The organism is Paenibacillus sp. DP01 (genome assembly GCF_044784315.1).
In the GTDB taxonomy this organism is placed as follows: domain Bacteria; phylum Bacillota; class Bacilli; order Paenibacillales; family Paenibacillaceae; genus Paenibacillus; species Paenibacillus polymyxa.
In genome coordinates this window covers 4,796,004-4,853,674 of record NZ_CP173059.1, presented here as the reverse complement: position 1 = coordinate 4,853,674, position 57,671 = coordinate 4,796,004, and the positions used below count along the sequence as shown (strand labels likewise).

Below are 57,671 nucleotides of genomic sequence, written 5' to 3'. Positions count from 1 at the left end.
TGAACACCAACCCTTGCTCTCAGTACCATCAGACTGAAAGGCTTGGTGATGTAGTCGTCAGCACCCAGCTCAAGACCAGTGACAATATCTGTTTCCATATCATTTGCTGTCAGAACGATGACGGGAATCATTGTTTTTTTTCGTAAATGGGTTAAAAGATCGAGTCCATTCCCATCCGGCAAGTTTATATCAAGAATCACTAGGTCAAAGGTAGTGACGTTCAATTGCTCTTTTGCAGCAGCTATGTCATACGTTTGCACAAATACGTTGTTAGGTTCTTTGAGGGCAAGAACAATACCGTTACTCAAGGCGATATCATCCTCGACAATTAATATGTGATTCATCATTCTCCTCCTATTTTTTTAATTCATCAAGTTAATGAATCTCGAATTCCAAGAATTGCTTACAGTAAAAATGAGAAACGGGTAATCCTAAATCTTCCATCCCTATTTTACAGGATATTGCTCTTATTTGCTCATTCACTCTTCAGACTATTCAGGTTTTGCTAACACCTTTTTTGACATGGCTTATTCATTGCAAAAAATTTGACAGATACAATATCACTGATATAATTTATCCTAGTTGTTTTGATAATGATTATCATTATTGGAGGGGAGGACAGGGCCGAAGCTTGGTACAGGTTATTGGACAGGCTCCCTTAGTTAGAAATGAAATTGCGCTATTTAATACTGGCTTTTATCGTACTGGCCTTCGCCTCGGTGTTTATCGGTGTGCATGATGTAACTCCACTTGATTTGTTCCACTTATCCAACGATCAAGCGCAGGTACTCCTGATTAGCAGATTCCCACGTTTGGTCAGCATCATTATCGCAGGGGCGAGTATGAGTATCTGCGGGCTCATCATGCAGCAGCTTACTCGGAACCGGTTTGTTTCGCCGACCACCGCAGGCACGATGGATGCGGCACGATTAGGTGTGCTGATGGCTATTATGGTGTTTGGAGCGGCAGGATTTTGGACGAAGATGCTGACGGCTTTTGGATTTGCTCTAGGGGGAACCCTGGTTTTCATGAAGATACTGGATAAAATCCGTTTTAAGGACCCGGTATTTATCCCGCTTGTCGGTTTGATGTTTGGAGGCATTTTAAATTCGGTGACGACTTTTTTTGCTTACAAATACAATCTGATTCAGGGCATTTCTTCGTGGATGCAGGGGGATTTTTCTCTAATTATGAGTGGTCGCTACGAAATGCTGTATCTCAGTGTTCCTTTGGTCGCGTTGGCGTACATATATGCGAATCGTTTTACAATTGCAGGCATGGGTGAGGATTTTGCGGCTAATTTGGGCGTACATTACAAGCGCACTGTCAATGTGGGTTTGGTGATCGTGGCTTTGGTGTCCTCTGTTGTAATCTTAACCGTCGGGACGATTCCCTTTTTGGGGCTGGTTGTACCCAATCTGGTCAGTATGTACATGGGGGATAATCTGAAAAAAAGCCTAGCACATACAGCGATCTTGGGTGCCGTTTTTGTGCTGTTTTGCGATATTTTGGGACGGGTGATCATTTACCCATATGAGATTTCTGTAGGGCTTACGGTTGGTGTGATCGGAAGCGCGTTGTTCTTGTACTTGCTGCTGAGGAGAAGGGCTTATGAATCCTAAATTAAAAATCGGAATATTAGCCGCTGCCGCGCTTGTGTTGATTGCTGCTTTTGTGTTTATAGATCTTCCGCACACCTGGCATTACGCGCTGCCACGACGATTGAAAAAGGTCGCAGCCTTCATTCTGACAGGTGGCTCCATTGCTTTTGCGACTGTTATTTTCCAAACGGTCACGAATAACAAGATTTTGACCCCGGGTATTATCGGGCTGGATTCACTGTACATGCTGATTCAGACGACGATTATTTTTGCATTTGGTTCTGTACCGCTGATTTCGACCAGCAAAGAATTAAACTTTTTGCTGTCGGTGGGGATGATGGTGCTGTTCGCGGGATTGCTATACAAGTTAATTTTCCGCAAAGATGGACGGGGAATTTATGTGCTTTTACTGATCGGTCTGGTGTTTGGTACATTGTTCAACAGCCTGTCTACCTTTATGGAGGTGCTAATTGATCCGAACGAATTTGCGAAAATTCAGGACAAGAGCTTTGCCAGCTTTAGTAATGTAAACACCGAACTGTTATGGCTTTCTGTATTCGTGCTCGTGCTCGTATTTGCTTATGCGTGGAGATTCATTAAGTACCTGGACGTGCTGTCGCTCGGACGGGAGCATGCGATTAATTTAGGGCTTCCTTACAGTTATATCATCAAAAGATTGCTGATTATTGTAGCGATTCTCATCTCCATATCTACGGCACTTGTTGGACCGATCACATTTCTTGGATTAATTGTGGCCAATGTGGCTTATCAGGTGATGAAGACGTATCAGCACCGTTATATAATTCCGGCCTCCATCTTTGTTAGTGTCATCGCATTGGCAGGATGCCAACTGCTGGCAGAGAGAGTATTCGACTTGTCGACAACAGTCAGCGTCATTATTAACTTTATCGGGGGGGTGTACTTCCTGTACCTTTTGCTGCGGGAAAATAAATCATGGTAGAAGTCAAAAACGTAACCAAACGCTACGGGAATAAAAATGTGGTGGAGCAGGTATCCGTCACTGTACCTAAAGGCACCATTACCTCCTTTATTGGACCTAACGGCGCTGGAAAAAGCACCTTGTTGTCGATGATTAGTCGCCTAACTGACAGTGATGAGGGAGAAATCCTGATTGACGGGCAGGCCATGAGCCTGACGAAAAGTGAGGAGCTAGCCCGGAAGATATCCATTTTAAAACAGACCAATGATGTCAACATCCGCTTAACCGTGAAGGAGTTGGTCAGCTTCGGCCGTTTTCCGTATTCCAAGGGCAGATTGAACAGCGAGGATCGCAAAATGGTGGAGCAGTCTATGGCTTACATGGGATTGGAGGATATGAAGGACAAGCATATTGATTTGCTCAGTGGAGGACAGCGGCAACGGGCTTTTATTGCTATGATTCTGGCACAGGACACGGAATACATCCTGCTGGATGAGCCGCTGAACAATTTGGATATGAAGCATTCGGTTCAAATTATGAAGACGCTACGCAATTTAGTGGATGATCTGGGCAAAACGATTCTGGTGGTGCTTCATGATATTAACTTTGCTTCCTGCTATTCGGACCATATTGTCGGGATGAAGAATGGCAGATTGCTAAAACAAGGAACGGCTGACGAGATGATAGATAGTCAGGTATTAAAAGATTTGTACGATATGGATATTCCGATTCAACAGATCGGTGATCATAAAATTTGTGTGTACTTCACTTAGGGGGAATGTAAAATGAAGAAAAATTTGATGTTTTTAACACTGGTGCTTGCATTGGTACTGATCGTATCGGCCTGTGGCAAAGCGGCTCCGGCAACACAAGAAGCGACTGGCGATGGCTCATCGACTGCAACAACGGAATCCAAAACCGTCTCGGTCAAACACGCACTCGATGAGAATCCAGTCCAAGTCAAAGTCAATCCGAAAAATGTTGTTGTTTTTGATTTTGGTTCATTGGATACGTTGGATAAGCTAGGAGTAGACGTTGCGGCGGTAGCGCAGCAGGATCTTCCTACGTATTTGAGCAAATATAAAGATTCCAAATACGCAAGTGCAGGTACATTGTTTGAACCGGATTATGAGAAGATCAGTGATCTCTCTCCTGAATTGATCATCATCGGTGGCAGACAAGCTGATGCATATAAAGAGTTGAGCAAAATTGCACCGACTATTTCGATGGCTGTAGATACCAAGGATTATATCAATTCCTTTAAGAAAAACGTTGAAACCTTGGGTCAAATCTTCGATAAAGAGGATGCTGCCAAACAGGAACTGGCTGCGATTGATAGCTCCATTAAGGCTGTACATGATAAGGCGGTAGCGAGCAAGGCTAAAGGCTTGATCGTACTGACGAACGAAGGAAGCCTGAGCGCATATGGCTCACAATCCCGCTTCGGTATCATTCATGATGCTTTTGGCGTAACTCCTGTAGATCCTGACATTAAAGTATCCACGCATGGACAAAAGGTTTCTTTTGAATATGTACAGCAAAAAAATCCAGATTATATTTTTGTCGTTGACCGTGGGGCTGTGGTGGTCGAGGAAGGCAAGGAACAGGTTACAGGTAAACAAACCATTGAGAATGAACTGGTGAAGAAAACCAATGCATATAAAAATGGACATATTGTATACCTTGATCCTAACTACTGGTACCTGTCAGGTAATGGTCTGGAATCCGTATCTGAAATGATCAAGGAAATAGATGCTGCACTGTAATGCATACATTCACATCATGGGGGACTGCGTAAGATGAAAGGTCATGTAGATGAAATTTCATTAGATGGGTATCTTCTACACATCTATACACCTCCCGTATCTGTGAATCCTAATGAGCTGTATCCTGTGCTGTATGTGCAGGATGGCAGCTCTTTATTTCTAAGCGGGTTGGATGAACTGGAAAGAGGTTTTTCTACGGGAGAGCTGCCCCGTGTGATACTGGTGGGCATTCAGCCCGTGAATCGGCTGGACGATTATACGCCTTGGAAGGCAGCTGCTTTAGTAGAGGGAAGACCTTCTTTTGGCGGTGGCGGAGATGCCTATCTGGCGTTTGTGGTTACAAAAGTAATGCCCTATGTCGAGGCAAAATATCCAGTGCAAACTGGGCTGGAGCATACCGGGCTGATCGGTGCTTCGTTGGGTGGACTGATTTCCATGTATGCGGCCTTCCAGTATAAGCACATATTTGGACGCATTGGTTCGATCTCGGGCTCATATTGGTTTCCCGGTATGATCGATTATATGCAATCTGCATCATTTGCCACTGTAATGGCTGGGACACACCGGGTATATATCTCTGTCGGGACCCGTGAAGGGGAAGGGAAGACGAATGTACAAAAAGACATGGTTCCGCTGACCCTTCAGGCACACGAGGTGCTCCTGACACAGGGACTTGACACAAAAGATGTGCTGCTTGAGCTTGATCAAGATGCGGTGCATCGTGTAGATTGTTTTCAGCGTCAGTTTCCTAAGGCCATTCAATGGTTTTTCGGATAGCTTCTAAGGGAATACGAATTTCATACAACAACTTCAAAGGATTGGAGAGCGTGGAGTCTCTATGTCTTTGGGGTTGTTTTTTTTGTATGTATTTTTCGTATAATAGAGAAATGTTAAAAATTTAAAGTTATACGTCATTGAAGTGAGGGGAGACAACGATGAAGAAAAACCGTCTGGGAGCTTCGGATTTGCTGGTAGGTGAGATTGGCTTGGGATGTATGTCGGTCGGTACGGAGGAGCAGCAAGCTGTTTACTTGATCCATGAAGCGTTAGACAGGGGCGTAAATCTGTTGGATACGGCCGATTTGTACCAGCATGGACGCAATGAAGAAATTGTGGGGGCAGCCATCCGTGGACGGCGCCAGGATGTCATCCTGGCGACCAAGGTCGGCAATCGGCGTATACCGGGGCAGGAGGGCTGGGGATGGGACCCGTCCAAGAAATATATCCTGTCAGCCGTTAAAGAGAGTCTGCGCCGCCTGGGAACGGATTATATCGACCTGTATCAGTTGCACGGAGGGACGATTGATGATCCGATCGATGAAACCATTGAGGCTTTCGAGCAACTGCAGCAGGAGGGTGTCATCCGCTACTATGGTATTTCTTCCATTCGCCCGCATGTCATCCGTGAATATGTGGAACGCTCGAATATCGTTAGTGTTATGAATCAGTATAGCTTGCTGGATCGGCGTGCAGAGGAAGAAGTACTGTCTTTGCTTCAGGAGCGGGGAATTAGTGTGATTGCACGTGGACCCGTGGCGAGCGGCGTATTGGCCGACAAGGGGGAAGAAAAGGCAGCGAAGGGATACCTAGACTATGAAGAAGCAGAGCTACTGGACGTGCGTAAGCAATTAAAGGCATTTGCAGGGGCGGACCGTAGTATGGAGCAGACAGCGATCCGTTATAGCCTGTCTCATCCGGCTGTTGTTGCTGTGATCCCGGGTGCAAGCTCTTTGGGGCAATTGGAGCATAATATTTCTGCTGCCGACATTGCGCCGCTAACTGAGCACGAGCGAGAGACGCTACAGCAAATCAGCCGGGCCAATCGTTATGATGCGCAATACCGCTGATCCGAGCAAAAATAGAATAAGTACATGCTCAAACATGTACTCATTCCAGTTGCAATATATAAAAGAATCATTACAATATAGGAATAAGCCTGATTTATCATTCATATGTGAATGTGAAGATATTATCAATTCACTCTAGGAGGGACCAACGAATGGAACGTATCGAATCTGAGCAGCAATATCAGGATTTAATTAACGGTGACGGTCTAACCGTCGTGAAATTTGATACCAGCTGGTGTCCAGATTGCAAGACGCTAGATAAATTTATGGACGGCATTATGAAGGAGAACGCGGATAAGCGTTTCTTTGCGCTGGATGCCGAGAAGTTTCAGCCGATTGCTGAAGAAAATCAAGTACGCGGCATTCCGAGCCTGCTCGTGTTCCGTAATGGCGAGAAAATTGCTCATTTGCACAGCAAATACGCCAAAACGCCAGCTCAAGTTTCGGAATACCTGACTACGCTGGAATCCAAACAGTAATCAGTACGCATGGTAGGTAGATCAGGACGATCTACCCAAGCCCGCAAAATAGCAAAGGGATATCCAAGGCTGACCTTAAGGCCACTTGGATATCCCTTTTTGGTTATAGGATACCAAACAATGATTACAAAATAATGAAAAAGAACACAGCCGCCAACACGAAACGATAGATGGCAAACGTAGTCAAGCTCAAGCGCTTGAGCAGACCGAGGAACGTTTTGATTGCCAGCATCCCGACGATAAAGGCAGTAATAAAGCCGGCTGCGAACACCGGGAAATCACTCATAGACAGATGATCCATACTTTTAATCATATCAATCCCCGATGCACCCAGCATGACCGGAACAGATACGAGGAATGTAAATTCTGCGGCTGCCGTATGGCTTACACGTGCGAATAGGCCCCCAGACATAGTTGAACCTGAACGAGAGAAGCCTGGCCACAGAGCTAGGACTTGGAACACACCGATGGTAAATGCTTGTTTGTACGTGATCTCATCCAACGTATGTGATCTAATAGGCGGATGGAATTTTTCAGCAGCGATCATGAGCAAGCCCCCGATGACCAAACTGTACAAAACCGTTTCAGGACCAAACAAGTATTGCTTGATTACATCACGGAACAGTACACCAATTACTCCCGCAGGGATCATGGCTAAAATAATATGTAACAGGTTTAGACGTGGCTGGGATGAAATTTTGCGTCTGAAATCAAACAGGCTGAGGAATCTGCGCCAGTATAATACAACGACCGCCATCACAGCACCTAATTGTACGATAACCTCAAATGTTTTAACCGTATCATTCTCGGTGTTCAACCCTAGAAGATCAGCCGTAAGGATCATGTGACCCGTCGAAGAGACTGGCAAAAACTCTGTCAGCCCTTCAATAATACCCATAATAATAGATGATAAAATATCCAATTTACTAGCTCCTCCTTACACGCATGTAGGGCAAACAACCTGAGTCGTTTGCCCTAAAAATATGTCATTTCAGTAGGAGTGAACGCAAGTGCCAAGTGCAGTATGCTGGTCGCTCAGATCACAAAGTTCACTCCTGGGAAGAAGTGTCCGACTCCATTTCCGAGATCGGGGATTTGTGGTGTAAAATAATTTCCACCCGACGAATACGATTTTTACCCATTTCACGAATGATAAATTTCACATCATCTTCTATGAATTCCTTGCCCTGTCTCGGTTCCGGAACCCGGCTATACACCCACCCTCCGACAGTATCCACGTCTTCATCGTCCAATGTCAAGCCCGTCAGATCACTCAGATCGGAAAGCATCACTTTACCATCCATCAAATAACTGTTCTCCGTCAGTTTCTCGATTTCCTTCCGTTCATCCTTATCAAATTCATCCCGAATTTCGCCAACAATCTCCTCCAGAATGTCCTCAATGGTAATCAGACCAGAGGTTCCACCATATTCATCGACCAGGAGAGCGATATGAACCTGCTCCTTCTGCATACGTTTCAACAGCGTGTTGACGGGAATAACTTCCGGAACGGTCAAGATCGGTTGAATCAGGCTATCGAAAACAAGCTCGGGATTGCGATCATACTCAAGGAATAGCTGCTTGGTATTAATCATACCAATGATCTGATCCTTGCTGTCTGTCGCTACCGGAAAACGGGTATACTGTTCTTCGTGAATAGTCTGCATGTTTTCTTTGAGCGAGCGATTCGTAAACAAGCATACCATATCTGTACGTGGCACCATAATTTCTTTGGCAACGGTCTCGTCAAAAGCGAAGATACGATTTACGTAGCCATATTCGGTGTTATTGATCTTACCACTTTCCACGCTTTCGGACAAAATGATCTGAATTTCTTCCTGAGAGTGCGCTTCTTCATGCTCAGTAGCCGGTTGAAGACCGAACAGACGAACCAGGCGATTGGCCGAGCCGTTAAGGAGCCAAATAAACGGATACATAATCCGGTTAAACCACACGATGACTGGAGAGGTTAACAGGCTGACAGCTTCCGCTTTGCGGATCGCCAATGTTTTGGGAGCCAGTTCGCCGATCACCACGTGCAGGTAAGTTACAATGACAAATGAAATAATAAAGGCCAGGATATGTGAAAACTCCCCATTGATGTTGAGCTGTTGAAAGAGAGGCTCCAGCAGTTTGACTACAGTTGGTTCACCGAGCCAACCGAGTCCTAACGCTGTAATCGTAATACCAAGCTGACAGGCAGACAGGTAGCCGTCCAGATTATTGACGACTTTTTGTAGCGCCAGTGCGTTTTTACGGTTCTCCACCACCAGCTGATCTACCCGGCTGGAACGGATTTTAATAATCGCAAACTCGGTAGCCACGAAGAAAGCACTAAATAAAATCAACACCGCAAACAAAAATAGACTGACACCTATACCCATATAATTTTCACTCATCCCTTTTTCGTTCAATTTTTTAAGGAACTCTATTTTGAGTTCACTTGAACTTATTTTAAGAACTTAAAAGAAAATATACAAGGTTCATATGGAATCGTAGCAGGTCACCTACCTCTAATTTACACGAAAAATAAGGCATAATAGTACCCGCACGGCTCATTGCTTCACTTTACAAGCCTAGTTTAAGGGCGTATGATGAGTTCTAATGAACTTGAAATGCAATAAAGGGAGGAAAGCAGATGGAGTCTTTTACCCTCACTCGCCGTGATATGGCCCATTTGTTGCTGGCCATGGAAGGCCGCAGCGAATTGCAGCCTTTGGCTGTTCTTCAGGACGCCTGGAGACGCACTCATAGCCATCTTGCCCGTTCCGGTAGTACCATGCCGACATTTCTATATACCGAAGTGACGCCTGTGCTGGATAAAATCATCAAGGGCAAGCACAGCGCAGCCTTTTCGCTGCAGGAGATCGTTTCTTTAGGCCAACTGGTGGAATATAGTCATGTCTCACTGGCCTCTATGCAAAATTGGGTCAAACGTGATTTCAAGGAGTTCCTCGGCGCTCCGAAAATCGGCAAAAAATACTCAGTCAACCAGGCTGCTATATTGCTCATCGTGGAAGATTTAAAATCATGTCTTGATTTTGAATCTATCCGTCAGCTATTTTATATCCTGTTCCAACAGCCAGAAGATGATACGGATGATCTGATTCAGCCGGTCGATTTGTACGCTGCATATTCAACTTTATTTGAAGAGCTGGATGCGAACGGAGACCAACTGCTTGATGTGGCAGGAGCAGGGTATGCAAAAGACAACGGAATTTCTGCTACAGGACAGAAACGTCAGGAAGCTGCGACAGAAGAACTGCTGGTACAAGCCGCAGATCAATATACTTGTCGTTTGCAGCATTTGACCCCTAACCAGTGTGAAGCAGTGCGTAATACTTTGCTGGTGGCAGCGGTATCGGTGCAAAATAGTTATTTTTTGTCGATGGCACGTCGGTATGTGAATGCCACGTTGTTTCTGGATTTTCAAGGATAGATCAGGATTGGCGCAAGAAGCCGATCCTATTTTTTTGCTCTTTTTTGAGGATTGTCTACCCTTTTGGAGACTGAAAAAGTATACAAAAGAGGTATATACACTCAAACGCTGTCAAAGATACAATAAACATATATAATCCAGCAATTGGAAAAATTTTGAATATCTCTTCCAAAGCATCTGGATACACACACAGGAGGTAATGGCATGTCCGATGTCTCCATCATCATTTGTACCCGCAACCGGATCGAAGACCTGACACGCTGTATACAATCTATTGCTGCACAGCAACAATTGGAGCATACAGCTGTAGAACTGCTGATTGTTGATGACGGCGATATTTCCGACCAACAGATTGAACAGTACCGTCACATGGTGTCCGGATTGCCTCAAGGTGTTCTCAAATATTATAAAAAAAGTCGTCCCGGCGTTTGGTTATCCCGCTATGAGGCCTTGTCTCTCGTACGGTATGATATTGTGCTGTATTTTGACGATGATGCCGAACTGGACGATAAACTCTATATCCGGCGCTTGCTCGATACCTACGAACAGGATGACACGATTGTAGGTGTTGGAGGGATTGCAAAGGGACTACATTCAAGCCGGGCAGGAAAGCTGCTTGGCGTTTTGACTTTTCAGATGTCTTCTTCCCTTGGCAAGCTCTCGCCCAGTAGTCTGGCAGGTTCTTTGCTGCGTTGGAGCGAAGCAACCGAGACTTTTGACACTGAATTTTTCCATGGCTGCAATATGTCATTTCGGAGGGATGCGCTTCGGGACATGAAGCCGTATCCGTGGATGACCAGCTATGCGGTGGCTGACGATTTGTACATGTGCCAGTTAGCGAGTCGTTACGGCAAACTGGTGATTAATCCCGACTTAATGATCATCCATCATGAATCTCCAAGCTCGCGCGATAAGGCGGGCAAAGTAGCCAAGGCCACAGCGATTAACCACTATTATTTTCTTGCCCTGAAAAAGGCAGGATTTATCCAGTATGGAGCTCTTTTATGGACCTTAACCTACTTGATGCTCAAAGAAACGCTGCGCCGTAATTTTAACGCAGCAGATGGATACAAGCAGGGGGTGTTGTTCATTCTGAACCCGCGTAAGCAAAAATATAACGAATATTTAGGCCCGGCGGTTCAGTAATCTGTTTTATACCATTGACAGGATAAAGGGGGAGTATGATGTTAAGCTTGTCCATTGCTCTGTGCACCCGCAATCGGGTTGACGATCTGACCCGATGCATCAATTCAATTGCCATGGGGGGAGCACCAGAGGCATGTGAAACCGAGCTGTGGATTATTGATGACGGAAAACTGCCAAAGCATGTGCTGGAACGTTATGAGCATCAGTTGAGCAGAGCGGGAATTGCCTACCGATATCATCGTAAGGAGCAGCCCGGACTATGGTTATCACGTGTAAAGACGGTGGAGCTTGCGCAAGGTGACATCATTTTGTTCCTTGACGATGATGTTGAGCTGCCGAGTAACTACTTGAATGAGTTAATACGCACCTATGAGGCGTACCCGCAGGCAGTTGGTGTTGGCGGCATAGCACAGGGAATGAGTAACAGCTTCATGGGTACAATTCGCTGCTTGCTTTCGTTCCAGCAATCTTTGTCCAAAGGGAGATTGTCCCTCAGCGGTCAATCCGGCTCGATGTACAACTGGCATAAGGCCAAGAAGACGTTTAAGACCCAGTTTTTTCATGGTTGTAATATGTCATTTCGCCGTGATGCGATTCTAAGTCTGGAGCCGGTACCTTGGTTGCAAAGCTATAGCGTCGGCGAGGATTTATTACTTTCCCGTATCGCCATGAAAAGCGGTCCATTGTATATTAATCCGGCCCTTACGCTGCTTCACCATGAATCGCCGTCCTCGCGCGACAATATGGAACAGGTTACTTATATGCGGGTGATGAATCATATTCATCTACTACGTGACGAGGGATCTGGGCCGATCGGTTATGCAGCACTATATTGGACGACGTTGTATCAGATTTTAAGGGAGAGACCCAAAAAAAATCATAAAGCCATTCAAGGCTATAGAAGAGCACTGAAAGAGATTTTCTCAAGTACGAAGGAGCCTGTTAGTGGAGGCCAGTTGTCTGAACGCAATTCAAAAAAAACGGTAGGCTGATGGAGGTGCGTCAAAAGACGCGATGTGAGCATAGAGACGAGAGGCTTAATAAGGAACAGGAGTTGGACGTAACATGAGCACATGGACAGCAGCAAGGAAAGTATTCACGGGTGACAGTCTCGCCAAAACGATCATGCGCACGAGCTTTAACAATTTTTTTGTGCTAATCGTCACGACCCTGACTTCCATCCTGACCGCACGTATGCTCGGAGTAGAGGGGAAAGGTGAACTGGCGGCTGTTCTGTTCTGGCCTACGCTGATCGGCAGTGTATTGAGCTTCGGCTTGCCAACCTCGTTAATTTATAACCTTAAGAAGAAAACAGGCACGACGGAAGAACTGCTGGCGTTGTCGCTCTGGATTCAGTTGCCTGCCAGTCTGTTGGCGGGAGCGGTGGCCTGGATATGTATGCCGCTGTGGCTGAATGGCTATGGTGCAGACATTATCCAACTGTCGCAGATTTATTGTGCGGCAGCAGTACCGTTAGCTGTGCTTACAGCACTTACGACGGCATTATCGCAAGGACTGGATCGGTTTAGCGTATATAACGGCCTGCTGTTTTACTATCCGTTACTGAATTTCATCGGTCTAGTGACCCTGTGGCTGATGGGCTTACTCAATGTGCAACTGGCGGGGGCAGTGAATTTTGCCGCGAGTTTCCTTGCGCTCATGTGGGCGTTCCTCCGTTTGCGCAAGCATATGAACCTACGCGCATTTCGTCCGTTGACCAGCCGCCAAGTGCTGCGCCCTTATTATAGCTATGGAGCGCGGGTGTATGGGATGGAGTTGATGGGAACGCTGTCCACACAAACGGACAAAATCGTCATTGTGGCGCTGCTGTCACCCAAAGCGTTCGGTCTGTACTCTGTTGTCTACGCCTTGTCCCGTGTGTTCAATGTGGTGCAAAATGCCGTCACTAATGTAACCTTCCCGAAAGTGACAGGCATGGAACACAGCAAAATTGTCGAAACGGTGGGTCGTGCTTTTCGCATCTCCATGGCTGCGATGCTCATCGTCATTGTGCCGGCTCTCTTTATTGGTCGATACATGCTGGGTTTGCTGTACGGGCCCGCTTTTCTGGAAGCATCGCTAACGTTCTACCTGCTATCACTGGAATGTATTATCGGTGGTGGCTCATGGATTTTGGCTTCGGCCTTTAACGCACTCGGTCGTCCGGGACTGGTACTGTTCCGGCAAATTGTAGCCTATGCGATCACCGTCGGTCTGTTTTTTATTTGTACACCGATCTTCGGTCTGGACGGCATTGCTATTGCTTTGCTTGTAGGTGCTTGTGTACGGTTGGCGTTCTCGCTGTTCTCGTTCCCCATGTTTTTCAATGTTCCGCTATCCCGGATCATTTTTGATAAAAGTGATATTACATTTGTCTTGCAGACTATACAAAAGAAGCGCAGGAAGGGAGAACTGAAAGATGCCGAATTCGCATCCCATGGCTAAACTGAAAAATAAGCTGAGCGTCATTCTCGACGTAGTCCCTCAAGGTTCGAACATTATTTATGTCGATTATCCCGTCTATAATAACGGTGGGGACGTACTGATCATGAAAGGCACCGAAGCGTTCTTTAGGGATAATGGTATTCGTGTCCGTGCCCGTTATAGCGCCATGGATATTCCCGATCAGCTTCATATTCCGGGCGACTGGATTATCGTATGCCACGGCGGTGGCAACTTTGGCGATCTATATTCAAATCACCAAAATTTGCGGGAACGCATCGTTCGTGATTTCCCTAACCACCGAATTGTAATCATGCCGCAGACGATCCACTTCCAGTCTGAACAAAAGGCTAATGAGGTGGCGGCTCTGTTTAATGCCCACCCGGATCTACATATGTTTGTGCGGGATACACGCTCTTATCAGTGGGCTAAGGATAAACTGAACCAGTGCAGTATCACATTATGTCCAGATATGGCACACCAGCTTTGGCCATTGAAGCCGACTACGGAAACCGTGAAGGACGTATTGTACTTCCTGCGTACAGATATTGAAACGGTAGGAGGACAAAAGAAATTCGATGACGAGGCTGATGCCTCTCACCGTCTGGACTGGGATACTTTATTCACTCCGCTGGAAGTGAAGGGGATCGTCTATTTCCAAAAGTTTTACCGTCTGAATAAGAAAATCGGCGGCCCGTTGCCTACGCGTACATTCTGGTACAAGTACACCGACCATCTCATGAACAAGGCGGTTACGCTGTTCAGCTCTTACCGCGAGGTTCGCACTTCACGGCTGCATGGTCATATTCTGGCCTGCCTGCTTGATATGCCGCATGTTGTCATCGATAATTCTTACGGCAAGAATTCGCAATATTATAATACCTGGACACAGCCGAATCCGAAGGCGAAGCTGTTCAGTGAAGCACCCGAAGCATTAGAGCAACCGTCTTAATCGTAAGAAAAGCTATGTAAAGACCTCCTGAACACTTCAGTTTAGGAGGTTTTTGGTTCAGTGCTATAAGAACATAAGTATAATTTAATTAGATAAACAATTAAGGCAGTGAATATTTAATGGCTTTATATAGAGAGGGCGCATCATGGCTTCTCTCTCCCATACCGCTCTATTTTGACAATTCATTTCATGAATAGATATAATTTATGGGATAAAACTTGCAGAAAAGCGGGGAATTCTCCAGCTTTTGCTGTACATCACATGATCGTAATATTTATTTAAATGAATCGAGGCTGACGAATGAGCAATCAATCGATGGACATGCTTCTCACGAAGGATATCGTGCGTGAAGGGGAACCGATTTTGCGCACAAAGGTTGATCCGGTATGTCTGCCGCTGTCTGAAGAGGATCTTCAACAGATGCAATGGATGCTGGATTACCTGAAAAATAGCCAAAATGAAGAGCTGGCCACCCGCTATGAGCTGCGCCCGGGTGTAGGGCTATCCGCCAACCAGGTTGGGTTGAATAAAAGAATGTGTGCTATTTATTATGAAGATGGAGACAAAACGGTAGAATATGGCCTGTTTAATCCGAAGCTGGTCAGCCATTCTACATCCATGATTTACTTGGAACAGGGTGAGGGATGCTTGTCTGTAGATCGGTACATACCCGGATATGTACCACGTTACGAGAAGATTCGCATCAAGGCCAATTTACCGGATGGAACTCAGGAGCTGTTAACGTTTAAGGGGTATGCAGCGATTGTCGTACAGCATGAAATGGACCATCTGGATGGCATTATGTTCTATGACCGTATCAACCCGGAAGATCCGTATAAGCTGCCACAGGGAGTGCATATCGAACCTTTTGTACGTAAATAGTTCGTGATCCGTAAAGTGTGGTGACTCCGTTCACCACCTTTTTATTTGGCAAGAAAATATGGATATAAATGTTGTGAAGCTTTAAACTGAAAACATGTAAGCGCTTATCTCACAGGAGGGATGGCATGTATCGTGGAGTAAGGCATCTGATGAATAATATGCGTATGCGGAATAAGTTGCTCTTCTCCTACGTACTGATTGTCATGATCCCAGTGCTGTTGGTGGGCGGCTGCGTTATTTTTTATTTGCGGGAGCAGGCACTGGACAGTGCGATTGCCCAGACGGTAAATAATGTGGAAAAGATTAAGAGCCAGACAGCAAATTTATTACGTGTACCAACAGATATTTCAAATGGGCTAATGTTCGATAAAAGGCTAAAGGAGATGGCGAACCGCCGTTATCCCGGCATGGTGGAGCTCATGAATGCGTACCATCAGTACAAGGATTTTAATGAGTACACCCAGCAATATAGAGAGGTTGCTACTATCCGGTTCTATTCTTACAATCCGACGTTGGTCAACAATCTGGAGTTTATTCCTGTGGACGCTAACATTGAGCGGCAGCCGTGGTTCCAGGCGGCTTTGAAGGGGACGGCGATTAACTGGTTTTACATTCAGGATAAGGAGGATAACCCAGTTAATCGCCTCAGCCTGGTACGGCAAATTCCTTTTCCCGAATACAATTCCAAGGGAGTTCTGATGATTGCACTGAGTCAGACCGAGTTGAATCATATGCTGAGCAAGGAGCCCTTTGAAACCTTGATTACGGATCGTAACGGAATTGTGGTCGCAGCTACCCATCCGCAGTCAGTAGGTCGGACGTTGACGGATTTACATTTAGGCTTTGATGTCCAGCGTGCAGGTAAGGGGATATATGAAGCAAAAATTAACGGAACGCCCTCGAACATTATTGTGGATGAACTGCTGCCAACCTCAAGTGTGAGCGGATTGACGATTATTTCGGTGTTTTCAACGGAACATATCGTGCAGGGGGCAAACCGGGTCAGCCTGATTGGTGCATTATGTGTACTAGCGGTACTCATCATGGCGCTGATTCTGATTACCATCATTTCCTGGCTTATTACCAAACGGCTTCAGCGGCTGAGCTATGAGCTGGGTCAGGTAGCTGCGGGTGATTTTCATGTGGTATCAAGTGTGGAGGGAAGGGACGAGATCGGTGATTTATCCCGCCGTTTCAACTACATGGTGAGTAGTATCCGCCAGCTTATGGCCCAGGTCTATGAGACGAGTGAGCATAATAATAAGCTTGAATTGGCACAAAAGGATATCAAGTTAAAAATGATGGCAAGCCAAATTAATCCGCATTTTCTGTTTAACGCCTTAGAATCCATTCGAATGAAAGCACACCTGAATGGGGAAGCGGAGATAGCAACGACGGTTCGTTTGCTTGGCAGGCTGATGCGCAGGAATCTGGAGATTGGCAGTGGTAAAACAACCGTATTACAGGAGCTGGATATGGTGCGATCCTATTTGCAAATTCAGCAGTTCAGGTTTGGAAATCGTTTGGTCTATGAAGTGAATTTGGAAGAAAGCGCGAAGGACATGTCGATTCCTCCCTTAATCATACAACCGTTAGTGGAAAATGCAGTCATTCATGGCCTAGAAAATAAGGAAGAACCAGTTACCGTAAAGGTAGATATCACAATAGAACAAAGAGAGCTGCACATTAAAGTGGCTGATGATGGAATTGGCATGGAGGAAGAGCAACTGACCCGTCTGTTGGCTCGGATCACGGGTACGGAGGAGCCGGAAGGGAGCAGTATTGGTCTACGCAATGTTCATCAACGTCTGACATTGATGTATGGTGAACGTTATGGTCTGCATATTGAAAGCGCATTACAGGTAGGAACAACCGTATACTTTTCCATACCAAGGGAGGAAGCGCCGAATGTATAAAGCGATGATTGTAGATGATGAGCCTGCGATTCGTGAAGGACTGTCTTCCATTATTGACTGGGGAGATTGTGGCTTTCGCATCGTCGATACGGCTGAGAACGGACGCGAGGCTTTGGAAAAGTTCGGAGAGCATCGACCGGAACTGGTCATTGTAGATATTCGTATGCCTGGGATGAGTGGGTTGGAGGTTATACAAAGCATACGCCAAATGAATGGGGAGCCGTATCACTTTCTCATTTTAAGCGGATATGCAGACTTTAATTATGCTAGGCAAGCCATGGGATTCGGGGTGGATGGTTATTTATTGAAGCCCGTTGATGAGGAAGAAATGACGCTGGAGCTAAAGCGAGTACGGCAAAGCATTGAAAACGAAAAGGGAGATGGAAAGTGGGGAAGTCCGTCTTCGCATGAGCGCGATTGGATCGAAGCATTGCTGTTTCCGGTTCATGGAGAACATGCTCGTAATGCTGTAGAACCCAGCCATCGTGCATCCAAGCAAGACGAACATCAAAGTAGCGGTGAAAAACACGGACAACAGCCTGAATTACCAGCATTGGACTGGAGTAGCTATCAGGTGATTCTGCTGGATTTGCGTATACCTGACTGGGATCGGCAAGCCCGGCAGTTGGCAGCAAAGCAGCGGCTGGCCGAATTGTGTCGTAAGCAGGGTAGAGGCATTGTGTTTGAGGCTGGAATATATACGGGTCTATTGCTTCCCGCCATGTTAAAAACGGAAAAAGATGCTGTTCAGTTGCTGGCTGCATGGCGACAGGAGCTAAAACCGTGGGTAAATGAAATCTATGGGGCTGCCGGCGCTCCGGTAGACATTCTTAAGGAGATCCCCAAATCTTTTGAGCAGGCGTTACGATTATTGGAGCGTACGTTTTTGTTCCGGGCAGAAAGAGTCATGCTTCCCGGCGACCTACATGAATGGGAGACAGTCCCTGCTGAAATGGATGAAGCGTCTGACAGAGCATCAGATGATCCCATGCGTTATGCAGAAAAGCTGTACTACGCGCTGGATATGGCTAATGGTAAAGCGGCGACCCGTGTCATTAAGGACATGGAAGTCCAATTTCCCCAGATTTATCGTACAGAATCTGCAATTAAGGCGGCCTTCGCTCAGACATTCACACTCGCACTGAACAAATATGCAGCTGGACAGGAACACAGCCGGACCGTGCTGGAGGAGCATTCCAACTTGATTACCAATGTATATGCCTATTCAACATTGGGCGAGCTGGTGGATCACTCGCTCGAACATGTGTTGCAGTGGATTGGCCAGACTGATACGGGTGGCAAGGAGATCATCATGAAGCAAATGATTGACTTTATACATGGTCATTATGATGAAAATTTGCGACTGGAGTTACTGGCAGATATGTTCAATTACAATAGTGGGTATTTGGGCAAACTGTTCAAAAGTCATACAGGCGAGGCTTTTAATGCCTACCTGGATAAGGTAAGGATTGAGCGAGCAAGGGAATTGCTTGCACAGGGGATTAAGGTACACCAAGTGGCGGACCGCGTGGGGTATGCGAATGCAGATTATTTTCATAGTAAATTTAAAAAGTATGTTGGAATGTCACCTTCCTCTTACCGTAATCAGGTCCAAAAGAACGGAGGAACAGATGGCTGTTGATCGATTCCCTAGGTTTAACGTTATGAAGTCTCTCTTGCAGATGTCGGAGGTATATCCTCCGAATGAAGAGAGGCTCTTTTTTTATATATTGAAAAAAGACCGATCAATAGAAAATGTCACATTGATTATGGATTTTAGGGCATTTTCATAAAAATGCCATCGTTATGACACAACTTTGACACGATGTTCACATTTTTGATTCTATTTCATTTAAATTTATTCTATATAATGGGGATAATCTGAAGCCCGGTTATGGCAACCATGGGGAAGTTAGCTAAGTGAGTCATTTCCTAAAAAAGTGACGGTTTCATATGTAACAATGTGAATACAATCACAAATATAAAAGACTTCAGATCACAAACATTAAATCATTGTTAAGGGAAGTACAGAGGAGGAGCAGCATCATGGACGTATTGGATTTGGCACGGTTGCAGTTTGCAACCACTACGATTCTTCATTTTGTTTATGTGCCAATCTCCATTGGATTGTCATTGTTGGTGGCAATTATGGAGACTATGTATGTTATCAAGAAAAAAGACTTGTACAAAAAAATGGCTCAATTCTGGGGAACGTTTCTGCTGATTAACTTTGCGCTGGGCGTAGTTACCGGAATTTTGCAGGAGTTCCAGTTCGGAATGAATTGGTCGGACTTTTCCCGTTTTGTCGGTGATGTATTTGGTACACCGCTAGCCATTGAAGCATTGCTTGCATTTTTTCTGGAATCAACCTTTATCGGCCTATGGGTATTCGGCTGGGAAAGACTATCCAAAACTGTCCATTTAGTTTGCATGTGGCTAGTAGCGATCGGTACGATGCTCTCGGCTTTGTGGATTTTGGCTGCTAATTCATTCATGCAACGTCCCGTAGGATATGGGGTTGTAAATGGCCGGGCAGAAATGCAAGATTTTGCTGCTTTGTTAACGAACGAGCAGCTTTTGTGGGAGTATCCTCACACCATCTTTGCTGCTATTGCAACTGGAGCTTTCCTGGTAGCAGGGATTAGTGCTTGGAAGCTGATGCATAAAAAGAATATGGACTTCTTTAAACCTTCTTTTAAATTGAGCATTATTGTTGCATTAATCTGTGCCATTGCTATTCCTTTGTTTGGTCATGGACAGGCTCAATATTTGATCAAAACACAGCCCATGAAGATGGCAGCCAGTGAAGCTCTGTGGGGAGACAGTGGCGATCCAGCGCCTTGGACGATTATTGCCAATATTGATCCTGATAAGCAGGAAAATACCTTTGAGATTAAGGTTCCGTTTGCACTGAGCTTTCTGTCGTATAGCAAGTTTTCCGGCTCTGTGCCTGGTATGAAGGAGCTTCAAGCACAGTATGAAAAGACCTACGGTCCGGGTGATTATATTCCGCCTGTCCGTACGACCTTCTGGAGCTTCCGCATTATGATTGCGGCAGGATGTGCCATGATCGCACTTGCTCTGTACGGAGCTTATCTGAGTTTTCGACAAAAATTGGAGGGCTCCCATCGTTGGTTCTTCCGTCTTATGCTGTGGGGGATATCACTCCCGTTCATTGGCAATACCGCGGGCTGGATCATGACAGAAATGGGACGTCAGCCGTGGACTGTATTTGGTTTGCTGCAAACAAAAGATTCTGTTTCACCTACCGTTGTAGCAGGAGAAGTGTTGTTCTCACTGATTGCATTTACGACGTTGTATCTCATTTTAACGGGTGTATTGGCATTCCTGTTTGCTCGTACCGCTCGTAAAGGCCCAGATATGGAGCCGCATCAGCATACGGTAATTCATGATCCATTTGCTCAAGGGGGTGACAGCATTGTCGTTAAATGATTTATGGTTCTTATTGATCGCTGTGCTGTTTACAGGCTTCTTTTTTCTAGAGGGCTTTGATTTTGGCGTAGGGATGGCTACGGGATTAGTGCCGCGTAATGACCAACAAAAACGTTTGATGATCAATACGATTGGTCCATTCTGGGATGCCAACGAAGTGTGGCTGATTACAGCAGCAGGTGCGATGTTTGCCGCTTTTCCGCATTTTTATGCAACGATGTTTAGCGGATATTATCTGGTATTTGTGTTTATTTTGCTAGGTTTGATCTTGCGAGGAGTCTCCTTTGAGTTCCGGGGCAAGGCCGAAGGGAAAGGGTGGACAGGAACGTGGGATGCTTGCATTCTGATTGGCAGCTTCCTGCCGCCGATGCTGTTTGGCATGGCCTTTGCGGCTTTGGTGAAGGGTGTACCTATTCAGCAAAACATGGATCTGAAAGCCGGATTCTTGGATGTGTTCAATGGATACACCGTATGGATTGGACTGACCGTGGTCGGAATGTGCCTTATGCACGGGCTGACGTTCATTTCTCTGCGGACGATTGGTGAAGTAAGGGATCGTGCTCGTGTGATCGCGTCCAAATTTCTTCCGGTGTTGGGGATTTTGCTTGCTGGTATGGTGGTATGGACTTATTTTGCAACGGATTTATTTGCACGTCGCGGTCCCTTTATGTATGTTGCGGTTGCAGTGGGGATGGTTGCCTATGTGCTAACATGGTATTTCCTGAAGCAGCGCCGTGAAGGATGGGCTTTCGGGATGACCGGTGTCATCATTTTGCTAAGCTTCGTTTCGTTATTCGTTGGCTTGTTCCCAAGATTTATGGTGAGCTCGATCAACAGTGCTTTTGATTTGACGATATATAATGCAAGCTCCAGTCATTACACACTGAAAGCCATGACGATTGTTGCAGCAACGCTTTTACCCTTTGTGTTGGCTTATCAGGCGTGGAGCTATTTTGTTTTCCATAAGCGTCTCAGTGAAAAGGATCATCTGGAATACTAATGGATAAAGCCTGGTTTGAATTAAAGGGCATTCGGCCAGTAATGCTGCTGCTGGCCGCCCTTTCCCTGCTCCAGGGAGCAGCGGTAATTGCACAAGCCATCTTTTTGGCAAAGGCTATTACGATTTTATTTAAACAAAATCCGCTAGTAATGGCTTGGCCATCGCTGGCGTTGTTTTTCGCGGCTTTTGCAGTGAGGCATACGATGATCTGGCTGCAACGCCGGACAGCCGGTCGTTTTGCCGAAGCAGCAGGCGCTTCCTTACGGGAGCGTCTGCTTGCGCGTTTGTTCGAGCGGGGCCCGGGCTTTGCTGCGCGGGAAGGAAGCGGCAAGTTGGTGACGCTCGCGCTGGATGGCGTGGATCGATTTCGCAATTATTTGGAAATATCCATTCCTCGTATGATAGACATGATGGCTGTAACCTTACTTGTACTTGTGTATGTTTTCACATTGGATATGATTTCAGGTGTGATTTTGACGACTACGATGCCGATTCTGGTGGGCTTCTTTATTTTACTCGGCTTGGCGGCGCGAAAGCAGGCAGACAAGCAGTGGCGTTCCTATCGTCTGTTATCACATCATTTTACGGATTCGTTGCGTGGACTACAGACACTAAGGTTTTTGGGACGCAGTCGGGCGCATGGGGAAAGCGTAGGGAAGGTCAGCGACCAGTATCGTACAGCCACGATGCGTACGCTGCGGGTAGCGTTTCTTTCTTCATTTGCCCTCGATTTTTTCAGTATGCTGTCGGTCGCTTTTGTAGCGGTAGGCTTGGGTCTGCGTCTGATTAGTGGTTCAGTGGGACTGGAGGCAGCGCTTGCGGTGCTTATTCTGGCACCGGAATATTTTATGCCTATACGCCAGTTGGGATCAGACTATCACGCCTCATTGGATGGTAAAGAGGCTTGGGGAGCGATTCGCTCGATTCTCGGTGCAGAAGAAGAAGCGACGGAGACGAATGCACAGACAGTTCATGATAAAGGATTAGACATCACGGGGCAGGACATCCTCAAGCTGTCTGATGTGTGTTTACTTAATGAAGACGGCTCTGCCCGGCTAGAACATGTGTCTGCAAGTGTTGAACCGCACATGAACATGATCGGCATCGTCGGAGCGAGTGGTGCAGGCAAAACGACATTGCTTAGTCTGCTTGGCGGCTTTTCTGACCCGACTTCAGGTGAGGTGATCCTTAATGGATGCCGATTATCTGCGGATACCAAAGCTGAATGGCAGCGGTATATTGCCTATATTCCACAGCATCCTTACCTGTTTAGCGCTACTTTGGCAGATAATATTCGCTTTTATGAGCCGGAGGCATCCAACCAGCAGGTAGAGTGGGCGATTGACGCGGTTGGACTGCGTGAGCTGGTGGACGGTCTTCCGAGTGGGTTGAATGAGCCTATTGGTGAAGCAGGCCGGACATTGAGCGGAGGACAGGCGCAGCGGATTGCCTTGGCGCGCGCTTTGCTCAGTGACCGTCCGATTATTTTATTGGATGAGCCTACGGCGCATTTGGATATTGAGACAGAATGGGAATTAAAACAGACCATTTTGTCCGTATTGAAACACAAGAGGATGTTTCTTGCCACCCATCGACTGCATTGGATGCCGGATATGGACTGTGTCTGGATGATGAATCAAGGTCGTCTGGAAGAGGTAGGTTCCCATCAGCAATTGGTTGCACAAAAGGGAGAATATTATCGATTGCTGACGGGAATGTCGGAAGGAGGGAACGGACGATATGAGAGCAACAGGCGATAGCAGCCAAGGCTGGTTTTTGCTTTATCTAAAACAATACTTTTGGGCCTTTCTGGCAGCTGCTCTTTTGGGGGCGCTGTCCATTGGGTGTGCAGGCGCGCTGCTCTTTACGTCCGGCCATCTGATTACTCGTTCGGCCTTAAAGCCTGAAAATATATTAATGGTGTATGTGCCCATTGTGCTTGTGCGAACGTTTGGTTTTAGTAAAGCCGTTATTCAGTATCTGGAACGCTTGGTAGGTCATGATGCTGCGCTGCGGCTTGTGTCTCGTATGCGGGTACGCTTGTATCGGGCAGTGGAACCGCAGGCGCTGATGATTCGCAGCAAATTTCGTACAGGGGATCTATTGGGATTGCTGGCAGAGGATATTGAGCAGCTTCAAAATATCTATCTGAAGCTGGTTCTGCCTGCGTTATCGGCTTTGCTGATATATGCAACAGGCATCTTGGCGCTTGGCTGGATGGATGGAACATTTGCCTTGCTGATGGCGCTATATGGGGGATTTTTGCTTTTTATCGCCCCAGCTATCTCACTTTGGACCTCACTCGCCAAACGGCGTACGTTCAAGCAGGAACGGAGTAAATCTTATCAGGAACTGACGGATGCTTTGTTCGGCATGAGTGATCTGGTGCTGAGCGGACGAACTGGGCATTTCCTTAGCACCTTTACACAACGGCACAAGAGGGCTGCCATGGTGGAAAATTCACTTCGCCGGAACGAGTGGTGTTCTCATTGGATCGCACAATGCTTTGTAGGTGGAGGAATTGTAATTATGACTGTGTGGGCCGGAGGACTGGTAGCACAGGGTCGCATTGAAGCGACATGGCTGGCATCCTTTGCGCTAGTAACTTTTCCGTTGCTGGATGCTTTCGTTCGCGCTGGGGAAGCGGTGGTTCATGCGCCGGAGTATCAGGATTCACTTCGACGGCTAAAGGATTCCGAGAAAGGTACATCTGCACTTGCAGCAGGATCAGATGCAGGACAACCAGCAGTAGACGATGTAGCAGATACTAAAAAGGAACAGGCTACCGCTCAGCGATTAAGCCACGGGGGAGACCTTCTGCTGAACAACGTAAGCTACCGCTATGCGGCAACGCAGGAATGGAGTGTGCGTAATATCTCCCTACACGTACCACAGGGGGGCAAGGTTGCATTGCTTGGCCGCAGTGGTGCGGGTAAGTCTACGCTGCTGAATCTGATTCAAGGAGCATTGCAGCCTGATGAAGGCAGCGTCACTGTCGCAGGAGTGCCTGTATTTACAGGTGGAGCATACTCCAGTCTATTTGCGGTGCTAAACCAGCAACCGTATTTGTTCGATACGACGGTAGCAAACAATATTCGATTGGGACGACCCGACGCCACGCTGGATGAGGTTCGTGCAGTGACGGAGCAGGTAGGGCTTGGAACCCTGATTGATTCTTTACCAGAGGGTTACGATACAAGAATGCAGGAGACGGGTCTTCGCTTTTCCGGTGGAGAAAGACAGCGCATTGCACTGGCGCGGATTTTGTTGCAAAATCACCCGATTGTTTTGCTGGATGAGCCGACCGTGGGGCTTGATCCGCTGACGGAGCATGAACTTATGCAGACGATGTTTCGCGTGCTGGAAGGCAAAACATTGATCTGGATCACTCATCATCTCACAGGAATGAAGCATATGGATGAGGTGATCTTTATGGAACAAGGCACCATCTCCATGCGAGGCAGTCATGATGAGCTGTGGCGAGATCATACCCGATACCGTAATCTGTATAAGCTGGATCATCCGGGTCTGGAAAAACAGTAATGATCACCGTGTCGGATAATATGGTTCATCTGCTATAAGCTTTGAAACAAGGTATTTAAAATTTCGATTAACTTTTATATACTGGTTAGAGTTGATGCGTCACATGCTCATTAGACATTCAACTGGAGGGGGCTGAAAGAAATGAAAACACTCATCTCTAAACATTGGCATTTGATGCTGATTGGTTTTGTAGCCCTGATCATGGGCGGGTTTGTCTTGTTTTATTTTCAAGGGAGCGTGTCGTCGTTTCCGGCCAATCAATCTCAACAAGCTCAGGAAGAGCCAGATAAAACCAAATACGAGATTGTTACAGTGGGTGTAAAAGGGGACGGTTTCTATCCTAAAAATATTGAAGTGAAAGCCGGCGTTCCAACCAAGATCAATTTTAAAAAAATGACATCCTTTACTTGCATCGATGAAGTACAGTCGTTGAAGATCGGAATGGACGTTTACCTGGATCACGAAAATAATAATTTTACCGTCAAGGATTTAAAACCGGGGGTATATGAGTACAATTGCGGCATGTATATGTACTACGGGACGATCACGGTAAAATAAATCAAAAAAGCTTTCTGGCACATGGGGACTGACCCCATGGATGCTAGAAAGCTTTTTTCTTCCAACTAGGTGAATTGCGACAGTAAGTGTATATATACCATCACCCACCTGTGGTGCAATAAGCATTATCCTTTACCTCTGATCAGCTTACATTGCTGATCTTTTGTTTTTTACAAGACTTCTCTCAGAGAATTTACATGAGAACGGAGCAGGCGGAATGGTGCTGGACAAGCGATAGCGGTCGCCTTTGTCCCTGAATTTCTACCTTTGTCTGCTTATTCAAGAAATCCGGGGACAACAGCGATGGGAAGCACCATCCGCATGTGTAGTGGCACGAATGTAAATCTTAATCCACTCCCCATATATCTAATTTTGAACTGATTTTTCTCCTAATTCGTCGGGTACCCGCTTTTGAGCCAGCAAAGTATGATAATAGTATCTAGAGATGAGGAGGAGCTTGTTATGGGATCTTCAACTGAAACCGCTTCCAACGCTGATGCTGTGATTCCTGAATCCAATCGGGGAAGACCGCGTAAGGCTCGCGGATCGAAGCCCGAACGCGGTGAAAAAGGCCTGTGGAACAGTGTGAAACAGCAAAAGTACCTTTATTTTATGTCCATTCCTTTCGTCATATGGGTGTTTGTTTTCAGTTATTTTCCACTATGGGGATGGACAATGGCGTTTCAAAAATATAAGCCAGCCAAATCGTTTTGGGATCAAAAGTGGGTAGGGTTAGACAACTTTATTGAGCTTTTTCAGGATGAACGTTTTTATCTGGTATTACGAAATACGCTGGCAATGAGCCTGATGGGTATTGTTTTTGGTTTTGTTGTACCGATCTTTTTTGCAATTCTGCTAAATGAGTTGCGTGGTATGCTGTTCAAGCGAGTTGTGCAGACAGTATCCTACCTCCCGCATTTTGTATCCTGGGTAGTTGTGGCCGGATTGGTGACGAAAATGCTGTCCATTGACGGTGGAATTGTTAACGATATTTTGGTAGCGCTTCATATTGTGGATGAACCGATTCAGTTTATGGCTAAGGGGAGTTGGTTTTGGTACATTGTAACCGCTTCCGACATATGGAAAGAGACAGGTTGGAATACGATTATTTATTTAGCTGCCATCACCGGAATTGACCAGGAACAATATGAAGCTTCACGTGTGGATGGGGCCAGCCGCTGGAGACAGATGTGGCATATTACATTGCCAGGTATCCGCTCGACCATCGCCATTCTGTTTATTATGGCGATTGGACATCTGGTCAGCAATGGTTTTGAAAAGCAGTTCTTACTTGGCAACAGTCTCGTAACGGATTATTCGGAAGTGCTGGATTTGTATGCACTGAATTACGGGATTAATCTGGGCCGCTTCTCTTACGGGACGGCAATAGGCATTTTCAACTCACTGGTTAGCATTCTGTTGTTGTTTACGGCGAACGGTATATTCAAAAAACTGACCAAAGAAAGCATCATGTAGGGAGGGAGAAGCGAAATGACGAATAAGGCATTTAATGCTACACGGTCAGAAAAGCTGTTTGACCTGTTCAACTATATCCTCATGGCTCTGATCGTGGTGTTGACGCTGTACCCGTTTCTGAACGTACTAGCGATTTCCCTGAACAATTCGACGGACACGGTTCGTGGCGGTATTTATATATGGCCTCGTCAGTTTACACTCGAAAATTACAAAACGATTTTCCAGTACGATGGCCTGCTTCGGGGTCTGCAGGTATCGATTTTACGTACAGTAGTTGGAACGGTGCTGGGACTCATCTGTGCTTCTATGCTTGCATTTACGCTGAGTCGGGTCGATTTCCGCGCGCGCAAGTTCATATCCACGTTTCTGGCGTTGACGATGTATTTTTCCGGCGGAATGGTGCCTGTGTTTATTTTGATGCGTGATTTACATTTGCTGGGCACGTTCTGGGTGTATATTTTTCCGGGGCTGATCAGCGCGTTTAATGTTTTTGTCATTCGTTCCTTTATGGATGGTTTGCCGTATGCGCTACAAGAGTCTGCCAAGCTGGATGGAGCCAATGACTTTACGATATATTGGAAGATTATTTTACCGCTGTGCAAGCCTGTGCTGGCGACAATTGCCCTTTTTTTAGCGGTAAATCAATGGAACGCATGGTTTGATACGTACTTGTACAATGGAACCGCCGCGCAGTGGACAACGCTGCAATTTGAGCTGATGAAGATACTGCAAAGTACGCAGCAAGGCGGCGCCAATATGGCGAATAGCAACGATATGGCTAAGCAAATGGCTCAAATTTCGCCAGAGTCGATTAAAATGGCAATCACGATTACCGTCACGCTTCCGATTTTGCTCGTATATCCATTCCTACAAAAATATTTTGTAGGCGGTATGACACTGGGAGCTGTTAAATCATAACAATCCAATCGTAGCAGTCAATCCACAACGATAAAATCCTAGAAATGCAGGAGGTTTTGAACATGAAAAAACACTGGTCCAGATTTGCACTGATTCCCTTGCTCGCCGTATCGCTTGCCGCACTCGCAGGTTGCGGTGGAAGCGATAAAACAGCGAAAGAAGGCTCATCCAGCGGCACAGACCCAATTACGTTTAGCTTCTTCGGAGCAGATACAAGCCCGCAATGGAATGGAATGAAAGATGAAATAGGCAAGGAAATCACCAAGAAAACAGGTGTAACCTTGAATGCGGAATTTGATGTCAGCGGCGGAGGTGGGGATGACCGGATTGCTTTGATGGCAGCAAGTGGGGAATACCCAGACCTGGTCTCTCCTAAAGCAAATATTAGCAAGCTTGTGGATGCGGGGGCTATGATTGACCTGACCGATCTGATCAACGATCACGCACCCAATCTCAAAAAGCTATACGGCCCCTATATGGATCGGCTGAAATACAGCAATAAGGATCAAGCCATCTATGTTATTCCTACGTATGCAGGGGTGGGACAGGAGAGTTTTGACGCGACGGGGGGATTTGAAATTCAGCATAAGGTGCTCAAGGAGCTGGGATATCCCAAGGTAAGAACATTGCAGGATTTTGAAAACGTGCTCAAAACCTATGTAGCCAAACATCCGACGATTAATGGCAAAAAAACGATCCCTCTCACGCTGGATGCAGACGACTGGAGAATTATGATTACCGTAACGAACCCTGCTTTCCAGACAACTGGGGCGCCGGATGATGGTGAATATTTTATTGATCCCAAAACTTTTGAAGCCAAGCTTCATTACAAACGTCCGGAAGAAAAAGAATATTTCCGTTGGTTAAACCACATGTACAATGAAGGGCTGCTCGATAAAGATTCGTTTGTGCAAAAAAGCGATCAATACAAATCCAAAATTGCCAGCGGTCGTGTTCTGGGTCTGATCGACCAGGAGTGGGGTTATCAGGATGCCGAAAATGCATTAAAAGCGTCAGGCAAGGCTGATGCCAGCTACGCGCATTTCCCAGTTACACTCTCAGAGGAGTACAAGGATCGTTCCTTTCAGGATACAGGTTTTGCGTCCGGTTATGGTGTAGGGATTACGGAAAGTTGCAAGGACCCGGTGCGGGCTATTAAATTTCTGGATTATTTAGCTTCCGATGAAGGACAGGTGCTAGTGAACTGGGGAATCGAAGGCAAGCACTATGAAATCAAAGACGGCAAACGCGTCATTCCTGCCGATGTATTGGATCAAAAAACGAACAATACAACCAGCTTCAATAAATCCACTGGAATAGACTTGTACACATTAATGAGCGGACACTATGGTGACGGAGTGAAGGACTCTACGGGTAACTACTACACTGCCAAATTCCCGGAACAAATTATCGCGGCTTATTCGAAGCCGGAGAAAGAATCACTGAAAGCGTATGGCGTAAAAACGTGGAAGGAACTGTTTCCAGGAAAAGAAGAATTTGATGTGAAGCCTTGGGGCGCAGCCTATAACCTGACGACAGACAATGAATCCAACTATAACGTTACATTCAAAAAGACGACAGACATAATCCGCAAACGTATACCGGAAGCCATTTTAACACCAGCTTCCAATTTTGATACGGTATACGACAACATGATTAAAGAACTGGATGCCGCCGGAGCTGTCCAAATGGAACAGCAATACACGCAACTGGTGAAGGACAGAGTGGAGTTATGGAGTGGGAAGGCTGCTAAATAACGAGTCCATATTTTCCAAACTTTGAAATCTCGGAGTGACAGAGCGCATGCGCCATGGGCAATATGGGTTCAGCGCTTTGTCTGACCTTGATGAGGGAGGGTTTGAGTTGACGAAAGGCGAAAGACCACAGTCCCTACGGTTATGGTATCGCCAGCCTGCTGAGGTATGGGAGGAAGCATTGCCAGTCGGCAATGGACGGCTGGGAGCTATGGTATTTGGCGGGATCAGAGAGGAGCATTTGCAATTAAACGAGGATACGCTCTGGTCCGGATTTCCCAGAGATGGCGTTCAGTATGATGCATTGCGATATTTAGAGCCTGCCAGAAAGCTGATTGCAGATGGAAAATACAAGGAAGCAGAGCAGCTGATTAATTCGAACATGCTGGGTCGAGATACAGAAGCCTACCAGCCTTTAGGAGATTTGTGGATTACACAGGAGAACCTAGGGGAGATTGCGCATTATGAACGGGAACTGGATATGCAGACCGGAACGGCAGTGGTCACTTTTCAGAGTGATGGAGTCCACTATACTCGTGAAGTTATCGCCAGTGCACCTGATGGAGTCATTATGGTGTCACTGACTGCGAATAAGGTTGGAAAAATCCATGCATCTGTGCGTATGACTACCCCCCATCCTTGTGAGGATGAAGTTGGAGAGGATGCGCTTGGTGATTCCTCCAAAGGAGCCAACGATAACGATCCATCCGAGGAACCGACCAGGGACTTCATTACGTTGACTGGACGAGCGCCCAGTCATGTGGAATCTAATTATCACGGTGATCATCCACAGTCTGTCGTTTACGAAAATGATTTGGGGATGGCTTTTGCAGTTCAGGCGAGGGTTATTCCCGAGGGAGGAACCTTGACGACGAGGGATGACGGAGCGTTGATCATCTCGGACGCGGATAAAATCACGGTGTATTTAGCAGCGGCTACCGGATTTCGGGGATTTCAGGCTATGCCGAATAGTGATGCAACAGAGTCGGCAGAAGCATGCAAAGTCATTCTAGACGGAGCGATTTCGCTAGGAAGTGAGCAGGTGCGGCAACGCCATGAGCAGGATCACCGGAAGCTGTTTGACCGTGTTGCAGTAGAACTGGGAAGTGACACGCTAACTGACGAGTCCGTTCTCCCGACGGATCTGCGATTAGAACGCTATCAGAAAGGTCAGGCAGACCAGGGGCTGGAAGTGCTGTTATTCCAATATGGACGTTATTTGCTAATGGGCAGTTCACGTCCGGGCAGTCAGCCCGCCAATCTTCAGGGCATCTGGAATGACCGGGTACAGCCGCCGTGGAACAGTAACTATACAACCAATATTAATACACAGATGAACTATTGGCCCGCAGAGGTGTGTAATCTTGCCGAGTGCCATGAGCCATTGCTGCACATGATTGGAGAAGTCGGTCGTACGGGACGCAGGGTCGCTTCCATCAATTATGGGGCTCAAGGATGGACAGCTCACCACAATATTGATGTGTGGCGAAACGCCGGACCGTCAGGTGGCCATGCCAGTTGGGCATTTTGGCCGCTTGGGGGTGTATGGCTAACCGCTCACCTATGGGAGCGTTATCTGTTCACCTTGGATACAACCTATTTGGCAGAACAGGCTTATCCGCTTATGAAGGGGGCGGCGGCCTTTTGCTTAGACTGGCTTGTGGAGGGCCCGGATGGTCGGCTTGTAACGTCCCCCTCCACTTCGCCTGAAAATAAATTCATCACGCCCGAAGGCGAGGATTGCAGTATATCCATGGGCTCTACGATGGACATGACGCTGATTCGGGAGCTATTGAGCAACTGTATTCAGGCCGCGGAACTGTTGGAGTTAGACGATGAGTTCCGTAGACGCTGCGAAGAGACACGGGAACGATTAATACCCTATCAAATCGGCCGTCACGGTCAGTTACAGGAGTGGATGGTCGATTTTGAGGAAGCGGAGCCTGGGCATCGACATGTTTCGCATCTTTTCGGGCTTTACCCCGGCCGACAGATCCATATCCGTGATACTCCAGAGCTGGCTGAGGCGGCCCGCATATCGCTACACCGCCGGCTCGATCATGGTGGCGGGCATACCGGGTGGAGCTGTGCCTGGTTGATTAACCTGTACGCCCGGCTGGAAGATGGCGACACTGCGCATCGGTATGTTCGCACGTTGCTGTCGCGGTCGACCTACCGTAATTTATTCGACGCTCACCCACCTTTTCAGATCGACGGTAACTTTGGTGCGACGGCAGGCATAGCAGAAATGCTGCTGCAAAGCCGCCCGGGCGAGCTGACGCTATTGCCTGCCCTGCCATCGGCATGGCCGGAGGGACGGGTCAGCGGCTTGAAAGGGCGTGGCGGAATTACGGTCAGCATGGAATGGTCCGGTTCGCGGCTCGTCCGTGCGGAGCTTACCACATCGGTCCAGACGGGAAGCTGTACGATTCGCAGTGCACATCCGTTTAGCGTTGATGATCGTCGGGCTCAGCCTGATCCCAAGCACGGAGGATTTATTTTGTCATGGACTTTTACCAAAAAGCAGGAAACAACGAATGAATATACGATTATAATTGAGGGAGAGGAAGAGACACAATGACTATTTTTCAATTTCCGCAGGACTTTATGTGGGGTACCGCAACGGCCGCCTACCAAATCGAGGGGGCTTACCAGGAGGATGGAAGAGGGTTGTCGATCTGGGATACCTTTGCCCATACGCCTGGCAAAGTGTTCAACGGTGATAACGGCAATGTAGCTTGTGACAGCTATCATCGTTACGAAGAAGATATCCGTCTCATGAAGGAACTGGGCATTCGTACATATCGTTTCTCGGTGTCCTGGCCACGTATATTTCCTAATGGTGATGGTGAAGTCAATCAAGAGGGATTGGACTATTATCATCGTGTAGTTGATTTGTTGAATGACAACGGAATTGAACCGTTTTGTACACTGTATCACTGGGATCTGCCTCAGGCGCTACAGGATGCCGGAGGATGGGGAAATCGTCGCACAATTCAGGCATTTGTCCAGTTTGCGGAAACGATGTTCCGTGAGTTTCACGGTAAAATACAGCATTGGCTGACATTCAATGAACCGTGGTGTATCGCCTTTTTATCCAATATGCTGGGAGTTCATGCCCCGGGTCTGACGAATCTCCAGACTGCGATTGATGTAGGACATCATCTGCTGGTTGCGCATGGCCTATCTGTACGCCGATTCCGCGAGCTTGGCACCAGTGGCCAGATCGGTATCGCCCCAAATGTCTCCTGGGCTGTTCCTTACAGCACTTCTGAGGAAGATAAAGCGGCTTGTGCACGCACGATTTCCCTGCACAGTGACTGGTTTCTCCAGCCTATTTATCAAGGCTCGTATCCTCAGTTTTTGGTAGACTGGTTTGCGGAACAGGGAGCCACCGTACCTATACAAGATGGAGATATGGACATTATCGGTGAGCCAATTGATATGATTGGTATCAATTATTATAGTATGTCGGTTAATCGATTTAATCCGGAGGCAGGATTTCTTCAATCTGAAGAAATCAATATGGGACTACCTGTAACAGATATCGGCTGGCCGGTGGAGTCACGTGGGCTGTATGAGGTACTACATTATTTGCAAAAATACGGTAACATCGATATTTACATCACAGAGAACGGGGCTTGTATCAATGATGAGGTCGTAAACGGAAAGGTGCAAGATGATCGTCGAATTTCCTACATGCAGCAGCATTTGGTGCAGGTGCACCGGGCAATTCATGATGGTCTTCATGTTAAAGGCTATATGGCATGGTCACTTATGGACAATTTTGAGTGGGCAGAGGGGTATAATATGAGATTTGGCATGATTCATGTCGATTTTCGCACACAGGTCCGCACCCCCAAGGAAAGTTACTATTGGTATCGAAATGTAGTAAGTAATAACTGGTTGGAGACTAGACGCTAAACAAAGAGAAATGATCTGAATATAAAGCAAATTTAGGTCTGCCTCCGCTCCCGTTTGTTTAAATAGGAGGTCCTCTGGGGTAATAATAGCCAAGATGAATTACAGATGGTTCTAGTATATAGAGACCGGCAGGAATAAAAAAATAAAAAATGTGCATACTGAAAAAAATACCTGACGAGGGCACTTTTTAACCATTTTAAACTAGAGGGAGTGGAGGGTATGGCTTCGAATTTTAGAAAATCAGGATCAAGGGATAACCAAATGAGCCGCACGGTATCTGTTATTTCTTTGATCGCTTGCATTGTAGGTATTATTCTTATTTTGCTTGATATAGGGAATTTAACCGATCGTAATATCTATCTAATGACAGGCATTGGCGCCTTTGCTGCCGGAATTTTCATTTTTCTAATCGGGAAATCATTTGTCATTGCCCGCAAGAAGGAAGACCAAGAGAACGGACATCGTTAATACAATTGAAAAGATGATGTAAAACTGATAACGAAAACAACAGCGCGGGGCTTCGAGCAGTGTAGGATGATAACTGTAAGGAGTCCCGATTTTTGCTTTAGTATAGCTTTTTTAAGATACTTCAAGATGCATAATTAACGTTTTTATATGTCATTTTTGAATTAAAAAGAAATTTTGAATTTGCAAGAGAAATTTTATTTTTAGAGAGGTTTTTCACAAAAATCGGACAAATAATCGACAATTCTGTTAACAATAAAAAAAGTGGCCGCTTTTCTGCTATCTTATATAAGGGCAACATTACAGGAGTTCGTTAGTTTTGAGTAATTTACTATTTTAAGGAGAGGGGAACAACATGAACAAAAAACCAAAAGCGATTATTGCGTTGGTTTTGACCGTGCTCACGGTAGCATTGCTCATCTGGACGTGTTTTTATGCTGGCGGAAAATACGTTGTTTTCGATCCGAAAGGACCAATTGGGCAAGCACAAAAAGAGCTGATCATTCTTACAACTGCATTGTCTGCGCTTATAATTGTACCGGTTATGATTTTGACCTTCTTCATCGTTTGGCGGTATCGCGATACCCCAACAAACAAGGTGAAGTACCAACCTCACTGGGATGACAGCAAAAAGCTGGAGACCACATGGTGGGCTATTCCAATTATCGTTATCCTTATTATTGCGGTCATCACTGCGAGATATACCTACTTGCTGGAGCCTTCCAAGCCGATTGCAAGTACGCAAAAGCCAGTAACGATTCAAGTAACCTCATTGGACTGGAAATGGCTCTTTATGTACCCAGAGGAAGGTATAGCTACAGTTAACCAAGTTCACATTCCTAAAGGTGTTCCAGTCCGTTTTGAACTGACTGCTGACGCTCCGATGAACTCGTTCTGGATTCCGCAATTGGGCGGTCAAATCTACACCATGTCAGGCATGGCCATGAAACTGCATTTGCAGGCCGATCACGAAGGAACTTACTTTGGCTCGGGTGCAAACTTTAGCGGTGAGCATTTTGGACAAATGCGTTTTGATGTAGAAGTCCAGTCGGATGAAGAGTATAAAAACTGGGTCGCTGACATCAAGAAGCAGTCTAAGCCGCTGACGAAAGACGGCTATTTGGCGCTTGCAAAACCAGGTTTGTCCCAGCCTGATGAGTATTCTTCGATTCCAGACGGATTGTTCAAAGAGATTGTCAACAAGTATGTAGTGGAAGGCTCTTCTAACCCCCATGCTGGACATGGTGAAGCTACATCCACAGAAGATTCATCCAAGACCGGCACAGAAGAGCATGCCGAAATGGATATGAGTCATATGAATATGAGCGGACACAATTAAAATGATTATAGGGAAGGAGGCCCCCAATGCTTGACAAAATAAAAGAGTTTGCATCCACTTTCTTCGTTACTGGAGACCCGATGATCTATGGAGCGGACGTTTCCATCGCACTAGCAACGATCGGGATCGTGTTTGTGCTCACTTATTTCAAAAAATGGGGCTGGCTTTGGAAAAACTGGTTGACTACGGTTGACCATAAAAAAGTCGGTATTATGTATATTCTTGCGGCCATCTTGATGTTATTCCGCGGAGGCGTGGATGCATTATTGATGCGTATTCAACTTGCTACACCTGATGTGACACTCTTACATCCTGAGCATTACAACCAGATTTTTACAACTCACGGCACAATCATGATCTTGTTTATGGCGATGCCGTTGATGTTTGGTTTGTTTAACATCGCCGTACCCCTTCAAATTGGTGCGCGCGACGTTGCGTTTCCTTTCCTGAACGCATTGAGCTTCTGGCTTTTCTTTATGGGTGCGATGTTGTTCAACTTGTCCTTCGTTATTGGCGGTTCGCCAGATGCAGGCTGGTTGAGTTATCCACCGCTCTCAGAACTGCAATTTAGTCCTGGCGTCGGTCAGAACTTCTATATCTGGGGTATTCAGATTTCCGGTATAGGTTCATTGGCTACAGGGATCAACTTTATTGTTACCATCATTAAAATGCGTGCACCTGGTATGACTTGGATGAAAATGCCTGTCTTTACGTGGTCCGTATTTTCATCATGTGTTATTATCATTTTCGCGTTCCCGATTCTGACGGTTACTTTAGCTTTGCTATTCCTTGACCGCTTTGGAGGAGGACACTTCTTTACCCTTGATTTCGGCGGTAACCCGATGATGTATATCAATTTGATCTGGATGTGGGGTCACCCTGAGGTATACATTGTAGTATTGCCAGCCTTCGGTATTTATTCCGAGGTTATCAGCGTATTCTCTAAAAAGAAATTGTTTGGTTACAAATCCATGGTTTACGCCATGTTCATTATTGCGATCCTGTCCTTCTTCACGTGGGCGCATCACTTCTTCACAATGGGATCAGGCGCAGATGTTAATGCATTCTTTGCGATTTCGACGATGGTTATCGCAATACCGACAGGGGTTAAAGTATTTAACTGGCTGTTCACGATGTACCGGGGTAAACTCGAATTTAAAACTCCGATGATGTGGTCTATTGCATTTATTCCGAACTTCCTGATTGCAGGTTTGACGGGCGTCATGTTATCTGTAGCGCCTGCGGACTTCCAGTTCCATAACAGTTACTTCCTGATCGCTCACTTTCACTCCGCTCTGATTGGTGGGGTAGTGTTCGGTTACCTGGCAGGTCTGTACTACTGGTGGCCCAAAATGTTCGGTTTCACATTGCCTGAAACGCCTGGTAAATGGGCTTTCTGGTTCTGGAATATCGGATTCTATGTATGTTTCATTCCGCAATATTCCCTCGGTCTGATGGGTATGACACGTCGTCTGAGCACTTACGGCTGGGATACTGGCTGGCAGCCGCTTAACATGGTGTCAACCGTTGGGGCATTCCTGATGGGGATTGGTTTCTTGTTCCAGGTTCTTCAAATTCTTCTGGGTATCAAAAATTACCGCAAGCTGAAGGATACAACTGGCGACCCTTGGGGTGGTCACACGTTGGAATGGTCAATTCCTTCACCTGCACCGGAATACAATTTTGCTACCATTCCGCAAGTAGAAGAACGCGATGACTGGTGGGCAGAAAAAGATAAACGTGCAAAAGGTATCTTCAGAAAGCAACCGCCAATTGAAGCGATTCATATGCCGAAAAACTCGGCGATTCCATTCATTATGTCGGTATTCTTTTTCATTGCAGGTTTCGGTTTCGTATTTGGATGGTCGTTCTTCTATATTCCAGGGCTGATCGGCGTAGCAATTTGTATGATTTGCCGTTCGTTCTTCTCTTATGATGGCGACTACTATATCCCTGCGGATGAAGTAAAACGCACGGAAGCGGCAATAAGGGGGTCTGTATAATGGCACAAGCAGCAGCACATCACAGCCATGATCATGACCACGGGCATCACGATCCGCAAGAATTGAAGATGCTTGGTTTTTGGATCTTCCTCGTAACGGACGTAATCCTGTTCAGTACCTTGTTCGCAACCTTCGTTGTCCTTCGGAACAACACAGCCGGAGGACCAGGTGGCGCAGAGCTGTTTAACATGACGGGCGTTATTATTGAAACGTTCCTCTTGCTCACAAGCAGCTTCACAAGTGGTCTGGCTGTGTTGGCTATGAACAAAGGAAGCATGAAGGGATTAATCAACTGGTTAATCGTGACGGCAATCCTGGGTCTTGGTTTCATCGGTTTTGAAGTTTATGAGTTTGTTGAAATCGTACATGAAGGTGCCAATTTTGGAACCAGTGCGTTCTTGTCGGCATTCTTCACATTGGTTGGAACACACGGACTTCACGTTTCGTTAGGTCTGGTTTGGATGATTGGACTTATGTTCCAGTTGAAAAAACGCGGACTTACTCCAGAGACGAAGGGCAAAGTTTCGGCATTGAGCTTGTACTGGCACTTTTTGGACGCTGTCTGGATCTTCTTGCTGACAGTTGTCTATTTGATGGGGGTGATGTAGATGGCACAGCATCAATCAGGAGCAGGTTCGCATGGTCATGATGATTCTCACGGTTCAGTGAAATCCTATGTTATCGGATTTATTCTGTCCATCGTACTGACCATCATTCCTCTCGGCGTGGTTATGAATCATATGTTGAGCCGCACTTCGACGATGGTTGTTATTTTGGCCGCGGCAGTGCTGCAATTTCTGGTTCAGCTATTCTTCTTTATGCACATCCGTGAAAGCAATGGACCACGTTGGAATGTGATGACTTTAATCTTTGGTATAGTGATCCTGTTGACCGTCGTTGGCGGTTCTGTATGGATTATGGAATACAACATGGTAGCACACTAATAAATAACACAAAGAGGAAGCGGCTCTATGCCGCTTCCTCTTTTTTTGTAAAGGGCCTGCTGAAATTAAACTGTGGCTTCTTGAACTCAAGTTTGCATGTGTGTAAAATGGAATTGTATAACAGAAGAGTGAAAAAGATAATACTAATGGAGAGTGAGGAAAACGTCATGAACACCGAAATATTGTTTAAACCTTTTAAGATAGGTAACTTATCGCTTCCCAATCGGATCGTTATGGCTCCCATGACACGAAATTTTTCTCCCCAAGGTGTTCCAGGACCTGAGGTTGCTGCGTATTATCGTCGTCGTGCGGAAAATGCTGTTGGATTGATTATTACGGAGGGAACGGCTATCAATCATCCCGCAGCTGTGGAGCACACAGGCATCCCTAACTTTTATGGTGAAGGGTTAAAGGGGTGGGCCAAGGTAGTAGAGGAGGTCCATGCGGCAGGTGGCAAAATTATACCGCAGCTTTGGCATGTGGGTACGGCCCGAAAAATAGGTGCGGATAACCAACCGAATCCCGAGGCATTGCCTGTCGGTCCTTCGGGTATTTCTCCCGCCGGTGAAAAGGTAGTTGAGCCATTGACGGAGGCGGAAATTGCGGATATCATCGCAGCCTTTGCTCAGGCCGCTGCCGATGCCAAGCAGGTGGGGTTTGACGGCATTGAACTTCATGGAGCGCATGGCTATTTAATAGATCAATTTTTTTGGGATAAAACCAATAAGCGTACCGATCAATATGGAGGCGATTTGGTTCAGCGGACCCGGTTTGCGGTCGAGGTTATTGAGGCTTGTCGCCGTGCAGTGGGTCCGGATTTTCCAATTGTACTGCGATTCTCCCAGTGGAAGATGTACCATTATGGAGAAAAGCTGGCACAGACACCACAGGAACTTGAACAGTTTCTTGCTCCATTAGTGAAGGCCGGAGTGGATATATTCCATTGTTCAAGTCGCCGTTTCTGGGAACCGGAATTTGAAGGCTCAGATCTAAATCTGGCAGCTTGGACGAAAAAGATAACAGGCAAGCCAGTGATTACGGTGGGATCGGTTGGTTTGGAGAAGGCCTTTCTGAGTGATCTGGAAAAAAATAATAGTCTTCAGACTGATCAATCCAGTAGTGTAGAGGCTCGATTAGAACAACTCATGGGGCTAGTAGAACGAGAGGAATTTGATTTGGTTGCAGTTGGACGTGCATTGCTGGTTGATCCGGCATTTGCAGTAAAATTGCGTGATCAACAGATAAAAGAAATAATTCCATACAATGACGAAGTATTAAAAACGTTGAATTAAGCAAATTTTGGTTACAGGGCAAGCTGTAATATAAGCTATTCGTAAATTCTACGAATTTGCTATAATAGAAGCATCAAGTCGAAATACACGGGGTGAAAAAGGATGAATTCTGAAACGGAAGCTTTGGATTGCGAGCCGGCTTGTCACGGTTCAGATCAGGAAATTGAGCGCATAAAATCTTCCCTTGTTGAGGATTCCATCGCATACAAAATGTCGGAGCTGTTTAAGGCGCTGGGTGACCCGACACGGATTAAGCTGATTTATGCCCTGGCCCAAAAGGAACTGTGTGTTCATGATTTAACACAGGTGTTGAACATGGGCCAATCTGCGGTATCCCACCAGCTTCGTTATTTGCGCAACCTGCGTATTGTCAAACGACGCAAGGAAGGCAAGACAGTGTTTTATTCACTGGATGATAATCATGTGGAGCAGATTTTTTTGCAAACCCATCAGCACATATCACATCAATGATTTTTGACAAACCAACAGCAGGGCGCCAAGCAATTGGCGCTCTTTTGGTGCTTGTCCATTGAAGTCGATTTTTTTTGTTAATAAGGGCTATGATCATTGACTTTTACCCCTAAACCTGAATATAATGACCTTAACAAATAATATATGAACAGTTGCTCATATATAGCTAATTGGAGGCCAATTATTATGGATGCTCTAAAAAGAAATGAACGACATGAATGGATTTTGGAAGGTTTGGATTGCGCCAACTGTGCTCTTAAGATTGAAAATGGAGTCAGTAAAATAGAAGGGGTTCTGGATTGCTCGGTCAATTTTGTAACAAAAACGTTGACGATGACCACAACTTCGGATCAAAAAGAAGAGGTTTTTCGCCAAACGGAACGGAAGGTTCATAGACTTGAGCCTCATGTTCGGATGGTTGCCAAAAGTGCCGGTGGACGCCTGCGCGAAGACAGCCGAAGCAGCGTTGGTGCCGCACAGGCAAGCTGCACAGAGGATTGCGCATGCGGTCATGAGCATGATGGTGAAGGACATAATCACAATGATGGACAGCATGGTGCTCACAGTCATGGTGGCCACAGCCATGAAGCACATGGCGCGCACGATGGGCACGACCACGGTAATCATACACACGTACATCACAATCACCATGCAGTGCACGATCATGGTGAAGCTACCCATGCTCACTCACATTCGCACTCGCATGATGATGATAGCCATGCCGGGCATACGCATGATCATGGTACGGACGGTATGCGCCGTATGATTGCGCGTCTGTCCATAGGAGCGGTTATTGCAGCTGTTGCCTGGTGGTTACCTGTTGAAGGTATGGGCAAGCTGGCTCTATTTTTAGTGGCATATATCATCGTTGGCGGTGATGTTGTCTTGCAGGCTGCACGTAGCTTGGTGCGTGGAATGGCCTTTGACGAGTATTTCCTGATGACGCTGGCTACGGTGGGTGCATTTGCTATTGGGGAATACCCCGAAGGCGTAGCTGTCATGTTCTTTTATCAAATCGGAGAGCTATTCCAAGGCATTGCGGTTAACCGTTCACGCAAGTCCATCAGCGATCTAATGGATATTAGACCAGACTATGCCAACCTGAAGACCGCTGAGTCCGTACGGAGGGTGTCTCCAGAAGAGGTCCGTATTGGAGATTTGATCGTAATCAAGCCGGGTGAGAAGATCCCGCTGGATGGTAAGGTTGTAGAAGGTAAATCGCATGTTGATACCTCGGCGTTGACCGGTGAATCTGTGCCTCGTACCGTTGAGCCGGGAAGCAGTGTGATGAGTGGATTTGTGAACACGAATGGACTTCTGACGGTAGAGGTCAGCAAGGAATTTAGTGAATCTGCGGTCTCCAAAATTTTGGAACTGGTGCAAAATGCGAGTGCCAAAAAAGCGCCGACTGAAAAGTTTATCACGAAATTTTCCAGATATTATACTCCTGTAGTAGTTATTGTAGCGTTGTTGTTGGCAGTTGTTCCTCCGCTTGTTGTGCCGGGTGCACAGTTTGCAGATTGGTTATATCGTGCGCTTGTCTTCCTCGTTATTTCTTGTCCGTGTGCGCTGGTGGTGTCCATTCCACTGGGCTTCTTTGGCGGAATCGGGGCAGCCTCCCGTTCAGGTGTGCTGATCAAGGGCGGTAATTATCTTGAAGCCCTGAATCATGTAAAGTACGCTGTTTTTGATAAAACAGGTACGCTCACCAAAGGTGTGTTCCACGTGACCGGGATTTATCCTGCCGAAGCTTTTACGAAGGAAAGTCTGCTGGAGACTGCTGCATTGGCCGAGATGCACTCCACGCATCCTATCGCAGCTTCCTTGCGTGAAGCTTATGGCAATGAACTTCAAACGGAGCGAGTGCAGCAATATAGCGAAATATCCGGCCACGGGATTCAGGCCCAGATCGATGGACACAAGGTATTGGCCGGAAACGCTAAGCTGATGGAGCGGGAGCGTATTGCTTTTAATGTGGCGCAGCAAGCAGGGCCAATGGATGAAGGAACGGTCGTACATGTGGCTGTAGACGGAACGTATGCTGGCTGCATTCTGATATCGGATGAGGTTAAGGAGGATGCGGCCAAAACGATTGCTTCGCTGAAAAAGCTGGGGGTGGTCAAAACCATCATGCTAACAGGTGACAATCGGACAGTTGCCGAGGCTGTAGGACGTCAGTTAGGTCTGGATGAAGTACGGGCAGAACTGTTGCCTCAGCATAAAGCCGAAGCCATTGAGCAGTTGTCTGCAAGTAAAAAACCGAGCGGTAAAATCTTGTTTGTAGGCGATGGAATTAATGATACACCTGTACTTGCCTTGGCAGATGTTGGTGTAGCAATGGGCGGTTTGGGTTCGGACGCTGCGATTGAAGCAGCAGATATCGTAATCATGAACGACGAGCCTTCAAGGCTGGTGACGGCGATTCATATTGCTCAACGCACACGCCGTATCGTATGGCAAAACATTATATTTGCGCTAGGTGTCAAAGCAGTATTTCTCACATTGGGCGCGTTTGGTATTGCTACTATGTGGGAGGCTGTATTCTCCGACGTAGGTGTAACACTGCTAGCCGTATTAAATGTGATGCGTGTGCTGAAGGTTGGTTCTGACGAATAAAAAGGGAACACCCCCGTTAACATTGGATGTAGACATCCTATGAAGACAGGGGGTGTTTTTATAGCAGCCTTTTTTGTGTAGACATGTGCCTTCAGCAGTATAGAGACCTATTTTTCTCATATATCGTAGTTGTGCAGAGATGTATAAATGTGGGGAGGGTCTAATACGTTTAAGGTAGGGACTTTATAAGTAAGACCCATGTAACATTCGGTTGGTCAGTAATTAGTAAGCGTTTTCTTTATTTGGAGGGGTACTCGAATTCGTGTGTGCCAACTTGCTGACGAAAGAAAGGATGGATTACTAGCATGGAGGCTAAACTGATGCATGTATTCGCAGAGCTGTTGGGTGGCATAAACAGCCGGGATTGCAACGTTCCAGAGCCAGGTATGGAGTCTACTACACGGAGATTGGCTATGGAGACGCTAAGAGCAGGAAGCCATCAAGTATCTGCTGCACAGGAGGAAGATCCATTGGGCTGGCTGGTTAGTTTAGCCGAGCAGGGTGCAATCAGTCGAGCGGAGGCATTGCTGGCTGCAAACCCGGAATTACTTGGAGAGCCGATGCTGAGTAACGGCAATGATACAGTGCAAGCCATGGACACACTACTAAAATGGAGCGATGAATACAGCGACACCTCCATACGGCTTTATGCGGATGCTCCTGCAAGTATGAGTCGTAAAAGTACAGAGGAAGCATCAGGAATAGGTAGTCTTGACGGTTATAGTCTGCTGCATGGTCCATTGTCACTGGCATCCGGCCGCGTGAGGGAATTATGCTATGCCTATTTGGAAGCGGCAGAGTCTGGACTAAAGATTCATGCCCCTGACGGGGAGCCCGATCCCATCCTTGTCCCTGGTTCCCGTGCATCCGATACGTACACATCATTTAATAAAGCATCTGGTTTGCCTGGATTGTGTGAGCATCTGTCCCGACGAATCATTGGCCTGCTGGAAACAGAGTACGAGGGCTTGTTTGAGTTGCTGGGCGGATTGCCGCTGACTATAGCTTTGACTGAGCAGAATAATGCAGTGGGCATCGGAAGCCTGCAAGATATGCAGCTGGAGGCATTACTGCGTGCAGCGTTGCGGAGCATGCGCCAGGGGGGAGAACCACGGCTGGAGATTATGGTGCGCAATCCGGCTGACGTAAACCAGTTCCAGACCATCCGGGACTGGATCGACGGCGTTGCCGAGCAAACGTTGTGTGGGCGTCTGCGATGCGTTCCATATCGGGTAGGTGTACTTTTGACGGTTGATGCAAGTTTGGTGCCTAATGCAGGCCATACATGGAGTGAGCAATCCGTACAGTCGGAAAAGTCGGCCAATGCTGATAGCATGTTCGAAGTGAGCGCACGACAGACCAAGCAGGCGGCTCAAGCCGCAGATTTGGCACGCTTTGCCGATACGGTCATTTTAGAAGTCATACCAGTTCCATCTGATGACAACAGAGCTGGGGGTTCGCTGATTCCATCCGTTGTTGACGGTCATGAGAATGCTAATGATACGATAAAACGCATAATGGAAGCTGTTCGGCGTGTAAAGCCCGAGCTTCCTATATGGGTGGCGATAGATGAAATTCACCAGTCCCTGGATGGGAATTGGATTTGGGAGAACGAACTGACGGGGGTCATTTGCTCGGATTCAACAGTTCCTGCTGTGCGCCTTGCGGCTGCGCGTTGGAGACTGCAACAGCAACCCAATCGTCAACACACTTCAGAAATTGCACACACCCATGCGTGGAAGTTTCCACTATAGTCTGAAGATAACCTGAATTCATGTGATAGAGGATTTTGCAAGAATCCAGTAAGCGACTTTCAATGAACAATATATAGATCGAAATGGTCTAGTTCGTCTATATATTGCACTTTGGAGCGACTGGAATCGAATTTTGCAAATCCTGAATAGAACGCTTTGAAATATAGAGGATAGAGGATACCTGCGTTGTTTGCGCGGGTATCTTTTTTTATTTAGGCTATTAGCAGTTTACAAGTGGAAAAGAAAGGGTATATAATAAAACAAAAGTTTCTCTAAAGCAAAATAATTGTATAGATGCAAAAATGATTATCATTCTCATTGCCAAACATGCTGCTTCGGGCTTCCCGAAGCAGCATGTGCTATTTTAGGGCACTTAACAATGGATATCATTCTCAATGAGATGCAAGTACAAGGAACCAAAAATGGAAAGGAACGTGACAAGATGCAAGCAGTTCAACGATTACAAGATACATTGTCTCCCTCTAACCGAGCACTTTCAAAAAACAGTGGCAGCGGACGACCCGGTCCCAATCGCAAACCGCAATTTCAGCTCAAAAGCATGCTGAAAAATAAGGAGATGCAGGCTGCTCTAGGCAGTGGAATGCTAATGCTGATGGCATGGGGGGTCTCACATTGGTGGCAATGGCTATCCATCATTCTCTATGTAGTGTCTTATGCCCTTGGAGGCTGGTCCAAAGCCAGAGAAGGGATTGAAACCCTGATCCGAGAACATGATCTGGATGTTAATTTGCTCATGATCGCTGCGTCTTTAGGAGCTGCGGCTATTGGCTACTGGAATGAAGGAGCTATGCTGATCTTTATTTTTGCACTCAGCGGTGCGCTGGAGAGCTATACCACGGAGCGTAGTAGTAAGGACATTTCCGAGCTCATGGCGTTAAAACCGGAAACGGCTTTGCGCTTGTCTCACGACGGAACAGAAACGGTTGGCATTGAGCAGCTGTTGCCAGGCGATCTGTTGCTTGTAAAGCCGGGCGAATTAATTCCGGCGGACGGCCGAATCTCCAAGGGCGTGTCAGCCGTGAATCAGGCATCCATTACCGGGGAATCTGTTCCGGTAAACAAGGTAGCAGGTGACGAAGTATATGCAGGCACCATTAATGGAGAAGGCGTGCTATATGTAGAGGTCAGCCAGTCCTCGGAAGATACTTTATTTTCAAAAATCATTCGTATGGTAGAAGAGGCACGGACCGAGGTTCCCGATTCCCAGCGGTTTATTAAAACATTCGAATCGGTATACGCCCGAATTGTTGTTGCCGTCACGCTGATCGTCATTGTGGGTGCACCCCTAGCATTAGGCTGGACGTGGGCAGCGGCTTTTTACAAGGCGATGGTGTTCCTTGTCGTAGCCTCACCTTGTGCGCTCGTGTCATCCATTATGCCGGTGATGCTATCGGCCATTTCCAATCGTGCCCGGCGGGGCATCCTGTTCAAAGGTGGCGCGCATGTGGAGAATATGGCATTAACTTCGGTTGTTGCTTTTGACAAAACGGGCACGTTAACGAAGGGCTCACCTGTGGTCACGGATTGGATTGTCGCCCCAGATTACGATGCTGATGAGCTATTGCACATTGTCGCGACAATCGAAAGCTATTCCTTACATCCGCTGGCGCGAGCGATTGTAGCCAAAGCCGAAGCTGAATTGGGACAGAGAGAGCTGCTCACAGCCGAGCAAGTGCAGGCCCTTACCGGATGGGGAATGGAAGGCATCATAGGCGGGGTGAAATGGAAAATCGGTCGCACGAACGTGCTGGATGAACCTGGTCTTCTGGCTGAGCCAGAGTGGGTGGAGAGTCGAGCCCGACTGGAAGCCGAGGGCAAAACCGTATCCATCATTCTCGCGGATGATCGGATTGTCGGAATGCTGGCGCTACGTGATGAGCTGCGTCCACAGGCACGAGAATCTGTGAAACGCCTGCAAGCACAGGGGATTCGGGTTGTCATGCTGACCGGAGACCGTCCGGAAACGGCTGCCGTGATCGCGGCAGAGTCTGGAGTAGACGAAGTATATGCTGGCTTAATGCCGGAGGATAAAGTCAGTCATATTCGCATGTTGCGGGAGCAATACGGGCATGTCGTCATGGTCGGCGACGGTGTGAACGATGCTCCGGCTTTGACCGCAGCAACCGTAGGGCTAGGCATGGGGATGCATGGCAGCGGAGCAGCCCTGGAGGTCGCAGACGTGGTACTAATGAACGACGGAATTGAGGAGATTGCTCCGACGATAGCACTGGCGCGCAAGGCGCAGCGAGTGGTCAAACAAAATATGATCTTCGCGGTAAGTGTCATTGTGCTGCTGGTGATCAGTAATTTTGTGCAAAATATAGCCCTGCCATTTGGGGTCATTGGGCATGAAGGTAGTACACTGCTTGTCATTTTGAACGGCCTGCGCTTATTGCGGTCATAAGACTATAAACTAATTCACAAATCACAAGATTACAAACAGTCAGGAGCATTCAACCCTCATACATCCAAGGGGGATGAATGCTCCTTCTTTCTTTAGTAGTGTTAGTCTATTTTGTATGCAAGGCAAAGTTTATCTCATACTTCTAATCGCGACTGCTGTACGACTATCTACGACGCGGTGTAGACCGCCGCAAGAACAGGGAAAACAGTAATCCCGCCAGTGCAATTCCGGTTGCAATGATGAAGGCATCATTAATACCATGGATCGTCGATTCTGTAACAGCCCTTCCGTATACCTGTTGTATCGCGAGTGCAGAGCCGCTTTCCGCAGAAATACCCGCTGTTTGTGCGAGGGTCTGTCCCAGTTGTGATACGCCTTCAGTTACAGAGACATTGGCTGTGGTAGCTACATTCGCATAATCTGCCATATGAACCGTAGTCCGGCTGCTCATTACAGTAATGAGCCAAGCGGTACCGATAGATCCGGCGATTTGCCGTACTGTATTGGACATGGCAGTACCATGGCTGCCGAGATGTGGAGGCAACTGGTTGAGCCCTTCCGTCTGGACGGACATCATCAGCAGTGACATCCCGAAGCTGCGAATCGTATAGATGATCATAATATGTCCATAGGTGGTGGCATCGGTCAGCAGACTGAATTCCCATGTCGTGACTGCCGTAATGATTAGCCCGATGATCGCCAACGGTCTCGCGCCAATACGATCGAATACTGCCCCTGATATCGGTGACATCACACCCATCAGCAGTGCACCCGGCAACAGCAGCAGACCGGATTGCAGCGGTGTAAAGGCGCGTATATTTTGCAAATAGATCGGCAGTAGCAGCATCCCGCCGAACATGGTCATATTGACCGTAGCCCCAACCAGCGTAGATACCGTAAAAATATCATATTTAAATACACGGAATTCCAGCATAGGCTCCAACATGTTCAGCTCACGCACGACAAAAAACACAATAAACACGATCCCAAAAGCGAGCGAGAGTATAACTGTATTGCTGCTCCAGCCCTTGTCTCCAGCTGAACTAAAGCCATACAACAAAAGGCCAAAACCAAGGGTGGAAAAAATGGTTCCCAGCAGGTCAAAATGCGGTTTTGTCAGCTTGGACACATTTTTGAGCCAGCGCACAGCAAACAGAATATCAATGATCGCCAGCGGAATTACTAATAAAAATAGCAGCCGCCAACTGTAGTGCTCCACAATCCAGCCAGATAAAGTGGGTCCTACCGCCGGAGCAAACATCATGGCGATCCCCATGGTTCCCATAGCAGCCCCCCGTTTTTCGGGAGGAAATACAGTCAGGAACACGTTCATCACCACAGGCATGATGATGCCCGCACCGCTGGCTTGAATCACGCGTCCAACCAGCATAGGCGCGAAGCCGGTGCTGGCAGCGCAGACGACAGACCCGGCAGTAAATAACCCCATCGCGGATATGAACAGGGCACGTGTCCCGAATGACTCAATGAGAAAAGCGGTGATTGGAATCAAAATCCCGTTGGTCAGCATATATCCGGTGGATAGCCATTGAACGGTTGTGGCAGACACATTGAAATCATTCATCAAGTGCGGAATCGCCACGTTCAGCAACGTTTGATTCAAAATCGAAATGAAGGCGCCTAGCAGCAGCACGGACAGAATGCGTCCGACGGACATTTTTTGATCCATGACAGCCTCCTACTTGTGAACTCTGATCGTCGCACTCATTCCCGGGATAATTCCCAGCCCCTTGTAACCTTGAATGGAAATGGTAACAGGCACGACCTGCGTCACCTTGGTATAGTTGGCAGTGGTATTGGAAGTAGGCAGCAGTGAAAAGGTGGAGGCGGTCGCCAGACCGATCTTTTCGAGCTTACCGCTCAGGGATGTATCCGGGTAAGCATCAATATACACGTCTACGGTCTGACCTACCTGGAGATCCTGCACGGCCGTTTCGTCTATATTGGCAGTAATCCAAAGATTGTTCAGATCAAAGGCTTTCGCTAAAGGTGTACCCGCCCCGACTATCGAGTTGTTGACAGCCGTTTGCTGCACAACGGTACCATCAGTTGGAATCGTAACGCTAATTCGGCTTCCGCCTCCTTCAACACTGCCCAGCGTGCTGCCAGCGGTGTACGTCTTACCAACTTCAGCATTCCAACCTGTGAGCTTGCCCGCGCTTGGAGAGGCAACGGTAACCGCTTGTCCGCTCACTTGGGCATTATCGGTTTTTATGTAGTTGGCGGACTGATTGTAGTAATAGGCGGCGGCTCCACCTCCTGCCAGAATAATGATGATTACCAGCAGGTTAACTAATATGGCGCGCGAATTCATATTGTGCATGCCTCCCTAGTATTTTTGGATGTTCAAAGTATTCGTCAAACGATTCATAATATTCAGATGGGTTTTGGGAAAGGTTAAGAGCGTATGCCAAAAGGATGATCTTGCTGACAAAGGATGATGTGCATAATGACGACCAGAATTATGATTGTATATGACAGTGAAAATGGACATACCGAACGTCTTGCTCGCTCGATCGCAGAAGGGGCACGCCTGGATCACACAGAAGTGATGCTAAAACATGTGAATGAGGCCGATGTGAATGAGCTTGTAAGCGTAGATGCGATCATATGGGGGTGCCCGGGTCATTTTGGTACCATCAGTAGCGGTCTGAAGAGTTGGATTGATAGGCTGGGGTATCTGTGGGCGCAGGGCAAGCTAGTGGACAAAATCGGGGCTGTGTTTTGCACAACCGCTACCGTTCATGGTGGATTAGAATCAACGCTGTTGAATTTGATTACTCCTATGCTTCATCAAGGTATGATTATTGTAGGCCTGCCCGCTAGCATCACAGAGAATGCGCTCTACGGCTCCTATTACGGCGTAGGGGTAACATGTCCGGTGGAGACAGACCCCGATGGGCCGCCCAACCTTCCAACGGGGGATGATCTTGCGTTAGGTCGCTCTTTGGGCAAACGGGTCGCTGAGATGGCGGGACGGTACCGTAACGCCGAAAAAGAATAGGAGGCCGCCGATGACCATTGCTTTTATTGTAGTAGCTGTGGTTGCCTTTATCTTTTTGCTGGTATTTAATACGAAGATGACGCGCAAGTCCTCGGCCAAGAATCGCCCCAACCAAGAGGAATCCCGGCAAAGAAGCAAACGTCCATATCCTGTGCAGGTGGAACCCAAGGCGCATGAATTGACGGAGCATACGGGAGAGATCCAGCCTAAGAATTCGAGCGTTGAAGAACATCGTGCAGAGGAGCAGCACAAATTGCCTGATATCCAAACGGATATAAAGGTGGAGAAAGATCGCGAGAATACAGAAGGTGCCTACGGGGACCAGGATTATCGTGCGGCTTTGCGTGGTTTTGCTGGAAAGGACGAAGAAAAGGATGGACATTCCCGACTCTCTAATGGAGAGAAGGAGAATTCCAAAAGTGAGGACGAGCAGTATCGTGAAGCACTGCGTTCCATGAACCGAAAAAAATGAGATCCCTTCATTTGAACATGACAAAAAGGCTGCTTTACTGTCTGGAATACAGGCAGAAGACAGCCTTTTTGTGTTGCACGGCTATAGCCATTCGGTTAGCCCGATCATCGTAATCAAGCCAAGAATAAAGGAAAATGTGGCGATTCGCTGGTTACCATCCCCGTGACTTTCGGGAATCAGTTCCTTGTAAACGATAAACATCATAGCCCCGGCAGCAAAAGCAAGACCATACGGCACCAGTCCGTTCACCCAGCTGCTCAAGTAAAAGCCGATCAGACTGGTGATGATTTCCACAGCCCCGGTTAGGGTAGCAATGCCCAATGCCTTGAAACGCCCAATGTTTTGATTCACCAGGAATAACGCTACAATAAAGCCTTCCGGGGCATTTTGCAGACCGATAGAGAAGGCAATGAGATTGCCTAGATTCTGAGTCTCACTCGCGTAGCTGACCCCAACAGAGAGCCCTTCCGGCAAGTTGTGCAACGTAATAGCTGCGATGATGAGAAAAGATTTGGACTCCAATTGAAAAGTTTTGGAATCCGGGTCCTCCAAATCGGCATGGGGGATATACATTTCCATCACCAGTAATACGAGGCAACCGAGCAAAATCCCCGCAGTCAGCACGAACCAATTGGAATGCTGTATCGCTTCTGGAATCAGGTTATACACCGATGCAGAGGTCATAATTCCTGCGGCATAAGCCAGTAGAACATCACGAAGCCGGTGCGTGATATTACGCATAAACAGAATAGGCACGGCGCCAAGTCCAGTGGACAAGGCAGAAATTAAGCTACCTACGAAAACGTCATTCATAATCGGGATAATCCCTCCATACCTCATTTATCTTTAAGCTTCGCTTCATGAAAACTTCATTTGACTGTTTACAGCTCTTTCCGCATAATGAAATTAGGATTTAGAATCAGTCTAAGTCATAAAAGGCTATAAAACAAGTGATTCGTTTTTACAACATCCGGGTGTCCACTTTTTGGGATGAGCTTCTGCCAGCAGTACTTTTAGAGTATATGCAGCAGCCCAGCGCCCGGTACCGAAAACTCGCTATATAATACTTATGATATTTTAGGAGGAACCAAGATATGTACAAGTCCATTATTATAGGTACCGGCCCTGCCGGTTTGACCGCCGCTATTTACCTGGCACGTGCTAATATGAACCCGCTGGTGATCGAAGGACCGCAGCCAGGCGGACAATTAACCACGACTACAGAAGTTGAGAATTTTCCAGGCTTTCCTGAAGGAATCATGGGACCCGATTTGATGGATAATATGCGTAAGCAAGCGGAGCGTTTTGGCGCTGAATTCCGCACAGGCTGGGTGAACAAGGTAGACACAACTGCTCGTCCATTTACACTGGATGTAGAAGGTTTGGGTGAACTGGTTACCGATACGCTGATTATTTCCACAGGGGCGACTGCCAAATACCTGGGGATTCCCGGTGAACAGGATAACATCGGACGCGGCGTGAGCACTTGCGCTACCTGTGACGGGTTCTTCTTCCGTGGCAAAGAAATCGTTGTTATCGGTGGTGGGGACTCTGCACTGGAAGAAGCTAATTTCCTGACTCGTTTTGCCTCCAAAGTAACGTTGGTACATCGTCGTGAAGAATTGAGAGCTTCTAAAATTATGCAGGATCGTGCTCGTGCGAACAGCAAAATTGAATGGGCGCTCAATCGTACTCCTGTAGAAGTAGTTGCAGACGAAAACGGAGTAACTGGCTTGAAAGTGCTGAACAATGCAACAGGTGAAGAGGAAATCATTACAGTGAGCGGCGTATTCGTGGCGATTGGACATCATCCGAATACAGGCTTCCTTGAGGGACAAATTACAACGGATGCGAACGGTTATATCGTCGTTAATCCGGGTACTTCCGAAACAAACGTGCCTGGCGTATTCGCTTGTGGCGACGTACAGGATACACGCTACAGACAAGCGATTACCGCAGCAGGTAGTGGTTGTATGGCTGCTATGGACAGCGAGAAATACATTGAAAGTCTGGAGCACAGTGCACTGGCCCTGTAATACTTGCAGGTGTGTATAAATATGATGTAACAAAATAAATGATGAGGTGATATTCATGGAAAAAGCAATAGTTTACACATCTACAAACTGCCCGCATTGTCGTCAAGTAAAAAGCTACCTGGCTGAAAAAGGCGTCGAATACGAAGAACGCAACATTGAAACCAATGAAGCTTTTGCGCAAGAGGTGTGGGATATGGGCATTCGTGCCGTTCCATTGACTCTGATTGGGGAAGAACGTATTTCCGGTATGAACAAAACCAAGTTTGAAAAAGTGTTGAACGCTTAATCCAGCCTAACAGCAGACGACGGTTCTGTGATCGTCATATGGTTTAAACAAGGCCCTCGCCGCAGTTACATACTGCGACGGGGGCCTGTTTTTGGTCTTTTACAAAGATACACGTACACGCCCGAGAAAAGGAGCCGTTGCCGCATAGGCAGCACCTAGCATCGTCGAACGGCTGCCAAGCGTGGAGAAACGAATCTGTAATTGCCGACGGTGATAGGGCAGGGCCCGCTCTTCGATCACTGTACGCATACTTTGCTCCAACCAAGGTCTGGCTTCCGCAAGCGGACCGCCAATGATAAGCATGCCGGGGTTGAGGCTGTTCACAATATTGGTAATACCTACACCTAAATAGCGCCCTATTTCACCAAGGACGCTTAATGTACTCGCATCACCTTGCCGGGCAAACGGGAGTAATTCCACTGTATTATGTGCAGGCAATTTCAATGCGGATGCTACATACGCTTTCTCCGAAGCATACAGCTCCCAGCAGCCTCGGCTGCCGCAGGAGCAGAGGCGCCCGTTCCAGTCTATGGACATATGCCCACTCTCACCCGCGTATCCCCAAGCCCCTTGATACGCCTTGCCATCAATGATAATTCCGGCCCCGATCCCGGAGCCTGCACTGATGTAGACCAGATCCCGCACAAGCTGCCGATGATCGGCGTCCATACCATAGTACAATTCACCTTGTGCACCGACGTTGGCCTCATTATCCACCACTACGGGAAGACCCAGCTCTGTCTCAAGCTGTTGACGCAGCGGAACCTCTTCCCAGCCCAGATTGGGTGCGAATAAAACATTTCCGGTTTCATCCACCATACCCGGTACCCCCAACCCAATGCCAACAATACCGTGAGGGGAGGGAGGAGTGACCTGCATGAGCTTCTGAACGAGCTTACGGATTTGTTCGATGACAAAGTCAGGATCATGCTGGGTTAGAGAAAGGGTAAGCTCTGTTTCAATGGTACCTGCCAGATCGGTCAGAGCACCCTTGATGTACTGTACGCTAACCTCGATACCGAGCACAAAGCCTGCACGGCTGTTGAACAGCAGCATTAAAGGTTTACGCCCACCGCTGGATTCTCCTAATCCTGTCTCATACACCAATCCATCGGTGATAAGCTCTGCAACCAGGTTGGACACGGTGGCCTTGTTTAATCCGGTTTGACTGGATAACTGTGCCCGCGATAGAGGGGCATGAAGGCGGATTCGCTCCAATACAATGGATTTATTCAGCTTTTTGACAAGCGCCTGATCGCCAGTAACATTCATGGTTATTTTCACTTCCTGTTGATGTAATTCCCGTTATTATATCATAAAAATAAACTTAGTTTAAGCAATAGACAAAGTTTCTTGGCTGTGCTAGAATCGTTTTTGTAAACGTTTACTACAAAGGAGGAACTTATAATGGCTTATTTCGAACAAGTATCTAAAATTAAATTCGAGGGCAAGCAATCCGATAATCCTTTTGCATTTAAATTTTATAATCCTCAGGAAATGGTAGCGGGAAAAACGATGGAGGAGCATCTGCGGTTTAGTATGGCGTATTGGCATACGCTGGTTGCAGGTGGCTCTGATCCTTTTGGAGTAGAGACTGCGGAACGTCCATGGTCCAAGTTTACTGGACTAGATTTGGCGAAGGCACGTGTGGAAGCTGCCTTTGAGCTGTTGGATAAGCTGAATTTACCTTATTTTGCTTTCCACGATGTGGATATTGCACCTGAAGGCGCGTCACTGAAGGAATTTTACAGCAATCTGGATACCATCGTGGATCTGATTGAGGAGCACATGAAGGCTACGGGGAAAAAGCTGCTGTGGAACACGGCGAACATGTTTAGCCATCCACGTTATTTGCATGGAGCTGCGACAACTTGCAATGCAGATGTATACGCACACGCAGCTGCTCAAATTAAAAAAGGACTGGAAGTGGGCAAACGTCTGGGCGCAGATAACTATGTATTCTGGGGAGGCCGTGAAGGCTACGAAACACTGCTGAATACAGATTTGAAGTTGGAACAGGACAATCTGGGACGGATGTTCCATATGGCTGTGGACTACGCGCGTGAAATCGGTTTTGACGCTCAGTTCCTGATTGAGCCAAAACCGAAGGAGCCAACCAAGCATCAGTATGACTTTGATGCGGCGACGACGATTGCCTTCCTGCAAAAATATGATCTGGATCAGCATTTCAAGCTGAATCTGGAAGCTAACCATGCAACCTTGGCGGGTCATACTTTTGATCATGAAGTACGTGTAGCACGGGTTAACGGCATGTTGGGTTCCCTAGATGCCAACCAAGGCGATTTGCTGCTGGGCTGGGATACGGATGAATTCCCGGTTGATCTGTATGATGCCACACTAACTATGTATGAAGTGTTGCAAAATGAAGGTCTGGGCCGTGGCGGTATCAACTTTGATGCCAAGGTGCGCAGAGCATCGTTTGAGCCAGAAGACTTGTTCCTCGCTCACATTGCGGGTATGGATACGTATGCGAAGGGGCTAAAGGTAGCCGCCAAACTGATCGAGGATCGTGTGTTTGAGGACTTTATTGAGAAGCGGTACAGCAGCTTTAAGGAAGGCATTGGAGCAGATATTGTATCCGGAAAAGCAACGCTTGCTTCTCTGGCTGAATATGCTCTGGCGAACGAAACACCACGCAAAAACGTATCCGGTCGTCAGGAATATCTGAAAGCAACATTAAATCAATACATTTTGGCTGATTAATGCCAGAGCTTATATATGAAATAAGGATTTCACGATAAAGGGAAGGAGGAACTCCAATGCAGGAGAAGCTAAATCAGGAGCAGGAGCGTTATGTCATCGGCGTGGATTTGGGTACCAGCGCAGTTAAAACGGTGCTGGTCAACCGCAAGGGGCAAGTGGCTTATGAAACCTCACAGTCCTATCCTCTCCATCAGCCGAAAGCAGGGTATAGCGAACAGCATCCTGAGGACTGGGTCAGTGGCACGTTAGCATCACTGAAACAGCTTGTGGAGAAGGCCGGAATCGCCGGAACAGATGCTGTGGACGGCATTAGCTTTTCGGGGCAGATGCACGGGCTTGTGCTGACTGACAAGGAAGGCCAAGTGCTTCGTCCGGCTATTCTTTGGAATGACACGCGCACAACGGCACAATGCCGCCGTATTGAAGAACAGCTCGGGCCAGCGCTGCTAAGTATCGCGCGCAACCGCGCGCTGGAAGGCTTCACGCTGCCCAAGCTGCTGTGGGTGCAGGAGCATGAGCCAGACGTGCTGGCTCGTGCGGCCCATTTTATGCTGCCCAAAGATTATGTACGCTACTGTCTCACAGGAGAACTGGCGATGGAGTATTCGGATGCGGCGGGCACATTACTGCTGGACATCGCGAACAAGCAGTGGAGCGAAGAGATCGCAACTACGTTTGATCTGCCGCTGTCGCTGTTCCCGCCACTGGTGGAATCCTTTGACCAGACGGGTACACTATTGCCGGAGATTGCGGAGCAGAGCGGGCTTTCGTCTGAGACCAAGGTCTATGCAGGTGGAGCAGACAACGCATGTGGCGCGATTGGCGCTGGCATTTTGAGCGAAGGCCGCACCTTGTGCAGCATCGGCACCTCAGGAGTTGTGCTTTCCTATGAGGAACGCAAGGATATCGACGTTCAGGGGCGAGCCCATTTTTTTAATCATAGTGAGCAGGATGCTTATTATATCATGGGAGTTACACTCGCGGCTGGATACAGCTTGACCTGGTTTAAGGATACCTTTGCGCCAGAACATTCCTTTGACGCATTGTTGGAAGATGTGAACTCGGTCGAGCCGGGCAGCCGCGGGCTGCTGTTCACGCCTTATATCGTAGGCGAACGTACGCCTCATCCGGATGCAACTATTCGAGGCAGCTTTATCGGGATGGATGCAGGGCATAAGCTTGCGCATTTTACACGAGCGGTGCTGGAGGGAATTACGTTTTCGCTCAAGGAATCCATTGATATTCTTAGAGGCACGGGAAAAACGGTGAATGAAGTGATTTCCATCGGCGGCGGTGCGCGTAATGAGGCATGGCTGCAAATGCAGGCCGATATTTTTAACACGGATATCGTCAAGCTGGAAAGTGAGCAGGGACCTGCCTTGGGAGCAGCTATGCTGGCTGCCTATGGTAGCGGGTGGTTTGAATCGCTGCAAGCGTGCGCTGAAGCTTTTCTGCGTGAAGCAGCAAGATATTCGCCGAACCCAGAACGTGTGGCACAATATGAAGGCTTATACGAGCTATACCGTGAAGTGTATCTACACACACGGGAGCTAAGTGATCATTTGGCGGTCTATCGGTAATATGGTGAGCTTTGAGCTTAAATGAGAAGCGGCTTCGGGTGTAGAAATCCCCGAAGCCGCTTTTTACATGTAATGATGTTATGAATTAAATACTTTTCTTCATTTTCGCAGGATCTTCATTCACTGAACTCACGGCACAGCCCGGACATGACTTGCTTGATGAACAGCCGGCACAGGCGCCTTGGCGGCTTTTTCGCAAAAATCGT

The 57,671-nt window shown here is 47.1% G+C and carries 49 protein-coding genes (2 of these 49 cut by a window edge); 41 read left to right on the top strand and 8 right to left on the bottom strand.

Annotation, left to right across the window (positions count from 1 at the left end; all coding sequences use genetic code 11):
• A protein-coding gene (locus tag ACH59B_RS21490) for a response regulator transcription factor (protein ID WP_153794466.1) crosses the window boundary here: on the bottom strand, positions 1–344 show its 5' portion. The gene continues 334 nt to the left of window position 1, outside the view; the window shows 344 of its 678 coding nt (coding positions 1–344); the start codon lies at positions 342–344; its stop codon lies off the left edge, out of view.
• 324 nt (positions 345–668) lie between these two features.
• Between ACH59B_RS21490 and ACH59B_RS21485 the strand changes: the two genes are divergently transcribed.
• The 7 genes from ACH59B_RS21485 (at position 669) to ACH59B_RS21455 (ending at position 6,633) form a co-directional block, all read left to right on the top strand.
• On the top strand, positions 669–1,622 hold the full coding sequence (locus tag ACH59B_RS21485) for an ABC transporter permease (RefSeq protein WP_019688644.1): 954 nt from the start codon (positions 669–671) through the stop codon (positions 1,620–1,622).
• The gene (locus ACH59B_RS21480; RefSeq protein ID WP_126666631.1) at positions 1,612–2,562 is read left to right on the top strand and encodes an iron chelate uptake ABC transporter family permease subunit; all 951 of its coding nucleotides are present in this window, start codon (positions 1,612–1,614) and stop codon (positions 2,560–2,562) included. The genes ACH59B_RS21485 and ACH59B_RS21480 overlap by 11 nt, the downstream gene beginning before the upstream one ends.
• Complete coding sequence (locus ACH59B_RS21475; protein WP_153794463.1) at positions 2,556–3,314, top strand: ABC transporter ATP-binding protein; 759 nt, start codon at positions 2,556–2,558, stop codon at positions 3,312–3,314. The genes ACH59B_RS21480 and ACH59B_RS21475 overlap by 7 nt, the downstream gene beginning before the upstream one ends.
• A 12-nt stretch (positions 3,315–3,326) precedes the next feature.
• A complete protein-coding gene (locus tag ACH59B_RS21470; RefSeq protein ID WP_102997615.1) occupies positions 3,327–4,307 on the top strand; it encodes a siderophore ABC transporter substrate-binding protein in 981 nt (326 codons plus the stop codon).
• A gap of 33 nt (positions 4,308–4,340) precedes the next feature.
• On the top strand, positions 4,341–5,084 hold the full coding sequence (locus ACH59B_RS21465; RefSeq protein ID WP_153794462.1) for an alpha/beta hydrolase: 744 nt from the start codon (positions 4,341–4,343) through the stop codon (positions 5,082–5,084).
• A 158-nt stretch (positions 5,085–5,242) separates the two neighbouring features.
• Positions 5,243–6,154: an aldo/keto reductase gene (locus tag ACH59B_RS21460; protein WP_031462257.1), complete on the top strand. Its 912-nt coding sequence runs from the start codon at positions 5,243–5,245 to the stop codon at positions 6,152–6,154.
• A 152-nt stretch (positions 6,155–6,306) separates the two neighbouring features.
• Positions 6,307–6,633, top strand: coding sequence for a thioredoxin family protein (locus tag ACH59B_RS21455; protein WP_019688638.1), 327 nt, complete (start codon positions 6,307–6,309; stop codon positions 6,631–6,633).
• Between the two features lie 124 nt (positions 6,634–6,757).
• On the opposite strand, the gene bacA is transcribed toward ACH59B_RS21455, so the two are convergent.
• Complete coding sequence (gene bacA / locus ACH59B_RS21450) at positions 6,758–7,555, bottom strand: undecaprenyl-diphosphate phosphatase (protein ID WP_017425548.1); 798 nt, start codon at positions 7,553–7,555, stop codon at positions 6,758–6,760.
• A gap of 127 nt (positions 7,556–7,682) precedes the next feature.
• The gene (locus ACH59B_RS21445) at positions 7,683–9,047 is read right to left on the bottom strand and encodes a hemolysin family protein (protein WP_017425547.1); all 1,365 of its coding nucleotides are present in this window, start codon (positions 9,045–9,047) and stop codon (positions 7,683–7,685) included.
• 224 nt (positions 9,048–9,271) lie between these two features.
• Between ACH59B_RS21445 and ACH59B_RS21440 the strand changes: the two genes are divergently transcribed.
• The 28 genes from ACH59B_RS21440 (at position 9,272) to ACH59B_RS21305 (ending at position 47,345) form a co-directional block, all read left to right on the top strand.
• On the top strand, positions 9,272–10,072 hold the full coding sequence (locus ACH59B_RS21440; RefSeq protein WP_017425546.1) for a DUF1836 domain-containing protein: 801 nt from the start codon (positions 9,272–9,274) through the stop codon (positions 10,070–10,072).
• Positions 10,073–10,276: 204 nt separating this feature from the next.
• Positions 10,277–11,218 (top strand): glycosyltransferase family 2 protein, encoded by a 942-nt coding sequence (locus ACH59B_RS21435; protein WP_017425545.1) that lies wholly within the window; start codon positions 10,277–10,279, stop codon positions 11,216–11,218.
• Between the two features lie 38 nt (positions 11,219–11,256).
• On the top strand, positions 11,257–12,210 hold the full coding sequence (locus ACH59B_RS21430; RefSeq protein WP_019688637.1) for a glycosyltransferase family 2 protein: 954 nt from the start codon (positions 11,257–11,259) through the stop codon (positions 12,208–12,210).
• A 73-nt stretch (positions 12,211–12,283) separates the two neighbouring features.
• Positions 12,284–13,663 carry a lipopolysaccharide biosynthesis protein gene (locus tag ACH59B_RS21425; RefSeq protein ID WP_013373123.1) on the top strand — a complete coding sequence of 460 codons (1,380 nt, stop codon included), beginning with the start codon at positions 12,284–12,286 and terminating at the stop codon, positions 13,661–13,663.
• Positions 13,638–14,612 (top strand): polysaccharide pyruvyl transferase family protein, encoded by a 975-nt coding sequence (locus tag ACH59B_RS21420; protein WP_019688636.1) that lies wholly within the window; start codon positions 13,638–13,640, stop codon positions 14,610–14,612. The genes ACH59B_RS21425 and ACH59B_RS21420 overlap by 26 nt, the downstream gene beginning before the upstream one ends.
• Positions 14,613–14,912: 300 nt before the next feature.
• Entirely contained in the window at positions 14,913–15,494 is a 582-nt protein-coding gene (gene def, locus ACH59B_RS21415; protein ID WP_016820341.1) for a peptide deformylase, read from the top strand.
• Positions 15,495–15,619: 125 nt separating this feature from the next.
• Positions 15,620–17,410, top strand: coding sequence for a sensor histidine kinase (locus tag ACH59B_RS21410; protein WP_019688635.1), 1,791 nt, complete (start codon positions 15,620–15,622; stop codon positions 17,408–17,410).
• Positions 17,403–19,052, top strand: coding sequence for a response regulator transcription factor (locus tag ACH59B_RS21405; protein ID WP_019688634.1), 1,650 nt, complete (start codon positions 17,403–17,405; stop codon positions 19,050–19,052). Before ACH59B_RS21410 ends, ACH59B_RS21405 begins: the two co-directional genes overlap by 8 nt.
• Positions 19,053–19,456: 404 nt before the next feature.
• Entirely contained in the window at positions 19,457–20,863 is a 1,407-nt protein-coding gene (locus tag ACH59B_RS21400) for a cytochrome ubiquinol oxidase subunit I (RefSeq protein WP_019688632.1), read from the top strand.
• Positions 20,850–21,863, top strand: coding sequence for a cytochrome d ubiquinol oxidase subunit II (cydB, locus tag ACH59B_RS21395; RefSeq protein WP_016820336.1), 1,014 nt, complete (start codon positions 20,850–20,852; stop codon positions 21,861–21,863). Before ACH59B_RS21400 ends, cydB begins: the two co-directional genes overlap by 14 nt.
• Positions 21,863–23,623, top strand: a complete 1,761-nt coding sequence (gene cydD / locus ACH59B_RS21390; RefSeq protein WP_016820335.1) for a thiol reductant ABC exporter subunit CydD — start codon at positions 21,863–21,865, stop codon at positions 23,621–23,623. The genes cydB and cydD overlap by 1 nt, the downstream gene beginning before the upstream one ends.
• Positions 23,604–25,406, top strand: coding sequence for a thiol reductant ABC exporter subunit CydC (cydC, locus tag ACH59B_RS21385; protein ID WP_016820334.1), 1,803 nt, complete (start codon positions 23,604–23,606; stop codon positions 25,404–25,406). The genes cydD and cydC overlap by 20 nt, the downstream gene beginning before the upstream one ends.
• 141 nt (positions 25,407–25,547) lie before the next feature.
• Positions 25,548–25,964, top strand: coding sequence for a cupredoxin domain-containing protein (locus tag ACH59B_RS21380; protein ID WP_025365853.1), 417 nt, complete (start codon positions 25,548–25,550; stop codon positions 25,962–25,964).
• Between the two features lie 462 nt (positions 25,965–26,426).
• Entirely contained in the window at positions 26,427–27,440 is a 1,014-nt protein-coding gene (locus ACH59B_RS21375) for a sugar ABC transporter permease (protein ID WP_025365852.1), read from the top strand.
• 15 nt (positions 27,441–27,455) lie between these two features.
• Positions 27,456–28,358: a carbohydrate ABC transporter permease gene (locus ACH59B_RS21370; protein ID WP_016820331.1), complete on the top strand. Its 903-nt coding sequence runs from the start codon at positions 27,456–27,458 to the stop codon at positions 28,356–28,358.
• Positions 28,359–28,420: 62 nt separating this feature from the next.
• A complete protein-coding gene (locus ACH59B_RS21365; RefSeq protein WP_016820330.1) occupies positions 28,421–30,115 on the top strand; it encodes an ABC transporter substrate-binding protein in 1,695 nt (564 codons plus the stop codon).
• Positions 30,116–30,221: 106 nt separating this feature from the next.
• Positions 30,222–32,693 (top strand): glycosyl hydrolase family 95 catalytic domain-containing protein, encoded by a 2,472-nt coding sequence (locus ACH59B_RS21360; protein WP_404302606.1) that lies wholly within the window; start codon positions 30,222–30,224, stop codon positions 32,691–32,693.
• Positions 32,690–34,036, top strand: a complete 1,347-nt coding sequence (locus tag ACH59B_RS21355) for a GH1 family beta-glucosidase (RefSeq protein ID WP_113051008.1) — start codon at positions 32,690–32,692, stop codon at positions 34,034–34,036. Before ACH59B_RS21360 ends, ACH59B_RS21355 begins: the two co-directional genes overlap by 4 nt.
• Before the next feature lie 219 nt (positions 34,037–34,255).
• Positions 34,256–34,504 carry a hypothetical protein gene (locus ACH59B_RS21350; protein WP_016820327.1) on the top strand — a complete coding sequence of 83 codons (249 nt, stop codon included), beginning with the start codon at positions 34,256–34,258 and terminating at the stop codon, positions 34,502–34,504.
• Positions 34,505–34,856: 352 nt separating this feature from the next.
• Positions 34,857–35,840 carry a ubiquinol oxidase subunit II gene (cyoA, locus tag ACH59B_RS21345; protein ID WP_263560816.1) on the top strand — a complete coding sequence of 328 codons (984 nt, stop codon included), beginning with the start codon at positions 34,857–34,859 and terminating at the stop codon, positions 35,838–35,840.
• A 26-nt stretch (positions 35,841–35,866) separates the two neighbouring features.
• Positions 35,867–37,843: a cbb3-type cytochrome c oxidase subunit I gene (locus ACH59B_RS21340; protein WP_013373105.1), complete on the top strand. Its 1,977-nt coding sequence runs from the start codon at positions 35,867–35,869 to the stop codon at positions 37,841–37,843.
• Positions 37,843–38,451 (top strand): cytochrome o ubiquinol oxidase subunit III, encoded by a 609-nt coding sequence (gene cyoC / locus ACH59B_RS21335; RefSeq protein ID WP_016820325.1) that lies wholly within the window; start codon positions 37,843–37,845, stop codon positions 38,449–38,451. Before ACH59B_RS21340 ends, cyoC begins: the two co-directional genes overlap by 1 nt.
• The gene (cyoD, locus tag ACH59B_RS21330) at positions 38,452–38,787 is read left to right on the top strand and encodes a cytochrome o ubiquinol oxidase subunit IV (protein ID WP_016820324.1); all 336 of its coding nucleotides are present in this window, start codon (positions 38,452–38,454) and stop codon (positions 38,785–38,787) included.
• 167 nt (positions 38,788–38,954) lie between these two features.
• The gene (locus ACH59B_RS21325) at positions 38,955–40,079 is read left to right on the top strand and encodes an NADH:flavin oxidoreductase (protein WP_263560815.1); all 1,125 of its coding nucleotides are present in this window, start codon (positions 38,955–38,957) and stop codon (positions 40,077–40,079) included.
• A 102-nt stretch (positions 40,080–40,181) separates the two neighbouring features.
• Positions 40,182–40,550: a metalloregulator ArsR/SmtB family transcription factor gene (locus tag ACH59B_RS21320; RefSeq protein ID WP_007432172.1), complete on the top strand. Its 369-nt coding sequence runs from the start codon at positions 40,182–40,184 to the stop codon at positions 40,548–40,550.
• 186 nt (positions 40,551–40,736) lie between these two features.
• Positions 40,737–43,166: a heavy metal translocating P-type ATPase gene (locus tag ACH59B_RS21315; RefSeq protein WP_404302601.1), complete on the top strand. Its 2,430-nt coding sequence runs from the start codon at positions 40,737–40,739 to the stop codon at positions 43,164–43,166.
• A 305-nt stretch (positions 43,167–43,471) separates the two neighbouring features.
• Entirely contained in the window at positions 43,472–44,920 is a 1,449-nt protein-coding gene (locus ACH59B_RS21310) for a PEP-utilizing protein (RefSeq protein ID WP_164964945.1), read from the top strand.
• Between the two features lie 442 nt (positions 44,921–45,362).
• Positions 45,363–47,345, top strand: coding sequence for a heavy metal translocating P-type ATPase (locus ACH59B_RS21305; RefSeq protein ID WP_044786328.1), 1,983 nt, complete (start codon positions 45,363–45,365; stop codon positions 47,343–47,345).
• A 163-nt stretch (positions 47,346–47,508) separates the two neighbouring features.
• Here ACH59B_RS21305 and ACH59B_RS21300 read toward each other — a convergent pair whose 3' ends face one another.
• On the bottom strand, positions 47,509–49,032 hold the full coding sequence (locus ACH59B_RS21300) for a DHA2 family efflux MFS transporter permease subunit (RefSeq protein WP_017425977.1): 1,524 nt from the start codon (positions 49,030–49,032) through the stop codon (positions 47,509–47,511).
• Between the two features lie 9 nt (positions 49,033–49,041).
• The gene (locus tag ACH59B_RS21295) at positions 49,042–49,677 is read right to left on the bottom strand and encodes an HlyD family secretion protein (RefSeq protein ID WP_016820318.1); all 636 of its coding nucleotides are present in this window, start codon (positions 49,675–49,677) and stop codon (positions 49,042–49,044) included.
• Between the two features lie 135 nt (positions 49,678–49,812).
• Between ACH59B_RS21295 and ACH59B_RS21290 the strand changes: the two genes are divergently transcribed.
• Positions 49,813–50,367 carry an NAD(P)H-dependent oxidoreductase gene (locus ACH59B_RS21290; RefSeq protein ID WP_017425976.1) on the top strand — a complete coding sequence of 185 codons (555 nt, stop codon included), beginning with the start codon at positions 49,813–49,815 and terminating at the stop codon, positions 50,365–50,367.
• A 10-nt stretch (positions 50,368–50,377) separates the two neighbouring features.
• Positions 50,378–50,839, top strand: a complete 462-nt coding sequence (locus tag ACH59B_RS21285; protein WP_017425975.1) for a hypothetical protein — start codon at positions 50,378–50,380, stop codon at positions 50,837–50,839.
• An 81-nt stretch (positions 50,840–50,920) separates the two neighbouring features.
• Here the strand turns inward: ACH59B_RS21285 and ACH59B_RS21280 are convergent, their stop codons facing one another.
• Positions 50,921–51,652: a ZIP family metal transporter gene (locus ACH59B_RS21280; protein WP_013373094.1), complete on the bottom strand. Its 732-nt coding sequence runs from the start codon at positions 51,650–51,652 to the stop codon at positions 50,921–50,923.
• A gap of 281 nt (positions 51,653–51,933) precedes the next feature.
• On the opposite strand from ACH59B_RS21280, the gene trxB reads away from it, so the two are divergent.
• Positions 51,934–52,875, top strand: coding sequence for a thioredoxin-disulfide reductase (gene trxB / locus ACH59B_RS21275; protein ID WP_016820315.1), 942 nt, complete (start codon positions 51,934–51,936; stop codon positions 52,873–52,875).
• 55 nt (positions 52,876–52,930) lie between these two features.
• Positions 52,931–53,161, top strand: coding sequence for a glutaredoxin family protein (locus ACH59B_RS21270; protein WP_013373091.1), 231 nt, complete (start codon positions 52,931–52,933; stop codon positions 53,159–53,161).
• A 99-nt stretch (positions 53,162–53,260) separates the two neighbouring features.
• On the opposite strand, the gene ACH59B_RS21265 is transcribed toward ACH59B_RS21270, so the two are convergent.
• Positions 53,261–54,433: an ROK family transcriptional regulator gene (locus ACH59B_RS21265; protein WP_017425974.1), complete on the bottom strand. Its 1,173-nt coding sequence runs from the start codon at positions 54,431–54,433 to the stop codon at positions 53,261–53,263.
• A 135-nt stretch (positions 54,434–54,568) separates the two neighbouring features.
• Between ACH59B_RS21265 and xylA the strand changes: the two genes are divergently transcribed.
• Both xylA and xylB read left to right on the top strand, forming a co-directional pair.
• Entirely contained in the window at positions 54,569–55,885 is a 1,317-nt protein-coding gene (gene xylA / locus ACH59B_RS21260) for a xylose isomerase (protein ID WP_016820313.1), read from the top strand.
• 56 nt (positions 55,886–55,941) lie between these two features.
• Positions 55,942–57,465 (top strand): xylulokinase, encoded by a 1,524-nt coding sequence (gene xylB, locus ACH59B_RS21255; RefSeq protein WP_017425973.1) that lies wholly within the window; start codon positions 55,942–55,944, stop codon positions 57,463–57,465.
• An 85-nt stretch (positions 57,466–57,550) separates the two neighbouring features.
• On the opposite strand, the gene ACH59B_RS21250 is transcribed toward xylB, so the two are convergent.
• On the bottom strand, positions 57,551–57,671 hold the 3' portion of the coding sequence (locus tag ACH59B_RS21250; protein WP_017425972.1) for a FeoB-associated Cys-rich membrane protein. 56 nt of this gene lie beyond the right edge of the window; 121 of the gene's 177 nt are visible here — the last part of the coding sequence; its start codon lies off the right edge, out of view; its stop codon occupies positions 57,551–57,553.

Bases quoted from the DNA above. Each gene is read 5' to 3' on its own strand.
- ACH59B_RS21285 (WP_017425975.1), top strand. From the start codon at position 50,378: ATGACCATTGCTTTTATTGTAGTAGCTGTGGTTGCCTTTATCTTTTTG.
- ACH59B_RS21440 (WP_017425546.1), top strand. From the start codon at position 9,272: ATGGAGTCTTTTACCCTCACTCGCCGTGATATGGCCCATTTGTTGCTG.
- cydD (WP_016820335.1), top strand. From the start codon at position 21,863: ATGGATAAAGCCTGGTTTGAATTAAAGGGCATTCGGCCAGTAATGCTG.
- ACH59B_RS21290 (WP_017425976.1), top strand. From the start codon at position 49,813: ATGACGACCAGAATTATGATTGTATATGACAGTGAAAATGGACATACC.
- ACH59B_RS21350 (WP_016820327.1), top strand. From the start codon at position 34,256: ATGGCTTCGAATTTTAGAAAATCAGGATCAAGGGATAACCAAATGAGC.
- ACH59B_RS21455 (WP_019688638.1), top strand. From the start codon at position 6,307: ATGGAACGTATCGAATCTGAGCAGCAATATCAGGATTTAATTAACGGT.
- trxB (WP_016820315.1), top strand. From the start codon at position 51,934: ATGTACAAGTCCATTATTATAGGTACCGGCCCTGCCGGTTTGACCGCC.
- cyoA (WP_263560816.1), top strand. From the start codon at position 34,857: ATGAACAAAAAACCAAAAGCGATTATTGCGTTGGTTTTGACCGTGCTC.
- ACH59B_RS21435 (WP_017425545.1), top strand. From the start codon at position 10,277: ATGTCCGATGTCTCCATCATCATTTGTACCCGCAACCGGATCGAAGAC.
- ACH59B_RS21320 (WP_007432172.1), top strand. From the start codon at position 40,182: ATGAATTCTGAAACGGAAGCTTTGGATTGCGAGCCGGCTTGTCACGGT.
- ACH59B_RS21475 (WP_153794463.1), top strand. From the start codon at position 2,556: ATGGTAGAAGTCAAAAACGTAACCAAACGCTACGGGAATAAAAATGTG.
- ACH59B_RS21315 (WP_404302601.1), top strand. From the start codon at position 40,737: ATGGATGCTCTAAAAAGAAATGAACGACATGAATGGATTTTGGAAGGT.
- ACH59B_RS21355 (WP_113051008.1), top strand. From the start codon at position 32,690: ATGACTATTTTTCAATTTCCGCAGGACTTTATGTGGGGTACCGCAACG.
- ACH59B_RS21470 (WP_102997615.1), top strand. From the start codon at position 3,327: ATGAAGAAAAATTTGATGTTTTTAACACTGGTGCTTGCATTGGTACTG.
- ACH59B_RS21310 (WP_164964945.1), top strand. From the start codon at position 43,472: ATGGAGGCTAAACTGATGCATGTATTCGCAGAGCTGTTGGGTGGCATA.
- ACH59B_RS21420 (WP_019688636.1), top strand. From the start codon at position 13,638: ATGCCGAATTCGCATCCCATGGCTAAACTGAAAAATAAGCTGAGCGTC.
- ACH59B_RS21460 (WP_031462257.1), top strand. From the start codon at position 5,243: ATGAAGAAAAACCGTCTGGGAGCTTCGGATTTGCTGGTAGGTGAGATT.
- ACH59B_RS21430 (WP_019688637.1), top strand. From the start codon at position 11,257: ATGTTAAGCTTGTCCATTGCTCTGTGCACCCGCAATCGGGTTGACGAT.
- ACH59B_RS21340 (WP_013373105.1), top strand. From the start codon at position 35,867: ATGCTTGACAAAATAAAAGAGTTTGCATCCACTTTCTTCGTTACTGGA.
- ACH59B_RS21425 (WP_013373123.1), top strand. From the start codon at position 12,284: ATGAGCACATGGACAGCAGCAAGGAAAGTATTCACGGGTGACAGTCTC.
- ACH59B_RS21480 (WP_126666631.1), top strand. From the start codon at position 1,612: ATGAATCCTAAATTAAAAATCGGAATATTAGCCGCTGCCGCGCTTGTG.
- ACH59B_RS21485 (WP_019688644.1), top strand. From the start codon at position 669: ATGAAATTGCGCTATTTAATACTGGCTTTTATCGTACTGGCCTTCGCC.
- ACH59B_RS21280 (WP_013373094.1), bottom strand. From the start codon at position 51,652: ATGAATGACGTTTTCGTAGGTAGCTTAATTTCTGCCTTGTCCACTGGA.
- cyoD (WP_016820324.1), top strand. From the start codon at position 38,452: ATGGCACAGCATCAATCAGGAGCAGGTTCGCATGGTCATGATGATTCT.
- ACH59B_RS21465 (WP_153794462.1), top strand. From the start codon at position 4,341: ATGAAAGGTCATGTAGATGAAATTTCATTAGATGGGTATCTTCTACAC.
- ACH59B_RS21270 (WP_013373091.1), top strand. From the start codon at position 52,931: ATGGAAAAAGCAATAGTTTACACATCTACAAACTGCCCGCATTGTCGT.
- cyoC (WP_016820325.1), top strand. From the start codon at position 37,843: ATGGCACAAGCAGCAGCACATCACAGCCATGATCATGACCACGGGCAT.
- def (WP_016820341.1), top strand. From the start codon at position 14,913: ATGAGCAATCAATCGATGGACATGCTTCTCACGAAGGATATCGTGCGT.
- ACH59B_RS21305 (WP_044786328.1), top strand. From the start codon at position 45,363: ATGCAAGCAGTTCAACGATTACAAGATACATTGTCTCCCTCTAACCGA.
- ACH59B_RS21400 (WP_019688632.1), top strand. From the start codon at position 19,457: ATGGACGTATTGGATTTGGCACGGTTGCAGTTTGCAACCACTACGATT.
- ACH59B_RS21380 (WP_025365853.1), top strand. From the start codon at position 25,548: ATGAAAACACTCATCTCTAAACATTGGCATTTGATGCTGATTGGTTTT.
- cydC (WP_016820334.1), top strand. From the start codon at position 23,604: ATGAGAGCAACAGGCGATAGCAGCCAAGGCTGGTTTTTGCTTTATCTA.
- ACH59B_RS21265 (WP_017425974.1), bottom strand. From the start codon at position 54,433: ATGAATGTTACTGGCGATCAGGCGCTTGTCAAAAAGCTGAATAAATCC.
- ACH59B_RS21370 (WP_016820331.1), top strand. From the start codon at position 27,456: ATGACGAATAAGGCATTTAATGCTACACGGTCAGAAAAGCTGTTTGAC.
- xylB (WP_017425973.1), top strand. From the start codon at position 55,942: ATGCAGGAGAAGCTAAATCAGGAGCAGGAGCGTTATGTCATCGGCGTG.
- ACH59B_RS21375 (WP_025365852.1), top strand. From the start codon at position 26,427: ATGGGATCTTCAACTGAAACCGCTTCCAACGCTGATGCTGTGATTCCT.
- ACH59B_RS21365 (WP_016820330.1), top strand. From the start codon at position 28,421: ATGAAAAAACACTGGTCCAGATTTGCACTGATTCCCTTGCTCGCCGTA.
- ACH59B_RS21405 (WP_019688634.1), top strand. From the start codon at position 17,403: ATGTATAAAGCGATGATTGTAGATGATGAGCCTGCGATTCGTGAAGGA.
- ACH59B_RS21410 (WP_019688635.1), top strand. From the start codon at position 15,620: ATGTATCGTGGAGTAAGGCATCTGATGAATAATATGCGTATGCGGAAT.
- ACH59B_RS21300 (WP_017425977.1), bottom strand. From the start codon at position 49,032: ATGGATCAAAAAATGTCCGTCGGACGCATTCTGTCCGTGCTGCTGCTA.
- ACH59B_RS21295 (WP_016820318.1), bottom strand. From the start codon at position 49,677: ATGAATTCGCGCGCCATATTAGTTAACCTGCTGGTAATCATCATTATT.
- xylA (WP_016820313.1), top strand. From the start codon at position 54,569: ATGGCTTATTTCGAACAAGTATCTAAAATTAAATTCGAGGGCAAGCAA.
- ACH59B_RS21325 (WP_263560815.1), top strand. From the start codon at position 38,955: ATGAACACCGAAATATTGTTTAAACCTTTTAAGATAGGTAACTTATCG.